The sequence below is a fragment of the Geothrix terrae genome, assembly GCF_022808775.1.
GTDB lineage: Bacteria > Acidobacteriota > Holophagae > Holophagales > Holophagaceae > Geothrix > Geothrix terrae.
On the sequence record NZ_JAKZLA010000007.1, the window covers coordinates 150,402 to 203,817 of the forward strand.

Annotated in this window: 62 protein-coding genes and 1 pseudogene (2 of these 63 only partly in view); 19 read left to right on the forward strand and 44 right to left on the reverse strand. The window is 68.2% G+C overall.

Going from position 1 to position 53,416, the window contains the following annotated elements; genetic code table 11:
• Positions 1-1,047: the 5' portion of an acetate--CoA ligase gene (gene acs / locus MLE42_RS13540; RefSeq protein ID WP_243288417.1), read on the reverse strand. It extends 900 nt beyond the left edge of the window; only the first 1,047 of its 1,947 coding nucleotides appear in the window; its start codon is at positions 1,045-1,047; the stop codon falls past the left edge of the window.
• A gap of 285 nt (positions 1,048-1,332) precedes the next feature.
• The gene (locus MLE42_RS13545; protein ID WP_243288418.1) at positions 1,333-2,994 is read right to left on the reverse strand and encodes an MFS transporter; all 1,662 of its coding nucleotides are present in this window, start codon (positions 2,992-2,994) and stop codon (positions 1,333-1,335) included.
• A gap of 526 nt (positions 2,995-3,520) precedes the next feature.
• Here MLE42_RS13545 and MLE42_RS13550 point away from each other — a divergent pair.
• Both MLE42_RS13550 and MLE42_RS13555 read left to right on the forward strand, forming a co-directional pair.
• Positions 3,521-4,261, forward strand: coding sequence for a metallophosphoesterase family protein (locus MLE42_RS13550; protein WP_243288419.1), 741 nt, complete (start codon positions 3,521-3,523; stop codon positions 4,259-4,261).
• 2 nt (positions 4,262-4,263) lie between these two features.
• Positions 4,264-5,721 (forward strand): serine/threonine protein kinase, encoded by a 1,458-nt coding sequence (locus MLE42_RS13555; RefSeq protein ID WP_243288420.1) that lies wholly within the window; start codon positions 4,264-4,266, stop codon positions 5,719-5,721.
• 57 nt (positions 5,722-5,778) lie between these two features.
• Here MLE42_RS13555 and rplQ read toward each other — a convergent pair whose 3' ends face one another.
• The 34 genes and pseudogenes from rplQ to MLE42_RS13725 all read right to left on the reverse strand — a co-directional run bounded on the left by rplQ (position 5,779) and on the right by MLE42_RS13725 (position 24,164).
• Positions 5,779-6,171: a 50S ribosomal protein L17 gene (rplQ, locus tag MLE42_RS13560; RefSeq protein WP_243288421.1), complete on the reverse strand. Its 393-nt coding sequence runs from the start codon at positions 6,169-6,171 to the stop codon at positions 5,779-5,781.
• A gap of 9 nt (positions 6,172-6,180) precedes the next feature.
• The gene (locus MLE42_RS13565; protein ID WP_243288422.1) at positions 6,181-7,152 is read right to left on the reverse strand and encodes a DNA-directed RNA polymerase subunit alpha; all 972 of its coding nucleotides are present in this window, start codon (positions 7,150-7,152) and stop codon (positions 6,181-6,183) included.
• 9 nt (positions 7,153-7,161) lie between these two features.
• Positions 7,162-7,794, reverse strand: a complete 633-nt coding sequence (rpsD, locus tag MLE42_RS13570) for a 30S ribosomal protein S4 (RefSeq protein ID WP_243288423.1) — start codon at positions 7,792-7,794, stop codon at positions 7,162-7,164.
• A 15-nt stretch (positions 7,795-7,809) separates the two neighbouring features.
• Complete coding sequence (gene rpsK, locus MLE42_RS13575; protein WP_026852731.1) at positions 7,810-8,217, reverse strand: 30S ribosomal protein S11; 408 nt, start codon at positions 8,215-8,217, stop codon at positions 7,810-7,812.
• A gap of 12 nt (positions 8,218-8,229) precedes the next feature.
• Positions 8,230-8,598, reverse strand: a complete 369-nt coding sequence (gene rpsM, locus MLE42_RS13580) for a 30S ribosomal protein S13 (protein WP_026852732.1) — start codon at positions 8,596-8,598, stop codon at positions 8,230-8,232.
• 9 nt (positions 8,599-8,607) lie between these two features.
• Positions 8,608-8,724: a 50S ribosomal protein L36 gene (gene rpmJ, locus MLE42_RS13585; RefSeq protein ID WP_243288424.1), complete on the reverse strand. Its 117-nt coding sequence runs from the start codon at positions 8,722-8,724 to the stop codon at positions 8,608-8,610.
• Between the two features lie 18 nt (positions 8,725-8,742).
• The gene (gene infA, locus MLE42_RS13590) at positions 8,743-8,961 is read right to left on the reverse strand and encodes a translation initiation factor IF-1 (protein ID WP_026852734.1); all 219 of its coding nucleotides are present in this window, start codon (positions 8,959-8,961) and stop codon (positions 8,743-8,745) included.
• Positions 8,958-9,617, reverse strand: a complete 660-nt coding sequence (locus tag MLE42_RS13595) for an adenylate kinase (protein WP_243288425.1) — start codon at positions 9,615-9,617, stop codon at positions 8,958-8,960. Before MLE42_RS13595 ends, infA begins: the two co-directional genes overlap by 4 nt.
• A complete protein-coding gene (secY, locus tag MLE42_RS13600) occupies positions 9,614-10,969 on the reverse strand; it encodes a preprotein translocase subunit SecY (protein ID WP_243288426.1) in 1,356 nt (451 codons plus the stop codon). The genes MLE42_RS13595 and secY overlap by 4 nt, the downstream gene beginning before the upstream one ends.
• 6 nt (positions 10,970-10,975) lie before the next feature.
• A complete protein-coding gene (rplO, locus tag MLE42_RS13605; RefSeq protein ID WP_243288427.1) occupies positions 10,976-11,437 on the reverse strand; it encodes a 50S ribosomal protein L15 in 462 nt (153 codons plus the stop codon).
• A 3-nt stretch (positions 11,438-11,440) separates the two neighbouring features.
• Positions 11,441-11,638, reverse strand: coding sequence for a 50S ribosomal protein L30 (rpmD, locus tag MLE42_RS13610; RefSeq protein WP_243288428.1), 198 nt, complete (start codon positions 11,636-11,638; stop codon positions 11,441-11,443).
• 1 nt (position 11,639) lies between these two features.
• Positions 11,640-12,167, reverse strand: coding sequence for a 30S ribosomal protein S5 (gene rpsE, locus MLE42_RS13615; protein WP_243288429.1), 528 nt, complete (start codon positions 12,165-12,167; stop codon positions 11,640-11,642).
• A gap of 9 nt (positions 12,168-12,176) precedes the next feature.
• Positions 12,177-12,539 carry a 50S ribosomal protein L18 gene (gene rplR / locus MLE42_RS13620; RefSeq protein WP_243288430.1) on the reverse strand — a complete coding sequence of 121 codons (363 nt, stop codon included), beginning with the start codon at positions 12,537-12,539 and terminating at the stop codon, positions 12,177-12,179.
• Positions 12,540-12,548: 9 nt separating this feature from the next.
• Positions 12,549-13,085 carry a 50S ribosomal protein L6 gene (rplF, locus tag MLE42_RS13625; RefSeq protein WP_243288431.1) on the reverse strand — a complete coding sequence of 179 codons (537 nt, stop codon included), beginning with the start codon at positions 13,083-13,085 and terminating at the stop codon, positions 12,549-12,551.
• Between the two features lie 48 nt (positions 13,086-13,133).
• The gene (gene rpsH / locus MLE42_RS13630; protein WP_243288432.1) at positions 13,134-13,529 is read right to left on the reverse strand and encodes a 30S ribosomal protein S8; all 396 of its coding nucleotides are present in this window, start codon (positions 13,527-13,529) and stop codon (positions 13,134-13,136) included.
• A 12-nt stretch (positions 13,530-13,541) separates the two neighbouring features.
• Positions 13,542-13,727: a type Z 30S ribosomal protein S14 gene (locus tag MLE42_RS13635; RefSeq protein WP_026852743.1), complete on the reverse strand. Its 186-nt coding sequence runs from the start codon at positions 13,725-13,727 to the stop codon at positions 13,542-13,544.
• Positions 13,728-13,745: 18 nt separating this feature from the next.
• Positions 13,746-14,309 (reverse strand): 50S ribosomal protein L5, encoded by a 564-nt coding sequence (rplE, locus tag MLE42_RS13640; RefSeq protein ID WP_243288433.1) that lies wholly within the window; start codon positions 14,307-14,309, stop codon positions 13,746-13,748.
• A 380-nt stretch (positions 14,310-14,689) separates the two neighbouring features.
• Positions 14,690-14,932, reverse strand: a pseudogene (gene rplX, locus MLE42_RS13645) (50S ribosomal protein L24); the annotation flags it as partial.
• A 20-nt stretch (positions 14,933-14,952) separates the two neighbouring features.
• Positions 14,953-15,321 (reverse strand): 50S ribosomal protein L14, encoded by a 369-nt coding sequence (gene rplN, locus MLE42_RS13650; RefSeq protein WP_026852746.1) that lies wholly within the window; start codon positions 15,319-15,321, stop codon positions 14,953-14,955.
• Positions 15,322-15,330: 9 nt separating this feature from the next.
• Positions 15,331-15,588: a 30S ribosomal protein S17 gene (rpsQ, locus tag MLE42_RS13655; protein ID WP_026852747.1), complete on the reverse strand. Its 258-nt coding sequence runs from the start codon at positions 15,586-15,588 to the stop codon at positions 15,331-15,333.
• 8 nt (positions 15,589-15,596) lie between these two features.
• Positions 15,597-15,797 carry a 50S ribosomal protein L29 gene (gene rpmC / locus MLE42_RS13660; RefSeq protein ID WP_026852748.1) on the reverse strand — a complete coding sequence of 67 codons (201 nt, stop codon included), beginning with the start codon at positions 15,795-15,797 and terminating at the stop codon, positions 15,597-15,599.
• A gap of 5 nt (positions 15,798-15,802) precedes the next feature.
• Entirely contained in the window at positions 15,803-16,222 is a 420-nt protein-coding gene (rplP, locus tag MLE42_RS13665) for a 50S ribosomal protein L16 (RefSeq protein ID WP_243288435.1), read from the reverse strand.
• 9 nt (positions 16,223-16,231) lie between these two features.
• Complete coding sequence (rpsC, locus tag MLE42_RS13670) at positions 16,232-16,879, reverse strand: 30S ribosomal protein S3 (protein WP_243288436.1); 648 nt, start codon at positions 16,877-16,879, stop codon at positions 16,232-16,234.
• 2 nt (positions 16,880-16,881) lie between these two features.
• Entirely contained in the window at positions 16,882-17,235 is a 354-nt protein-coding gene (rplV, locus tag MLE42_RS13675) for a 50S ribosomal protein L22 (protein WP_043483641.1), read from the reverse strand.
• A gap of 2 nt (positions 17,236-17,237) precedes the next feature.
• Positions 17,238-17,522 (reverse strand): 30S ribosomal protein S19, encoded by a 285-nt coding sequence (gene rpsS / locus MLE42_RS13680; RefSeq protein WP_026852752.1) that lies wholly within the window; start codon positions 17,520-17,522, stop codon positions 17,238-17,240.
• Between the two features lie 11 nt (positions 17,523-17,533).
• The gene (gene rplB, locus MLE42_RS13685) at positions 17,534-18,355 is read right to left on the reverse strand and encodes a 50S ribosomal protein L2 (RefSeq protein WP_243288437.1); all 822 of its coding nucleotides are present in this window, start codon (positions 18,353-18,355) and stop codon (positions 17,534-17,536) included.
• Positions 18,356-18,428: 73 nt separating this feature from the next.
• Positions 18,429-18,704: a 50S ribosomal protein L23 gene (locus MLE42_RS13690; RefSeq protein ID WP_026852754.1), complete on the reverse strand. Its 276-nt coding sequence runs from the start codon at positions 18,702-18,704 to the stop codon at positions 18,429-18,431.
• A complete protein-coding gene (rplD, locus tag MLE42_RS13695; protein ID WP_243288438.1) occupies positions 18,701-19,336 on the reverse strand; it encodes a 50S ribosomal protein L4 in 636 nt (211 codons plus the stop codon). The genes MLE42_RS13690 and rplD overlap by 4 nt, the downstream gene beginning before the upstream one ends.
• A gap of 1 nt (position 19,337) precedes the next feature.
• Positions 19,338-19,964, reverse strand: coding sequence for a 50S ribosomal protein L3 (gene rplC, locus MLE42_RS13700; RefSeq protein WP_243288439.1), 627 nt, complete (start codon positions 19,962-19,964; stop codon positions 19,338-19,340).
• A gap of 14 nt (positions 19,965-19,978) precedes the next feature.
• Positions 19,979-20,305 carry a 30S ribosomal protein S10 gene (gene rpsJ, locus MLE42_RS13705; protein ID WP_043483643.1) on the reverse strand — a complete coding sequence of 109 codons (327 nt, stop codon included), beginning with the start codon at positions 20,303-20,305 and terminating at the stop codon, positions 19,979-19,981.
• A gap of 343 nt (positions 20,306-20,648) precedes the next feature.
• A complete protein-coding gene (gene fusA, locus MLE42_RS13710) occupies positions 20,649-22,757 on the reverse strand; it encodes an elongation factor G (protein WP_243288440.1) in 2,109 nt (702 codons plus the stop codon).
• Positions 22,758-22,863: 106 nt separating this feature from the next.
• Complete coding sequence (rpsG, locus tag MLE42_RS13715; protein WP_243288441.1) at positions 22,864-23,334, reverse strand: 30S ribosomal protein S7; 471 nt, start codon at positions 23,332-23,334, stop codon at positions 22,864-22,866.
• 12 nt (positions 23,335-23,346) lie between these two features.
• A complete protein-coding gene (rpsL, locus tag MLE42_RS13720; RefSeq protein WP_026852760.1) occupies positions 23,347-23,745 on the reverse strand; it encodes a 30S ribosomal protein S12 in 399 nt (132 codons plus the stop codon).
• Between the two features lie 155 nt (positions 23,746-23,900).
• Entirely contained in the window at positions 23,901-24,164 is a 264-nt protein-coding gene (locus MLE42_RS13725; protein ID WP_243288442.1) for an FmdB family zinc ribbon protein, read from the reverse strand.
• A gap of 56 nt (positions 24,165-24,220) precedes the next feature.
• On the opposite strand from MLE42_RS13725, the gene rfaE2 reads away from it, so the two are divergent.
• Entirely contained in the window at positions 24,221-24,718 is a 498-nt protein-coding gene (rfaE2, locus tag MLE42_RS13730; protein ID WP_243288443.1) for a D-glycero-beta-D-manno-heptose 1-phosphate adenylyltransferase, read from the forward strand.
• Positions 24,719-24,801: 83 nt separating this feature from the next.
• Positions 24,802-25,377 (forward strand): outer membrane beta-barrel protein, encoded by a 576-nt coding sequence (locus MLE42_RS13735; RefSeq protein WP_243288444.1) that lies wholly within the window; start codon positions 24,802-24,804, stop codon positions 25,375-25,377.
• A 65-nt stretch (positions 25,378-25,442) separates the two neighbouring features.
• On the opposite strand, the gene MLE42_RS13740 is transcribed toward MLE42_RS13735, so the two are convergent.
• Positions 25,443-27,602 carry a glutamine synthetase III family protein gene (locus MLE42_RS13740; protein ID WP_243288445.1) on the reverse strand — a complete coding sequence of 720 codons (2,160 nt, stop codon included), beginning with the start codon at positions 27,600-27,602 and terminating at the stop codon, positions 25,443-25,445.
• A gap of 136 nt (positions 27,603-27,738) precedes the next feature.
• On the opposite strand from MLE42_RS13740, the gene MLE42_RS13745 reads away from it, so the two are divergent.
• The 6 genes from MLE42_RS13745 (at position 27,739) to MLE42_RS13770 (ending at position 33,892) form a co-directional block, all read left to right on the forward strand.
• Entirely contained in the window at positions 27,739-27,915 is a 177-nt protein-coding gene (locus MLE42_RS13745) for a hypothetical protein (RefSeq protein ID WP_243288446.1), read from the forward strand.
• Positions 27,916-27,924: 9 nt separating this feature from the next.
• The gene (gene nadA, locus MLE42_RS13750) at positions 27,925-28,893 is read left to right on the forward strand and encodes a quinolinate synthase NadA (RefSeq protein WP_243288447.1); all 969 of its coding nucleotides are present in this window, start codon (positions 27,925-27,927) and stop codon (positions 28,891-28,893) included.
• Between the two features lie 334 nt (positions 28,894-29,227).
• The gene (locus MLE42_RS13755; protein WP_243288448.1) at positions 29,228-30,799 is read left to right on the forward strand and encodes a sensor histidine kinase; all 1,572 of its coding nucleotides are present in this window, start codon (positions 29,228-29,230) and stop codon (positions 30,797-30,799) included.
• Positions 30,800-30,927: 128 nt separating this feature from the next.
• A complete protein-coding gene (locus MLE42_RS13760; RefSeq protein WP_243288449.1) occupies positions 30,928-31,728 on the forward strand; it encodes a c-type cytochrome in 801 nt (266 codons plus the stop codon).
• Between the two features lie 96 nt (positions 31,729-31,824).
• The gene (locus MLE42_RS16310) at positions 31,825-32,538 is read left to right on the forward strand and encodes a response regulator transcription factor (RefSeq protein WP_243288450.1); all 714 of its coding nucleotides are present in this window, start codon (positions 31,825-31,827) and stop codon (positions 32,536-32,538) included.
• A gap of 25 nt (positions 32,539-32,563) precedes the next feature.
• Positions 32,564-33,892, forward strand: a complete 1,329-nt coding sequence (locus tag MLE42_RS13770) for a class II 3-deoxy-7-phosphoheptulonate synthase (RefSeq protein WP_243288451.1) — start codon at positions 32,564-32,566, stop codon at positions 33,890-33,892.
• Here MLE42_RS13770 and MLE42_RS13775 read toward each other — a convergent pair.
• The 3 genes from MLE42_RS13775 to MLE42_RS13785 all read right to left on the reverse strand — a co-directional run bounded on the left by MLE42_RS13775 (position 33,889) and on the right by MLE42_RS13785 (position 35,590).
• Complete coding sequence (locus tag MLE42_RS13775) at positions 33,889-34,341, reverse strand: SRPBCC family protein (RefSeq protein WP_243288452.1); 453 nt, start codon at positions 34,339-34,341, stop codon at positions 33,889-33,891. The genes MLE42_RS13770 and MLE42_RS13775 overlap by 4 nt on opposite strands.
• A gap of 99 nt (positions 34,342-34,440) precedes the next feature.
• On the reverse strand, positions 34,441-35,190 hold the full coding sequence (locus MLE42_RS13780) for a hypothetical protein (RefSeq protein WP_243288453.1): 750 nt from the start codon (positions 35,188-35,190) through the stop codon (positions 34,441-34,443).
• 4 nt (positions 35,191-35,194) lie between these two features.
• Positions 35,195-35,590 carry an acyl-CoA thioesterase gene (locus MLE42_RS13785; protein WP_243288454.1) on the reverse strand — a complete coding sequence of 132 codons (396 nt, stop codon included), beginning with the start codon at positions 35,588-35,590 and terminating at the stop codon, positions 35,195-35,197.
• A 51-nt stretch (positions 35,591-35,641) separates the two neighbouring features.
• On the opposite strand from MLE42_RS13785, the gene MLE42_RS13790 reads away from it, so the two are divergent.
• Positions 35,642-36,010 (forward strand): thiol-disulfide oxidoreductase DCC family protein, encoded by a 369-nt coding sequence (locus MLE42_RS13790; protein ID WP_243288455.1) that lies wholly within the window; start codon positions 35,642-35,644, stop codon positions 36,008-36,010.
• A 10-nt stretch (positions 36,011-36,020) separates the two neighbouring features.
• Entirely contained in the window at positions 36,021-37,367 is a 1,347-nt protein-coding gene (locus MLE42_RS13795) for a type II CAAX endopeptidase family protein (protein WP_243288456.1), read from the forward strand.
• A 42-nt stretch (positions 37,368-37,409) separates the two neighbouring features.
• On the opposite strand, the gene MLE42_RS13800 is transcribed toward MLE42_RS13795, so the two are convergent.
• A complete protein-coding gene (locus tag MLE42_RS13800; protein ID WP_243288457.1) occupies positions 37,410-38,636 on the reverse strand; it encodes a serine/threonine-protein kinase in 1,227 nt (408 codons plus the stop codon).
• 75 nt (positions 38,637-38,711) lie between these two features.
• Between MLE42_RS13800 and efp the strand changes: the two genes are divergently transcribed.
• The 4 genes from efp to MLE42_RS13820 all read left to right on the forward strand — a co-directional run bounded on the left by efp (position 38,712) and on the right by MLE42_RS13820 (position 42,389).
• On the forward strand, positions 38,712-39,287 hold the full coding sequence (gene efp / locus MLE42_RS13805) for an elongation factor P (RefSeq protein ID WP_243288458.1): 576 nt from the start codon (positions 38,712-38,714) through the stop codon (positions 39,285-39,287).
• 136 nt (positions 39,288-39,423) lie between these two features.
• Positions 39,424-40,560 (forward strand): ribosome small subunit-dependent GTPase A, encoded by a 1,137-nt coding sequence (rsgA, locus tag MLE42_RS13810; RefSeq protein ID WP_243288459.1) that lies wholly within the window; start codon positions 39,424-39,426, stop codon positions 40,558-40,560.
• A gap of 10 nt (positions 40,561-40,570) precedes the next feature.
• Positions 40,571-41,575: a lysophospholipid acyltransferase family protein gene (locus tag MLE42_RS13815; RefSeq protein WP_243288460.1), complete on the forward strand. Its 1,005-nt coding sequence runs from the start codon at positions 40,571-40,573 to the stop codon at positions 41,573-41,575.
• A 55-nt stretch (positions 41,576-41,630) separates the two neighbouring features.
• Positions 41,631-42,389: a hypothetical protein gene (locus MLE42_RS13820; RefSeq protein ID WP_243288461.1), complete on the forward strand. Its 759-nt coding sequence runs from the start codon at positions 41,631-41,633 to the stop codon at positions 42,387-42,389.
• Between the two features lie 24 nt (positions 42,390-42,413).
• Here the strand turns inward: MLE42_RS13820 and MLE42_RS13825 are convergent, their stop codons facing one another.
• Both MLE42_RS13825 and MLE42_RS13830 read right to left on the reverse strand, forming a co-directional pair.
• On the reverse strand, positions 42,414-43,190 hold the full coding sequence (locus MLE42_RS13825) for a YiiX/YebB-like N1pC/P60 family cysteine hydrolase (RefSeq protein ID WP_243288462.1): 777 nt from the start codon (positions 43,188-43,190) through the stop codon (positions 42,414-42,416).
• A gap of 20 nt (positions 43,191-43,210) precedes the next feature.
• Entirely contained in the window at positions 43,211-44,659 is a 1,449-nt protein-coding gene (locus MLE42_RS13830; protein WP_243288463.1) for an NADH-quinone oxidoreductase subunit G, read from the reverse strand.
• Positions 44,660-44,941: 282 nt separating this feature from the next.
• Between MLE42_RS13830 and purH the strand changes: the two genes are divergently transcribed.
• From purH to MLE42_RS13845, 3 genes are all read left to right on the forward strand, one after another.
• A complete protein-coding gene (gene purH / locus MLE42_RS13835; RefSeq protein ID WP_243288464.1) occupies positions 44,942-46,486 on the forward strand; it encodes a bifunctional phosphoribosylaminoimidazolecarboxamide formyltransferase/IMP cyclohydrolase in 1,545 nt (514 codons plus the stop codon).
• Between the two features lie 111 nt (positions 46,487-46,597).
• A complete protein-coding gene (gene alaS / locus MLE42_RS13840; protein WP_243288465.1) occupies positions 46,598-49,219 on the forward strand; it encodes an alanine--tRNA ligase in 2,622 nt (873 codons plus the stop codon).
• A 74-nt stretch (positions 49,220-49,293) separates the two neighbouring features.
• Positions 49,294-51,603, forward strand: a complete 2,310-nt coding sequence (locus MLE42_RS13845; protein ID WP_243288466.1) for an ATP-binding protein — start codon at positions 49,294-49,296, stop codon at positions 51,601-51,603.
• On the opposite strand, the gene MLE42_RS13850 is transcribed toward MLE42_RS13845, so the two are convergent.
• On the reverse strand, positions 51,604-53,416 hold the 3' portion of the coding sequence (locus tag MLE42_RS13850; RefSeq protein ID WP_243288467.1) for a WD40/YVTN/BNR-like repeat-containing protein. Its footprint extends 872 nt past the window's final position; only the last 1,813 of its 2,685 coding nucleotides appear in the window; the start codon falls outside the window, past its right edge — the gene reads right to left on this strand; the stop codon is at positions 51,604-51,606. It abuts the gene before it with no gap.

A 53,416-nucleotide genomic window follows, 5' to 3' on the forward strand; every position in this document is an offset into this window, starting at 1 on the left:
GATGTTCACGCCCAGGTCGTCCACCACCTGCCAGTAGCGGCCCGCATCCGGGTAGAGCGGCGTGGACTCGAAGATCACCGTGGTGGCGCCGTTGGCCAGGGGGCCGTAGACGATGTAGCTGTGCCCCGTGACCCAGCCGATGTCGGCGGCGCACAGGTAGATGTCGTCGGGGTGGTAGTCGAAGACCAGCTTGTGGGTGAAGGCCGCGTAGGTGAGGTAGCCGCCGGTGGTGTGCAGCAGGCCCTTGGGCTTCCCGGTGCTGCCCGACGTGTAGAGGATGAAGAGGGGATCCTCGGCGCCCATCCACTCGTTGGTGCAGGTGGAGCGCTGCCGCGCGGCCTCTTCGTCCAGCCACAGGTCCCGGCCGGGCTGCATGGGCACGTCGCTGTCCGTGCGCCGGGCCACCAGGACCGTCTCCACCAGGGACATGCCCTCGATGGCGCGATCCACGGTCTTCTTGAGGGGCACTTTCTTGCCGCCGCGCAGGCCCTCGTTGGCAGTCACCACGACCTTGCAGCGGGCATCCACGATGCGATCCCGCAGGGACTCGGCCGAGAAGCCGCCGAAGACCACGGAGTGCACCGCGCCGATGCGGGCGCAGGCGAGCATGGTGTAGACCAGCTCGGGAATCATCGTCATGTAGACGCAGACCCGGTCGCCCTTCTTCACGCCATGGGAGAGGAGGACGTTCGCCACGCGGGCCACGTGGTGCTTGAGGTCGCGGTAGGTGATGTGGGTATAGACGCCGGGCTCGTCCTGGGCCCAGATGATGGCGTCCTTGTCGCCCAGGTGGGGCAGGTGGCGATCCACGCAGTTGAAGCAGGCGTTGAGGCGCCCGCCCAGGAACCAGGAGAAGTCCACCTCGTTGTAGTCCGCGTCGAAGACGGACTGCCAGGGATGGAACCAGGTGAGGGACTTGGCCTGTTCCCCCCAGAACCACTCCGGGTTGTCCAGGGACAGTCGGTACAGGCGGTGGTACTCCTCCATGGTCTTGATGTGGGCCCGCTCCCGGATGTGGGGCTTCACGGGGTAGAGGTCTTCGGACATGGGTCGGCTCCGTGCCAGAGGGTGAGATGAAGGCGGGAAATGGCGGAGGAGCGTGTGGATGCCGGTGGAGGCCTGGATCTCCACGCAGGTCCGTCAGGCTGTGAAAGACGTTGGAAGGGGGGAGGAGGCGATCATTCTCCGGCCCGCTCTGCCCCTTGTCCAGCACTCGTTACCTCGGGTAGAGCCTCCAGTCCGGTGCCCAGAACCCAAGCGGTGGGGTCGGGCGAAGTCCCCTCCGCCCGACCCCTTCTGCCTTCCCGGCGGCCCGGCCGCCGGGAAGTCCGATCAATGCTGGTAGGTGGTGATGTCGCGGTCCTTGGTCTCCTTCAGGAAGAGGGCCCCGATCACCACGGTCATGAGGGCCACGATGACGGGATACCAGAGCCCGAAGTAGATGTTGCCCTTCAGGGCCACGATGGCCGTCGCGATGAGGGGCAGCATGCCGCCGAACCAGCCGTTGCCGATGTGATAGGGCAGCGACATGGAGGTGTAGCGGATGTTCGTGGGGAAGAGCTCCACCAGGAAGGCGGCGATGGGCCCGTAGACCATGGTCACGTAGATGAGGAAGACGAACAGGATCAGGAGGGTCATGGGGTAGTTGACCTTGGACTTGTCGGCTTCCTTGGGATAGCCGAGGTCGTTCAGGGCCTTCTTGAGGGCGCCTTCCGAGGCCGCGTTCCAGCCTTCCACTCGGGTGGTGGTGACCTGGCCCGTGGCGGTGTTCCTGCCCTGGATCGTGGCGACCACCATCTTGCCGGCCTCGGGCGCCACCTTGGTGAAGTTGAGGCCCTGCTTGCCGAAGAAGTCGTTCACGCGGTCCAGCTCCGTGAACTTGCTCCAGGGGCCGACGAAGAGGTTGAAGGTTTCGTCCTTGGGATTGCCGGCCACCGTGATCACGGTGCTGTTCTGGAAGGTCTCCAGGGCGGGGTTCACGTAGTGGGTCAGCTGCTTGAACAGGGGGAAGAAGGTGACGGCGGCGATGAGGCAGCCCGCCAGGATGATCTTCAGGCGGCCGATCTTGTCCGACAGCCAGCCGAAGAAGATGAAGAAGGGCGTGCCCAGCAGCAGGGAGGCGCCGATGAGCATGTAGGTGGTCTGGTAATCCAGCTTCAGCGTGATCTGCATGAAGAAGAGCGCGTAGAACTGGCCGGTGTACCACACCACGCCCTGGCCCGCGGTGGCGCCGAGGAGGGCGAGCAGCGCGTACTTGTTGTTGGGGTACTTCAGGAAGCTGTCGCTGAGGGGAGCCTTGGAGGTCTTCCCCTCGGCCTTCATCTTGGTGAAGATGGGCGACTCGTGCAGCTTCAGGCGGATCCAGACGGACACGCCGAGCAGGAAGATGGACACCAGGAACGGGATGCGCCAGCCCCAATTGGCGAAGGCCTCCTTGGTCATGGTGCCGCGGCAGGCCATGATGATGCCGAGGCAGAGGAAGAAGCCCACGGTGGCCGTGGTCTGGATCCAGCTCGTGTTGTAGCCGCGCCGGTCATGGGCGGAGTGCTCCGCCACGTAGGTCGCGGCGCCGCCGTACTCACCGCCGAGGGCCAGGCCCTGCAGGAGGCGCAGCGTCACCATGATGATGGGCGCCAGCCAACCCACCGTCTCGAAGGTGGGCAGGAGGCCCACGCCGAAGGTGGAGAGGCCCATGACCATGATGGTCACGAGGAAGGTGTACTTGCGCCCGATGAGGTCGCCGATGCGCCCGAACACCAGGGCGCCGAAGGGGCGGACCAGGAAGCCCGCGGCGTACGCGGCGAACGCGGACAGCAGGGCGGCCGTGTCGTTCCCCTTGGGGAAGAACAGGTGGGCGAAGAACGGCGCCAGCGTGGCGTAGAGGTAGAAGTCGTACCACTCGAACACCGTCCCCACGGACGAGGCGACGATCACCATGCGTTCTTCTTTGGTGAGCGGGGTCTTGGTGGCGATTTGCTCGGTTACGATTGCCATGTCGTGTTGCCTCCTTGAATGTTCCTTCGGTTGAAGCTGGGCGTTCAGTGGTCCTTCTCGTGGTCGAGCCGGATGGCAGCTCAGGTGCGGAACCTTTCGAAATCCCCCTTCGTGAGGCCGGCTGAGCCGGGATGGTGGTCTGAGTACGCCCGGATGGCTCCAGGCTGAATGCGACGGATCGTTATGGGGTTCGCGGTGGACATGCCCCGCGGAACAGGTTTGGATTGGGTTGGCTGATCACTAGCTAACGCACTCCTTTCCTCCCGGTCAAGCAAGTCCATGTCCGGAGACCCATTTTTTTTGGGGCGGGAAAATTTGCCGCAAGTCTCGCTCTAAAGCGACCTTGTGATCGCCTTCGGGCCGGATGCCGGCCGCGGGAAGGCGCCATTCGCGACCCTGCCGACAGGGGTTGTCAGATTCCGCGCCTCCGCGCGGGGACATGGGTTCTCGGGGCGAGAGAACCGGACTCCGGCGCGCTCGAGCCCCTATCATGGTCTCTGACCCTCCACCCCTTCCGGATGCCCCCATGCGCATCGCCCTCCTGGCGGATATCCATGCCAACCGGCTCGCGCTGGAGGCCTGCCTGGAGCATGCCCAGGCACGGGGCGCGGAGCGGCTCGTCTTCCTCGGCGACTATGTGGGCTACGGCGCCCAGCCGAACGACGTGGTGGAGCGCATCCAGGCCGAGGTGAGCCGGGGCGCCATCGCGGTGGCGGGCAACCATGATCAGGCCGTGGCAGAGGATCGGGAGTCGATGACTTCCGACGCCGAGACCGCCATGGCCTGGACCCGCGGCCAGCTCGGCCCGGAGGCCCGCGAGTTCCTGGCCAGCCTGCCCATGCGCTTCGAGGACGGTCCGCGCCTCTACGTGCACGCCAGCCCCCAGACCTACCCGCCGTGGCTCTACATCCGCGAGGGCCGCGACGCCCGCCGGGCGCTGGAAGCGAGCCGGGCCCAGATGGTCTTCTGCGGCCACACGCATGTTCCCGCCCTGCACGGCATCACCGCCACGGGGCAATTGGTCTCCTTCAAGCCCGTCCCCGCCGTGCCCATCCCCCTGCTGATCCACCGCCGCTGGCTGACCGTGATCGGCTCGGTGGGCCAACCCCGCGACGGCCATCCGGGGGCGGCCTACGCCATGCTGGACACGGCCTCCTCCGAGCTCACCCATTTCAGGGTGGCCTACGACATCCAAGCCGCCGCGACCTCCATCCTGCAAGCCGGCCTCCCGCGCGCCCTCGCGGCCCGCCTCCGGAAAGGGCTCTGACCATGCCGCAGACGGCCATCGCACCTGGGACCAACCTTGATGGCTTCCTCGTCGGGGAGCGGATCCACCGGGGTGGCATGGCCTCGCTCTGGGCCGCGTCCCATCCCGGATTCGACTTCCCCTTGCTGGTCAAGGCGCCCGTGCTTTCGGAGGGCACGGATCCCGCCGCCATCGTCGGCTTCGAGATGGAGCAGATGATCCTTCCCCGGCTGTCGGGCCCGCATGTGCCCCGGTTCATCGCCACGGGCTCCACCGGCTTCCAGCCCTACCTGGTCATGGAGCGGATCCCCGGTCCCAGCCTGCTACCCCTGCTGCCCCTGCTGCCCCTGCCCGCCATGGATGTGGCCGCCCTGGGCGCCCGCATCGCCACGGCCCTGGACGACTTGCATCGCCAGCGGGTGGTCCACCTGGACGTGAAGCCCTCCAACCTCCTCACACGGCCCACCGGGGAGATGGTGCTCATCGACTATGGACTCTCCCACCACGAGGAGCTGCCCGACCTGATGGGCGAGGAGTTCCGCCTTCCCTACGGCACGGCACCCTACATGGCCCCGGAGCAGGTGCTCGGCCTGCGCCGGGACCCCCGCAGCGATCAGTTCGCCTTGGGGGTGCTCCTGTACTTCTTCGTCACGGGCGTGCGGCCCTTCGGCGACCCCCAGCGCCTGTCCGGCCTGAAGCGTCGGATCTGGCGCGATCCGGTGCCGCCCCGCCGGCTCCGCCCGGACTGCCCGCCCTGGCTCCAGGAGATCATCCTGCGCTGCCTGGAGGTGCACCCGGCCTGGCGGTATCCCACCGCGGCCCACCTGGCCCTGGCCCTTCGCCATCCGGACCAGGTGAAGCTCACGGCCCGCTCGGAGAAGCTCCGGCAGGATCCTTTCACCACCGTGCTCCGGCGCCGCTTCGCCGACCGCGAGCTGGTCCTCCCCGGCGGGAAGACCCCCAGCCGGAACGACGGCGATGCGCCGATCCTCGCCGTGGCCATCGATCTCTCCCCCGAGGCCGCCCCCATCGCCGGAATCCTGCGCAGCATGGTGGCCCACATGCTCCCCGCCCTCCCCGGCGCGCGGGTGGCCTGCCTGAACGTGTTCAAGCTGGGGCGCATCACCCTGGACGAGCAGGTGGACGCCGAAGGCCGGAACCGCCACCTGCAGCGGCTCGTGGAGCTGCGCCACTGGGCCGAGCCCCTGGGCCTCGAGGAGGGACGAATCAGCTTCCACGTCCTGCAGTCGCCGGACCCCGCGGGAGCCATCCTCCAGTACGTGAACGCCAACCACGTGGATCACGTGGTCATCGGCGCCCGCGCCAGCTCCCTGCGGCGAACGCTCCTGGGCAGCGTGTCCAGCCAGGTGGCCGCGCAGGCGCCTTGCACCGTGACGGTGGTGCGGGCCCGGCGCTTACGGAAATTCGACTTCAAGGACGAACCCGAGGACAAGGGCGAGGGCACCTGGACCGTGGGCTGAGACCGTACATGGGAACGCCCCGGCGGGCCGGGGCGTTCCCATGGCTGCGGCGGAATGCTACTCGGCGTCCTCGGCCTTCGGCTCGGGGAGGGTGTAGTCCACGAACTCGATGAGGGCCATGTCGGCCGCGTCGCCGAGGCGATGGGCCATCTTGAGGATGCGGGTGTAGCCGCCGGGACGACTCTCGAAGCGCTTGCGGAAGTCGGCGCCGAAGAGCTTCTGCACGGCGTCCTTGCTTCCGAGGCGGGCCATCGCCAGGCGGCGGTTGGCGACCGAATCGGTCTTCGCGAGGGTGATGAAGGGTTCCACGAAGCTGCGGAGCTCCTTGGCCTTCACCAGGGTGGTCTCGATGCGCTCGCTCTGGATCAGGGCGGTCGCGAGGTTCTTCATGAGGGCCTTGCGCTGGTTGGTGGTGCGGCCCAGGCGCTTGCCGGAAACGTTGTGACGCATGGGGGCTCCTTACACTTCCTGCTCGAGCCGCATGCCGAGGGAGAGGCCGATGCGAGCGAGCTCGTCCTTGATCTCCTGGAGCGACTTCTTGCCGAAGTTCTTGGTTTTCATCAGTTCAGCCTCGGTCCGCTGGACCAGCTCGCCGATGGTGGTGATGTTGGCGTTGCGGAGGCAGTTGTTGGCGCGGACGGAGAGCTCGAGCTCCTCGACGGACTTGCCCAGCCAGGTGTTGGCGGCCTCGGCGCCCAGGGTGGCGGCGCCCATCTCCATCTCGGTGAAGTCCTCGTCCTGGCGGGCGAACACGAGGAAGTGGTCGCGCAGGATGAGGGCCGCGTCGGAGACGGCTTCCTTGGGGTTGACGGCGCCGTTGGTCCAGACCTGGAGCGTGAGCTTCTCGTAGTCGGTGCTCTGGCCCACGCGGGCGGGTTCGACGATGTAGTTCACGCGGATGATGGGGCTGTGGTTGGCATCCATGGGGATGAAGCCCAGGCCCAGGCTCTCGTCGTGGTTGTGGTCTGCGGTCACGAACCCGCGGCCCAGACGCACCACCATCTCGATCTCCAGCTCGCCCTCTTCGCCCAGGGTGGCGATGTGGATGTTGGGATCCACGACCTCCACGTTCTGGTTGCAGCGGATGGCGGCCGAGGTCACCGTGCCCTCACCCTTGGCGGAGATGGTCACCGTCTGGGGCTCGGGGCTGTGCAGCTTGAACGGCACTTCCTTGAGGTTCAGGAGGACATGGGTGATGTCCTCCCAGACGCCCGGAAGGGTGGTGAACTCGTGCATGACGCCCTTGATGCGGACGTTGGTGACAGCCGCGCCCTGGATGCTGCTGAGCAGCACCCGGCGGAGGCTGTGCCCCACGGTCGTGGCGAAGCCACGCTCGAAGGGGTAGGCCACGAATTCTCCGTAGGAGTCCGTGAGGGACCCGGGGGTCACCTCCGCGAATCGCGGCCTCTGGAAATCGCTGAGGTTCAGCATCCTGCCCCCTTACTTGGAATACAGTTCAACGATCAGCTGCTCGTTGATGTCCAGGGTGATGTCCTCGCGGGCCGGCGCGGCGAGCACCTGGCCCTTGAAGGCGGCGGCGTCCAGGGAAAGCCACTTGGGAATGCCACGCCCGGTGGAGGTTTCGACGGAGGTCTTGACGCCGTCGTTCTCGCGGGCGCGCTTGCCCAGCTCCACCGCCTGGCCAGGCTTCACCTGGTAGGAGGGGATGTCCACCCGCTTGCCGTTGACCAGCACGTGGCCGTGCATGACCATCTGGCGCGCGGCGGTGCGGCTGGGCGCGAAGCCCAGGCGGTAGACCACGTTGTCCAGGCGGCTCTCGAGGAACCCGAGCAGGTTGTGGCCGGTGACGCCCTTCTTGGCGTCGGCCTTCTCGAAGTAGTGGCGGAACTGCTTCTCGAGCACACCGTAGATGCGCTTCACCTTCTGCTTCTCGCGGAGCTGCAGGGCGTAGCCGGTGGGCTTCTTGATCTTCCCCGCGCCGTGCTGGCCGGGAATCTTGCCCTTGCGGGTCTCGAAGGAGCACTTCTCCTTGAAGCAGCGCTCGCCCTTGAGATAAAGCTTCATGCCCTCGCGGCGGCAGAGGCGGCAAACGGCGTCTGTGTAACGTGCCATGTCTCTCCTCCTCTCTTAAACCCGGCGCCGCTTGGGCGGCCGGCAGCCGTTGTGGGGGATGGGGGTGACGTCGCGGATGCTGGTCACCTGGATGCCGGCGGCGTTGAGGGCGCGGATGGCGCTCTCACGGCCCGCACCGGGGCCCTTGACGCGGACGTCCACCGAGCGGACGCCCTGCTCCTTGGCGGCCTCGGCGCAGACGCCGGCGGCCACCTGGGCTGCGAAGGGCGTGCCCTTGCGGGTGCCGCGGAAGTTCTGGTTGCCGCTGGAAGCCCAGCAGAGCATGTTCCCCATCGGATCGGAGATGGAGATGATGGTGTTGTTGAAGGACGCCTGGACGTGAGCCACGCCGTGGGGGACGTTCTTCTTTTCCTTCTTCTTGACCACCTTCTTGCCGGCGGTCCGGGTCTGGGTCTTTGCCATGGTTTCCTCGCCTTACTTCTTCTTGCCGGCCACGGTGCGCCGCTTGCCCTTGCGGGTGCGGGCGTTGGTATGCGTGCGCTGGCCACGGACGGGGAGGCCCTTCCGGTGGCGCAGGCCGCGGTAGCAGCCGATGTCCATGAGCCGCTTGATGTCGAGGGCGATGTTCTTGCGGAGGTCGCCCTCCACGGTCTCCTCGGCGGTGATGACGCGGCGGATGCGGCCGACCTCGTCCTCGGTCAGGTCGCGCACCTTCGTGCCGAAGTCGACCTTCGCGCGGGTCAGGATGCTGTGCGCCTTGGCGCGGCCGATGCCGTAGATGTAGGTGAGCGCGATCTCGATGCGCTTGCCGATGGGCAGATCAATGCCTGCGATGCGTGCCATCGTGTCTCCTTAACCCTGACGCTGCTTGTGCTTGGGGTTCTTCTTGCAGATGATCCGGTTGATGCCTTCGCGCCGGACCACTTTGCAGTGCTCGCACAGCTTCTTGATGGAGGGCCGAACTTTCATGGTGTCCTCTCGTGTCGTTTACTTGAATCGGTAGATGATGCGGCCGCGGGTCAGGTCGTAAGGGGTGACCTCGACGAGGACCCGGTCACCGGGGAGGATGCGGATGAAGTTCTTGCGCATCTTCCCGCTGATGTGCGCCAGCACCTGGTGCTTGTTTTCCAGTTCGACCCGGAATACCGCGTTGGGCAAGGCCTCGACCACTGTGGCTTCGAGCTCAATGGCTTCTTCTTTGCTCAAGCGCGTTCTCCGAAGACGTGACGCAGCGATTCAAACACCAGCTCCGGCGCGCGATTGCCATCCACGCTCCGGAAGGTCGGCCGATGCTTGTAGAAGCCGAGGAGCGGCTGGAAGGTCGAGTGGAACTCGGCCATCCGGCTCCGGAAGGCTTCAGCGGTGTCGTCGGAGCGGTGCTTCAGGGGACTTCCGCACAGATCGCAGACACCGGCCTGCTTGGGGGGCTTGGACTCCAGGTGGTAGATGGCGCCGCAGGCGTTGTTGCTGCAGACGCGCCGGCCCACCACACGGGCTTCCAGCACATCCTGGGGGACATCGACCAGCACCACGTGACCCGTCTTCATGCCCTTGGAGGAGAGGAAGTCTTCCAGGGCCTGAGCTTGCTGAAGGGTGCGTGGGTAGCCGTCGAACAGCACGTCAGAGGTCTCGTCCAGCAGCCGCGCGAAGACAAGGCCATTGACGGTGTCGTCGTCCACCAGTTTTCCCTCGGCCATGATGGCTTTCGCCCTCAGGCCGATCTCCGTCCCTTTCGAGACGGCATCTCTCAGAATGTCACCGGTTGAGAGGTGAGTCAAAGAGAATGTTTCCACCAGGCGCTTGGCCTGGGTGCCCTTCCCGGAGCCCGGGGCCCCGAGGAGGATGTTCGCGATCAGACTCATGCCTCACCCCTGCGGGTGGAACGGCCGCGGATGCGGCCCTTCTCGAGGAATCCGTCGTAGCGGCGCATGACCAGCAGACTTTCCAGCTGGGCCGCGCTGTCCATGGCCACGCCCACCACGATCAGCAGGCTGGTGCCGCCGAAGTAGAAGTTGAGGCCCTGGATGTTGTTGGTGATGAGCAGGGGCACGATGGAGACCAGGGCCAGGTAGATGGCGCCCACGAAGGTCAGCTTGGACAGGATGCTGTCCATGAAGACGCTGGTCTCCTTGCCGGGCCGGATGCCCGGGATGTAGCCCCCGGACCGCTTCATGTTCTCGGCGGTCTCATCGGGATTGAAGACGATGCTGGTGTAGAAGAAGGAGAAGAAGACCGTCACCCCCACGAAGACCGGCGTGTAGATCCAGAAGTGGGTCTGGGGGCTGAGGTAGGCCGCTGCCTTGGCCAGCCACTCCCAGCGGGTGAACTGGGCGATGGTGGCCGGGAAGAAGATGACGGAGCTGGCGAAGATGACGGGCATCACGCCGGCGGTGTTCACCTTCAGCGGCATGTAGGAGCTGCGCTGGCTGGACATGCCGGCCGAGTCGGCCCGGCGGGCGTAGTGGATGGGGATGCGCCGGTAGGCGTTCTCCACCAGCACCACGGCCAGCAGCACCACGGTCATGGCGCCGATGAGGAGGATGAAGATGCCCGGGGGCGGGACGTTCGGGGCGTTCTTCAGGGACTGGGTGATCATCACGGTCAGGGTGGTGAGGCCCTGGGGCAGACCGGCCACGATGCCGGCGAAGATCAGCAGACTGATGCCGTTGCCGATGCCCCGCTCGGTGATCTGCTCGCCGATCCACATGACGAAGATCGTGCCCACGGATAGGGTGAAGGCCGCCAGGAAGCGGAAGGCCGTCGGCGAGATGGCGTTGGTCACCACCTCGAGGCCGGGCGCGTTCTGGCTCTGGGCCAGGGAGGCGATGCCCATGCCCTGGATGAAGGCCAGGAGCACGGTGAGGTAGCGGGTCCACTGGGTGATCTTCTGCCGGCCGGCCTCGCCTTCCTTCTTCTGGAGGTTCTCCAGGTAGGGCACCACGGCCCCCATCAGCTGCAGCACGATGCTGGCCGTGATGTAGGGGGCGATGCCGAGGGCGAAGACCGAGAACTTCTTGAACGCACCACCGGAGAACAGGTCGACGACGTCGAAGAGCCCGCCGCCGCCGCGCTTGAGCGCGGCGGCCAGGTTCTCGGCGTTCACCCCCGGCACGCTGACGTGCACCCCCAGGCGGTAGATGGCCAGGAGGATGAGGGTGAAGAGGAGCCGCTTGCGCAGCTCCGGGATTGCGAAGAGGTTCTTGAGGCGGTTCATCGGCCGTTACTCGGCAGACTTCGCGCAGGGCTCCTGGATCGTGCCACCCTTGGCCAGGATGGCTTCACGGGCGCCCTTGGTGATGCGGTCGGCCACGACGTTCACCTTGGTGGTGAGTTCGCCGCTGGCCAGCACCACGATCTTCTCGACGCGGGAGTTGACGAGCTTCTTGTCCCTGAGGGCATCCAGGCAGACCGTCTCGCCATCCTTGAAGTGGATGGAGATGAGGCCGAGGGTGATCTCCTTGGTCTCGGGAGCGAAGATGTTGGTGAAACCGCGCTTGGGCAGGCGGCGGACGAGGGGCATCTGGCCGCCCTCGAAACCGCGCTTGCTGCGGTAGCCGGACCGGGACTTCTGGCCCTTCTCGCCGCGGCCGGAGGTCTTGCCGAGGCCGGAGCCCTTGCCGCGGCCCAGGCGCTTGCGGGTCTTGGTGGCGCCCTCAGCGGGCTTGAGTTCGTTGAGCTTCATGACCTACCCCTTCACCTGAACGCTGATGAGATGGGGCACAAGCTTGACCATCCCATGGACGTTGGGGGTGTATTCGCATTCGCGGGTATCGCCGGGACGCTTCAGACCGAGGGTCTGCATGAAGGCCCGGTGCTTGGGAGTGGTGCAGATGATGGAGCGCTTGAGGGTCAGCACCACCTGCTTGCCGATGAACTGCGACATGTTAAACCTCCGCCTGGTCCAGGCCCCGGTTGGTCAGGACCGTGTAGGGATCCATGAGGTCCTTCAGCCCTTCGAACGTGGCGCGAACCACGTTGTGGGGGTTGGAGGAGCCCAGGCTCTTCGTCAGCACGTTGTGGACGCCGGCGGCCTCCATGATGGCGCGCACCGCGGCGCCGGCGATGATGCCGGTGCCCTCGGGGGCCGGCTTCAGCAGCACGCTGCCGGAGCCGAAGATGCCCGTCACCGGGTGCGGCAGGCTGCCGTTCGAGGTGAGGGGGACCTTGATCATGTTGCGCTTGGCGCTCTCGATGCCCTTCTTGATGGCGGAGGGCACTTCCAGGGCCTTGCCGAGGCCGAAGCCGACCTTGCCGTTGCCGTCGCCCACGACCACCAGCGCGGAGAAGGAGAAGTTCTTGCCTCCCTTCACCACCTTGGTGACGCGGCCCACGTAGATGACCTGGTCCTTGAATTCCCCGGCTTCGGGATTGTTGCGGGTTTCCTTGTTGTCCTTGAGCTCTGCAGTCGCCATGGTGATCCCCTAGAACTGGAGCCCGGCTTCGCGGGCGCTGTCAGCCAGCGCCTTGACGCGGCCGTGATAGACGTAACCGTTCCGGTCGAACACCACTGCGGTGATGCCCTTCTCCTTCAGCCGGGCGGCGATGCTGGCGCCGACGGCCTTGGCGGCCTCGATGTTGGCGCCGTTCTTCAGCTTCTCGCGCAGGTCCTTCTCGAGGCTGCTGGCGGAGGCCAGGGTGATGCCCTTGCTGTCGTCCACCGCCTGCACGTAGATGCGCTTCAGGCTCTTGTAGATGGTGAGGCGGGGCCGCTCGGGCGTGCCGCTCACGCGGCCGCGGATGCGGGCCTTGGTCTTGTCACGCCGAATGTTGATATCGTTCGCCATGGGTTCCCCTTACTTCCCGGTCTTGCCGGCCTTGCGGCGGATGACTTCGCCGGTGTACATGACGCCCTTGCCCTTGTAGGGCTCGGGCTTGCGGAACTTCCGGATGTCGGCGGCGACCTGGCCCACCAGCTGCCGGTCGATGCCGGTCACGACGATGTGGGTGGCCTTCTCGACGGCCATCTGGATGCCCGCGGGAGCCTCGTACTTGATGGGATGGCTGTAGCCGAGCTCGAGGTTGAGCTTGGCCCCGTCCATGGCGGCCTTGTAGCCGACGCCGACGATGTCCAGCTCCTTCTTCCAGCCCTCGGTCACGCCGGTGACGGCGTTGCCGAGCAGGGCGCGGGTCAGGCCGTGGTAGGCACGGGTCTGGGGCTCATCGTTGACGCGGGTGAGGTTCACGGAGTCGGCCTGGACTTCGAGGGTGATCCCGGCGGGGATCGGGCAGGTGAGCTTGCCCTTGGCGCCCTCGACGACGGCCTCGGACCCGGTGACTGTGACCTTCACGCCCTTGGGCAGCGTCACGGGCTTCTTTCCGATTCGAGACATGGTGGATTCCTTAGATGAGGGCGGGCATGCCGCCCATTTCAGGATGGGTTACCAGACGTGGGCGAGGACTTCGCCGCCGACGTTCTGCTTCTTGGCGTCCTTGCCCGTCAGGAGACCCTTCGGGGTGGACAGGATGGCGATGCCGAGGCCGCCGTGGACCTCGGGGATCTCCTGGGCGCCGGAGTAGATGCGGAGACCGGGCCGGGACACGCGGCGCAGGCCGTGGATCACGTTCTCCTTGTCCTTCACGTACTTGAGGTTGAGGATGAGGTACGCGCGGCCCTCGTGCTCCACCTGCTTGAAGGAATGGATGTAGCCCTCCTGCTTCAGGATGCCGCAGAGGCCGGCCTTGATCTTGGAGGCGGGCACCACCACGGCATCGTGACCGGCCATGATGCCGTTGCGGATGCGGGTGAGGTAATCAGCGATGGGATCGGTATGCATGGTCCCCTCTCCTTACCAGCTGGACTTCTGGACGCCCGGCAGCTCGCCGTTGAGGGCGAACTTGCGGAAGCACAGACGGCAGAGTTCAAACTTGCGCATGAAGCCCCGGGGCCGGCCGCAGCACTTGCAGCGGTTGCGGTGCTGGGTCGAGAACTTCGGCTTGCGCGAATCCTTGACGATTTTGGAAATCTTGGCCATCGGTATGATCTCCTTAGCCTATTTGCGGAAGGGCATACCGAGGTGGGCCAGCAGGGCCCGCGCTTCGGCGTCGTTCTTGGCGGTGGTCACGAAGGTGATGTTCATGCCCTTCATCTTGTCCACCTTGGAGTAGTCGATCTCCTGGAAGATCAGCTGATCCTTGAGGCCCAGCGTGTAGTTGCCGCGGCCGTCGAAGGACTTGGTGGGCACGCCGCGGAAGTCGCGGACGCGGGGAAGGGACAGGGTCACCAGGCGGTCGAAGAACTCCCACATGCGGGGACCGCGCAGGGTCACCATGCAGGCGATGGGCATGCCGGCGCGCAGCTTGAACTGGGCGACACTCTTCTTGGCCTTGCGCACGACGGCCTTCTGGCCGGCGATGGCGGTCAGCTCGTCAACAGCCACGTCCAGGACCTTGATGTTCTGGATGGCGTCACCGACGCCCATGTTGATGACGATCTTCTGCAGGCGGGGCACCTGCATGGCGGAGGTGAAAGCGAACTCCTCCTTGAGCTTCGACACCACCTCCTGGTGGTAGCGAGCCTTGACGCGGGGCTCCGCGTGGTCCTGCTTGGCAGTCATGGATGCCTCCATTTCCGTGGGGCGGCTATGCCCCAGGGGTTCGGGAGGGCGGGGGGGCTTGGGACGGCGGTCCGGCCCGTTTCCCCCCAACCTCAGTTGTCATGGCGCGGGATGCGCCGTGGATTCCCACCCCGCGCACGGGGCAGAACGAAGATCTTCCCACGAACGAGGGGCCCCTGGGAAGGGAAAGTCTTGGATTTCAAGCCCGATTCCGACGATTGGCAGTGCCCGTTCGACCGTTTCGGGAAAGCCCGAGGAGGCTCCGCCTCCGAGGGCGCGGGGTCCGGGGTGTGCGCGCGGCGGCGAAGCGGAGCGCGGACCTTAGATCCCTGCAACGCATGCGTTGCGGGGAAACCCCCGGAGAAAGATCAGGCCCTTTTGCGCGTGCCCTTGCCCGTCTTGGCATCGAGGAGCATGACGTTGGAGGCGTGGATGGAGGCCTCCTTCTCGATGATGCCGCCGCCCTCGCCGGTCTGGGGATTGGGCTTGGTGGCCTTCTTGATCATGTTGACGCCGGCGACGACCACCCGGTTGGTGGCGGGGCTGACCTTGGAGATGGTTCCGGTCTTGCCCTTCTCCTTGCCGGCGATGACGACGACCTGATCGCCCTTTTTGAGCTTCATCTTGGTGGTGGTGGCTTCCATTACAGCACCTCAGGGGCGAGGGAGACGATCTTCATGTACTTCCGCTCGCGGAGCTCGCGGGCCACGGGGCCGAAGACGCGGGTGCCCACGGGCTCGCCATCCTTCTTGATGATGACGGCGGCGTTCTCGTCGAAGCGGATGTAGGAGCCGTCCTTGCGGCGGTAGGCCTTGCGCTGGCGGACGATCACGGCCTGGACGACGGCCTTCTTCTTGACCGTGCCGCCCGGGATCGCTTCCTTGACGGAGGCGGTGATCACGTCGCCGAGCTGGGCGATCTTGCCCACACCGCCGCCCAGGGGCAGGATGCAGCAGATCTTCTTGGCGCCGGAGTTGTCGGCGACGGTGAGCATGGTTCCCATCTGGATCATGTGAGCTCCTTACTCGCCGGCCTTCTGGACGATCTCGAGGACCGTCCAGCGCTTGCGCTTGGAAAGGGGGCGGGTCTCCACGATCTTGACCACGTCGCCGATGCCGCAGGCGTTGGTCTCGTCGTGGGCCATGAACTTGGCGGTCTGCTTGACCGTGCGGTGGTAGAGCGGGTGCTGGAACTTGCGCTCCACCTTCACCACCACGGTCTTGTCGGCCTTGTTGGAGACCACGACGCCGTTACGAATCATCTTGTTTTCGAGGCTCATGGGATCTCCTAGGCCAGCTTCGTCGCCAGGGCGGTTTTGACACGGGCGAGCTCACGGCGAGTCTTGCGGATCTCGGCGGTGTTCTCGACCTGGCCCACGGCGTGCTGGAAGCGGAGGGTGAAGCGCTTGGCGGCCAGTTCGGCCTCCAGCTGCGCCAGCTCCTCGACGCTCTTGCCGGTCAAATCGGAAAAGGGATTCTTCTTGGTCATGGCGCTCACTCCTCCGGCGGCGTGCGGGTGACGACTTCGGACGCCACGGACAGCTTCATCTGGGCCAAGCGCAGGGCTTCACGCGCGATCTCCTCGGTCACCCCCTCCATCTCGAAGAGGATGCGGCCGGGGCGGATCACCGCCACCCAGCCGTCCGGAGCTCCCTTGCCGGAGCCCATGCGGGTCTCCGCGGGCTTGGAGGTGGTGGGACGATCCGGGAAGATGCGGATCCAGATCTTGCCGCCGCGCTTGATGTGGCGGGTCATGGCGATACGGGCGGCTTCGATCTGGCGGTTGGTCAGCCAGCAGTGCTCCGTCGCCTTGAGGCCGAAATCGCCGAAGGCGAGATCGTTGCCGCGGGTGGCGACGCCGCGGGTGCGGCCCTTCTGGGTTTTGCGGTTCTTGACCTTCTTGGGCATCAGCATGGGGTCACCTCAGCGCTTCACGGTCTCGGCAACCTGGTCGCCCAGGTTCACCCAAACCTTGATGCCGATGATCCCGTAGGTCGTGCGGGCCTCGGCGAAACCGTAATCCACGCCCGCGCGAATGGTCTGCAGGGGCATCTGACCGGAGAGGTAGTCCTCGGTCCGGGCGATCTCGGCGCCGTTCAGGCGGCCGGAGACCTTGATCTTGAAACCCTTGGCGCCGAAGCGGATCGCGGCCTCCTCCGCCTTGCGCATGGCGCGGCGGAAGGCGATGCGGCGCTCGAGCTGCTGGGCCACGCCCTCGGCCACGAGCTGGGCATCCACCTCAGGCTTCTTGATCTCCTGGATGTCGACGGACACGGGGCGGTTCAGGCGCTTCTGGAGGTCTTCGCGCAGCTTGTCGATCTCGGCGCCCTTGCGGCCGATTACGATGCCGGGGCGGGCGGTGAAGATGCGCACGGTGACCTTGTCCGCGGCGCGCTCGATGTCGATCTTCGAGATCATCGCGTTCAGGCTGTGCAGCTGCTTCTTGAGCTCGCGGCGCAGCTTGATGTCCTCATGCAGGAGCGTGGAGTACTCGCGCTTGGAGAACCACTTGCTGTGCCAGTTCTTCTGGTGGACGAGGCGGAACCCGTAGGGGTGGACCTTCTGACCCATGACTACTCCTCCCCGGCCGCAGAAAGCTGGATGGTGATGTGGCAGGTGCGCTTCTGGACCCGGTAGGCGCGGCCCATGGGCGCAGGGCGGACGCGCTTCATGCGGAAGCCCTCATCCACGAAGGCCGTCTTGACCATCAGCTCGTCCGGGTTGACGGACGGGTTCTTGTCGATGGCGTTGGCCACGGCGGAATCCAGGAGCTTGCGGATGGGGGCGGCGGCGTACTTCTTGGCCTGCGCGAGCACCCACTGGGCCTCGCCGACGTGCTTGCCGCGGATCATGTCCACCACGAGGCGGGCCTTCTGGGCCGAACCGCGCAGGTGGCGAACGGTGGCGCTGGAAACGATCTCAGCCATCGCTACTTCCCCTTCGCCTTGGTGTCGGCCTTGCCAGCGTGACCCTTGAAGGTGCGGGTCAGGGCGAACTCGCCCAGCTTGTGGCCGATCATGTTCTCGGTGACATAGACAGGAATGAACTTGTTGCCGTTGTGCACGGCGAGGGTCAGTCCGATCATCTGCGGGACCACGGTGGAGCGGCGGGACCAGGTCTTGATCACGCGCTTGTCGTTGGCCGCCTGGGCGACTTCCACCTTCTTCTGGAGGTGGGCGTCAATGAACGGGCCTTTTTTCAGGGAACGTGCCATTGTCGGGCCTCCTAGTTGATCCGCTTGACGATGAACTTGTCCGTGCGACGGTTGCCACGGGTCTTGTAGCCGCGGGTCGGCTGGCCCCAGGGCGTCACGGGGTGACGGCCACCGGAGGTGCGACCCTCGCCGCCACCGTGCGGGTGGTCGACGGGGTTCATGACCACGCCGCGCACGGTCGGACGGATGCCCTTCCAGCGGGTGCGACCGGCCTTGCCGATCTGGATGTTCTCGTGCTGCAGGTTGCCGACAGTGCCGATGGTCGCGTAGCAGTCCAGGTGGATCTTGCGGATCTCGCCGGAGGGCATGCGGAGCTGGGCGTAGTCGTCCTCCTTCGCCACGAGCTGGGCGAAGGTGCCGGCGGCGCGGGCGATCTGGCCGCCCTTGCCGGGCTTCATCTCGATGTTGTGCACCGTGTTGCCCACGGGGATGTTCCGCAGGGGCAGCGCGTTGCCCACCAGGATGTCGGCGGTCTTGCCGGCCACCACGGTGCGGCCCACCTCCAGGCCGTCGGGGGCCAGGATGTAGCGCTTCTCGCCGTCCGCGTAGACCAGCAGGGCGATGCGGGCGGTGCGGTTGGGATCGTATTCGATGGTCGCGACCTTGGCCGGGACTTCGAGCTTGTTGCGCTTGAAGTCGATGATGCGGTACTGGCGCTTGTGGCCGCCGCCGATGTGGCGGGTGGTGACCCGGCCGGTGTTGGACCGGCCGCCAGTGCGGTTCTTCTTGGCAATCAGGGAACGCTCAGGCGTATCCGTCGTGATTTCCTCGAAGCCGAACTTGGACATGCCGCGCTGACCGGGGGTCGTGGGCTTGAGCTGCTTGATGCTCATGGGTGTCCTCTTGCCTCAGGGTTGAAAGGGGCGGGCGATAGTGGGCAAAGCTTGTCCGTCCGCCATGGATCGCCTACTCGGACGCGGGTGCGCCCTCGGCGAGTTCGACATAGGCCTTCTTGCGGGGGCTGGAGGTCCCCACGAAACGGCCGAGGCGCTTGGTCCGGCTGGGGATCCGCACAGTGCGGACGCTCTTCACCTTGGACTGGAGCAGGAGCTCCACGGCCTCCTGAATCTGGTGCTTGGTGGCCCAGGTGGCCACCTCGAACACCTGGATGTTCTTCTCCCGCAGGATCTGGCCCTTCTCCGTGAGGAGGGGCTTGCGGATCACGTCGAAGATCTTGGTCATGGCTTCACCACCTCCTGGAGGGCCAGGACGGCTTCCTTGGAGAAGATCACCTGGTCGTACTTGAGGAGCTCATAGACGTTCACGCCCAGGCTCTCGACGGTCTGCAGCTTCGGGTTGTTGCCGGCGGCGCGGGAGAGCTTCTCGCTGGCTTCGGTGCCCACCAGGAGGGCGGAACCGGTGACACCGAGCTTGCCCAGGGTCTGGATCAGGGCCTTGGTCTTGTGGGACTCGACCTCCCAGCTCTCCACCACCAGCATCTGGCCGCTCGCGAGCTTGGCGGACAGGGCGTTCCGCAGGGCGGCGCGCCGGGCCTTCTTGGGGAAGGCGTAATCATAGGAACGGGGGTGGGGGCCATGGACCGTGGCGCCGCCCTTCCACAGCGGGCTGCGGATGGAGCCCACGCGGGCGCGGCCGGTGCCCTTCTGCTTCCAGAGCTTCTTGCCGGAGCCGCTGACTTCCCACTTGTCCTTGGTCTTGGCGGTGCCGGAGCGGCGCTTGGCCAGGAAGTGGCGCACCGCTTCCCAGATCAGGTGCTCGTTCAGGTCCTCGAGCTTGAACACCTCGGGCAGGAGGTCGACGGTGCCGACCTGCTTGTTGTCGAGGTTGACGACGGGGTGCTGGAACGCTGCCATCCTAGGCCTCCTGCTTGATGACGATGTACCCACCCTTGGGGCCGGGGACGGCGCCCTTGATGAGCAGCAGGTTGTTCTCGGCGTCCACCTTGGCGATCTCCAGGTTGCGCACGGTCACCTGGGCGTCGCCCATGTGGCCGGCCATGCGCATGCCGGGGAACACGCGGCTGGGATAGCTCGATCCGCCGATGGAACCGGGGGCGCGGTGGAACATGGAGCCGTGGGTCGCGCGGCCGCCGGCGAAGTGGTGCCGCTTGATGACGCCGGCGAAGCCCTTGCCCTTGCTGATGCCGGTGACGTTCACCTTGGTCTTCGCCTCGAAGGCGCTGGCCAGGACGCTGTCGCCTGGCTTGGACGTGTCAGCCGCGTCCACCTTGATCTCGCGCAGCACGCGGACCGGAGCGACGCCCTGCTTCTCGCAGTGGCCCTTCTCGGCCTTGGAGGCGCGCTTGCCGCCGTTGGGGTCCACGTAGCCGATCTGCACGGCCTCGTAGCCATCCTTGGCGGAGGTCTTGCGCATCACGACCACGCAGGGGCCGGCCTGGATGACGGTCACGGGGACGATCTGGCCCTGCTCATTGAAGATCTGGGTCATCCCCAGCTTCTTGCCGATGATTCCTTTGGACATGTTTTCTCCCCCCTCTACCGGTTGCCCTGACGGCTGAAGACCTTGATCTCCACGTCGACGCCAGCGGGCAGGTCCAGGCGCATGAGAGTGTCCACGGTGTTCTGGGTCGGGTTCAGGATGTCGAGCAGCCGCTTGTGCGTGCGGATCTCGAACTGGTCCCGGCTCTTCTTGTCCACGTGGGGGGAACGGTTCACGGTGTACTTGTTCGTCCGGGTGGGGAGGGGAATCGGTCCCGCCACCTGGGCGCCCGTGCGCTTGGCGGTGTCCACGATCTCGCGGGTGCTCTGATCGAGCAGACGGTGGTCGAAGGCACGCAAACGGATGCGGATGTTGTCTTTCATGCTCACTCCATTGGGACGGGGACCGTCCATAGACGTGGGGCGCTGACCGCCCATGTAAATCCGTCCCAACGACAGGGACAGGGCTGATCAGCATAACAAAAGCCGCTGCAAATTCAACGGCTTTTTGAGAGAACGCACGACCTCCCGGAGGAGGAAGCGGGTGGATCAGGAGGCCCGGCAACCCGAAGGTTCGAAGGACGGCCTCACCCCCGGAGGGGCTTAAACTGCAGGTAAAACAAGAAATGATTGTTAATGCTGGCGACGAGGACCGGCTTCGCCGGGCCGAGCAGCGGGGGTGCGGGGGTGTGCGCGCAGCAAAGCGGAGCGCGGGACCCCCGCGATATTACTTGGCACCCTTGACCTTGGCGATGATCTCTTCCGCCACGTTCCGGGGAGCCTCTTCGTAGTGCGAGAACTGCATGGTGTAGGTGCCGCGGCCCTGGGTCATGGAGCGCAGAGTCGTGGAGTAGGCGAACATCTCGGCCAGGGGCACCTTGGAGGTGATGACCTTGGAGCCGGAACGCTCCTCCATGTTCTCGATGCGGCCACGACGGCTGTTCAGGTTGCCGATGACGTCGCCCATGTAGTCCTCGGGGGTCTCGACTTCCACGGCCATGATGGGCTCGAGGATCACGGGGCTGGCCTTTTCGCAGCCGGCCTTGAAGCCCATGGAACCGGCGATCTTGAAGGCCATTTCGTTGGAGTCCACTTCGTGGAAGCTGCCGTCGTAGATGGTCACCTTGATGTCCACCACGGGGTAGCCCGCGAGGACGCCGGAGTGCATGGCCTCCTGGATGCCTTCGTCGGTGGGCTTGATGTATTCCTTGGGAACCACGCCGCCCTTGATCTCGTTGATGAACTCGTAGCCCTTGCCGACCTCATTGGGCTCGACGATGAGCTTGACGTGGCCGTACTGGCCGCGGCCGCCGGACTGGCGCACGAACTTGCCCTCGGACTCCACCCGCTTGCGGATGGTCTCGCGGTAGGCCACCTGGGGCTTGCCCACGTTGGCCTCGACCTTGAACTCGCGCATCATGCGGTCGACGATGATCTCGAGGTGCAGCTCGCCCATGCCGGCGATGATGGTCTGGTTGGTCTCGGGATCGGTCTTCACCTTGAAGGTGGGATCCTCCTGGGCCAGGCGGGCCAGGGCGATGCCCATCTTCTCCTGGTCGGCCTTGGTCTTGGGCTCGATGGCGACCTGGATCACGGGATCCGGGAAGTCCATGGACTCGAGCACCACCGGGTTGTTCTCGTCGCAGATGGTCTGGCCGGTCAGCACATCCTTCAGGCCCACGGCGGCGCCGATGTCGCCCGTGCGGACCTCCTCGATGTCCTCACGCTTGTTGGCATGCATCTGGAGGAGGCGGCCGATGCGCTCGCGGCGGCCCTTGTTGGCGTTGTAGACGCCGGAGCCGGCCGGCAGGATGCCGGAATAGACGCGCAGGAAGGCCAGGGAGCCCACGAAGGGATCCGCCATGATCTTGAAGATGAGGGCGCTGAAGGGTTCGCTGTCGTCGGCCTTGCGCTCCACCTCGTTGCCATCGCTGTCCATGCCCTTGATGGCGGGAATGTCCAGGGGCGAGGGCATGTAGCTCACCACGGCGTCGAGCATGGGCTGGACGCCCTTGTTCTTGAAGGCGGAGCCGCAGGTCATGGGCGTGAAGGCCAGCGACACGCATCCCTTGCGGATACCCTCGCGCAGCTCGGCCTCGGTCAGCTCCTCGCCGCCCAGATACTTCTCCATGAGGTGCTCGTCGGTCTCGGCGACCATCTCGACCATCTTTTCGCGCCACTCCTTGGCGGTCTCCACCAGGTCGGCGGGGATCTCGCCGTAGAGGGTCTTGAAGCCCTTGTCGGCATCGTCGAAGGTGACAGCCTTCATGAGGATCAGATCCACCACGCCCTTGAAGTTCTCCTCGGCGCCGATGGGGATCTGGATGGGGCAGGGACGCGCCTTCAGGCGGTCCTGCATCATCTTGACGACACGGAAGAAGTCCGCGCCGGTGCGGTCCATCTTGTTCACGAAGGCCAGGCGGGGCACACCGTACTTGTCGGCCTGGCGCCACACGGTCTCGGACTGGGGCTGCACGCCGCCCACGGCGCAGAACACGGCCACGGCGCCGTCGAGCACGCGGAGGCTGCGCTCCACCTCGGCCGTGAAGTCCACGTGGCCGGGGGTGTCGATGATGTTGATGCGGTGCTCCACGCCCTTCAGCTGGCCGGTCTGGGGCGTCCAGGCGGCCGTGATGGCGGCGGAGGTGATGGTGATGCCCCGCTCCTGCTCCTGCACCATCCAGTCGGTGGTCGCGGCACCCTCATGCACCTCGCCGATCTTGTGGATCTTGCCGGTGTAGTAGAGGATGCGCTCCGTCGTGGTGGTCTTGCCGGCATCGATGTGCGCCATGATGCCGATGTTCCGGTAGCGCTCGAGGGGGGTCTGGCGGGCCACAGCGGCCTCCTGAAAGGATCAATGCAGATGCGGAGTCGGGAAATGCTTCAAAGACCTTCGCGGAAGGAGCCGCCGGGTCGGCGGCTCCTTCCGGTCGGACGGGCTGCTACCAGCGGAAGTGCGCGAAGGCCTTGTTGGCCTCGGCCATCTTGTGGACGTCGTCCTTCTTCTTGATGGCGGCGCCGCGGAAATTCATGGCGTCGAGGATCTCGCCTGCCAGCTTGTCGCGCATGGTGCGCTCGCCGCGGGAGGCGGAGTAGATCTTCAGCCAGCGCATGGCCAGGGACTGGCGGCGGTTCTGGGGAACCTCCACGGGCACCTGGTAGGTGGCGCCGCCCACGCGGCGGGACTTCACTTCCACCGAGGGCTTGATGTTGTTGAGGGCCTTCTGGAAGGCCTCCAGGGCCTCCTCGCCGGACTTCTTGGCGACGATCTCCAGCGCCCCGTAGAGGATGCGCTCGGCGGTGGCCTTCTTGCCGCGCTCCATGAGGATGTTCACGAACTTGGAGACGACGAGGCTGTTGTAGACGGGATCCGGGAGAATCTCACGCTTGGCGGGTGCGGAACGACGGGCCATGTTTCACCTCCCCTACTTCTTCTTGGCCGGCGCGGCGCCAGCCTTGGGGCGCTTGGCGCCGTACTTGGAACGGGACTGGTTGCGGCCCGCGACGCCGGTGGCGTCCAGGGTGCCGCGGACGACGTGGTAGCGCACGCCCGGCAGGTCCTTCACGCGGCCGCCGCGGATGAGCACGATGCTGTGCTCCTGCAGGTTGTGGCCCACGCCCGGGATATAGGTCGTGCACTCGATGCCGTTGGTGAGACGCACGCGGGCCACCTTACGAAGCGCGGAGTTCGGCTTCTTGGGGGTGGTGGTGAACACGCGGGTGCACACGCCACGCTTCTGCGGGCAGGCGTCGAGCGCGGGGCTCTTCGTCTTGTTCTGGAACGTCTTCCGCCCGAGGCGGATCAGCTGATTGATGGTAGGCACACCATCCTCCAAGGAAGGCACCGGTGGATCCGGGCCTGGGCCCGAGAGGTTCGCCGCGATGGAGGCTCCGGAGAACGTCGGACGGATGAAATCCTGCGCCGGCCCACGGGGCCGGAACCATCTAGGCTATCGGAAATGCCCTGAAAGTCAACGCATCAACCGGCGAACGGGCATCCGCACGCCCCGCCCGCGCAGCCGCCCGAAGAAGCGGGCGAGGAGGGGGCCGGGGACGCGGGTTCGGAGGCCGATCCCTTGAACCAGCCGCCGCCCACCAGGGAGAAGGCCGAGACCGAGATCTGGCGCTTCATGCCCTCGGGGGCCCCGCACGCCGGACAAGCATGCGCCTGGGGCGCAGACAGGCTCTCGAGCTTCTCTTCGGGCTTCCCGCAAGCTTCACATCGGTATTCGTAGAGGGGCATGGCATCCTTCTCCAGACAGGCACTTCCGCAGGTCTCCACTATATTCCCTTCTAAGCATGTTGTCATCCTCCCGTTTCTTCCCCTCTGCCCAGGCCTTCCTGGAAGCCGTGCCGCGTCCCGGACGGCTCTGCTTCACCAATGGCTGCTTCGACCTGATCCACCCCGGCCACGTGCAGTACCTCGCCGAGGCCCGCGCCCTGGGCGACTTCCTCGTGGTGGGCCTCAACAGCGACGCCTCCGTGGCGCGGCTCAAGGGCCCGGGCCGCCCCCTCCAGGACGAGGCCGCCCGCGCCGCCATCCTGCTGGGACTGCGCAGCGTGGACGCCGTGGTCCTCTTCCACGAGGACACGCCGCTGGAACTCATCCGCGCCCTCCAGCCCGATGTGCTGGTGAAGGGCGGCGACTACACGCCTGACACCGTGGTGGGACGCGAGATCGTGGAGGGACACGGGGGGAAGCTGGTCCTCCTGCCCTTCCTCCCGGGCCACAGCACCTCGCGCATCGAGCAGCGGATCCGCAGCGGGCGCGGCGTCACGCTCGAGCCCCGCGCATAGATCCTTCGGATGATCCAATTGTGACGGTACCTCGCTAGGCTGGGACCGGCCTCACACCGGGGCCCGCCATTGTCGGAGGTCTCATGCGTCACCGCGTTGCCCTTGCCCTCGCCCTTCTGGGCCTGCCCCTTGCCGCCCAGGACATCACCGGCGGCCTGCAGACGGGGCTCTCTCTGCCGGTCGGGGACCTGAAGGACAAGACCGATTTCGGCACCAACCAGTTCTTCGGCGCCCACATCGGCGGTCACCTGGACTTCAACATCACCTCCCACCATCAGGTCCGCGCCCAGCTGACCTACCACAGCCTTCCGGGCTCAGGCTGGGGCGGCCCGGCTGATGTCAACAACGACTTCAAGATCCTGCAGATTGGCGCCGACTGGGTCTACAACTTCCAGAGCCCGAACCAGGGCTGGTACACCATCGCCGGCGCTTCCCTGAACAGCGTCAAGGACGATTACAGCGGAAACGGCTTCAGCGGCAGCGCCAGCCAGAGCGGCAAGCTCGGCCTGCGCGGCGGCGGCGGCTACACCTTCAACAAGATGTTCTCCCTCGAAGGTTCCCTGAACCAGGTCTTCGTGGACAAGAACGGCAACGACGGCTTCGGCTTCGACACCGCCACCTGGCTCCAGGTCAGCGCTGTGTTCCGGTTCGGGCGGTAGCCTCCGTTCCACCCATGAAAAACGGGCCGCGATCGCGGCCCGTTTTTCATGGGAACTGGGAAAAGCTAGAGCAGTGGCGACAGCAGCTGCCAGTACTTGGGCAGGGGCCAGAGGTCGGCGTCGCAGGCCTCCTCCAGGTGATCCAGCACCTCGCGCAGGGCGTGCTTGGCTTCATTCACCTTCTGGCCGAAGGCCTCGGTCCTGGCGTGCAGGTCCTCGATGGCGTCCGCCTCGGCCAGGGCGACCTTCATGGAGGAAAGGCGCGACTGGGCCTCGCCAGCGAGGGTGGCCTGGGCCTGGAGCGAGGCCTTCAGGGTCTCGGGCACCGCGATGCCGGCGGCCGCCAGCCTGCCGAGGCTCTTGGCCCGGGCCCCCAGGTCCGCCGTGATGGAGGGCAGGATCTGGGTCTCCGCCATCTCGCGCAGCACCTGCGTTTCGATGGCGATGGCCTTCTGATACTGCTCGTGGCGGATGTGGATGCGGGATTCCAGCTCCCCCTCGGACAAGATGCCCTGCTTGGAGAATACGGCCTTGGCCGCGGCGTTCTCCCAGATGTGCAGGGCCGCCACCGTATCCTTGGCGTGGGGAAGACCGCGACGCTCGGCCTCGACCTTCCAGTCCTCCGAGTAGCCATTGCCTTCGAAGCGGATGGACTTGGTCTCGATGATGGCCTCGCGCACCACGGACAGGACGGCCGCGCGGTGTTCCTTGCCGGCCTTGATCTCGGCGTCCAGCTTGGCGTTCAGCCCTTCCAACGCCTCGGCCACGGCGGCGTTGATCACCGTCAGCGGCAGGGCGATGGGCTGGCTGGAGCCCACGGCCCGGAACTCGAACTTGTTGCCCGTGAAGGCGAAAGGGCTGGTGCGATTGCGGTCCGTGGCGTCCTTCTCGATGCGGGGCAGGTTGCCGATGCCGAGATCCAGGATGCGCTGGGAGGAGGCGTCCGCGGCCGCGCCCTTCTCGATGGCGTCGAGGATGTGGCTGAGCTGGGCGCCAAGGAACACGGACATGATGGCCGGCGGCGCCTCGTTGGCGCCCAGGCGGTGGTCGTTGCCGGCGCTGGCGATGGCGGCGCGGAGCAGGCCGCCGTGGGTGTGGATGGCCTTCAGGGTGGCGCTGAGGAAGTAGAGGAACTGCAGATTCTCTTCGGGCGTCTGCCCGGGCTCCAGCAGGTTCTGGCCCTCGTCCGTGGCCAGGCTCCAGTTCACGTGCTTGCCGCTGCCGTTGACGCCGGCGAAGGGCTTTTCATGAAGGAGGATGGCCAGGCCGTGGCGCTCGCCCACGGACTTGAGGATCTCCATGAGCAGCTGGTTGTGGTCGCTCGCGATGTTGGCGGCCTCGTAGATGGGCGCGATCTCGAACTGGTTGGGCGCCACCTCGTTGTGGCGGGTCTTGGCGGGGATGCCCAACTTGAAGCACTCCAGCTCGACCTCCTGCATGAAGCCGAGGACCCGCTCCTTGATGCTGCCGAAGTAGTGGTCCTCCAGCTCCTGGCCCTTGGGCGGCTTGGCGCCCTGGAGCGTGCGGTTGGCGAACATGAGGTCCGGCCGCTGCTGGGCCAGCTCCAGGTCCACGGCGAAGTACTCCTGCTCGGGGCCGCACTGGGCCACCACCGCGTCCGCGGCCACGCCGAAGTGGGCCAGGCCCTCGCTGGCGCGCCGGGAGACCACCTCCATGGACCGCAGCAGGGGCACCTTGTGGTCCAGGGCCTCGCCGTGGTACCCCACGAAGGCCGTGGGGATGCAGAGGGTCTTGCCGATGGGGCCTTCGATGAGGAAGGCCGGGCTGGCCGGATCCCAGGCCGTGTAGCCGCGGGCCTCGAAGGTCGCGCGCAGGCCGCCCGAAGGGAAGGAGCTGGCGTCGGGCTCGCCCTGGATGAGCTGGCTGCCGCTGAAGCGTTCGATGACCTGGCCCGGCTCGTCCCAGGCGATGAAGGCGTCGTGCTTCTCGGCGGTGGCGCCGGTCATGGGCAGGAACCAGTGGGTGAAGTGGGTGCAACCCTGCTCCAGCGCCCAGTCCTTCATGGCCTGGGCCACGCTCTTGGCCACCTCCGGCGACAGGGCCTCGCCGCGCTTCAGCGCCTGGCGGTAGGCCTTGTAGACATCCTTCTGCAGGCGGTCGCGCATGGTCCGCTCGCTGAAGGTGTTGCAGCCGAAGTACTGGCTGATCTTGGTCTGGTCCAGCCGTGAGATGCTGGAAGTGTCTGGCGCCGGCGCCTTGGCCATGTGTCCCCCCTTCGGACGGTGGTGAAAGATGACTGTAAATACAAAAGGACCGATGTCCGCCCCTCGGGGGCAGCCATCGGATTCCCATGTCCACCTGGATCCTGCGATCCATCTCCAGGGTAGCGGAATCCCCCTTGTGGCAACAGATTTTCCCGTCTGCGGACGGGCTCTTTTTCTCCTGGGGGACCTCCAGAAGCGGCAGGAAGGGCTTCCCCGTCCCGCCGCCCTGGCCTGGGAACGGGCGGCCTTCGCCGCCGTCTTCGACGACCCGGGTCCGGGACAGCGGATCCGCCGGTTCCTTGAGAAGGCCTAGAATATGAGCATGGACCTGACCGCCCCCTACGTCCCCAACCTCGAGAGCATCCCCGCGGGCCTCGATCTGCCCGCCGAGATCCGGCGGCTGAAGGCCGAGCGGCGGGCCGTCCTTCTGGCCCACTACTACCAGGAACCGGAGATCCAGGATCTGGCGGACTTTGTGGGCGACAGCCTCCAGCTCAGCCAGCAGGCCGCCAGGGCCGACGCGGACGTCATCGCCTTCTGCGGCGTCCACTTCATGGCCGAGACCGCCAAGATCCTCAACCCCGGCAAGACCGTGGTCATCCCCGACATGGATGCCGGCTGCAGCCTGGCGGACCGGTGCCCGGCGGACTACTTCGCCGAGTGGCTGAAGCAGTACCCCGATCACGACGTGGTGAGCTACATCAACTGCTCCGCGGGCGTGAAGGCGCTCAGCACGGTCATCTGCACCAGCAGCAACGCCGTGCGCGTGGTCGAGAGCCTCCCCAAGGACCGCAAGATCGTCTTCGCGCCGGACCGGCACCTGGGCAAGTGGGTGATGCAGCAGACGGGCCGCGACATGGTGCTGTTCCCGGGTTTCTGCATCGTCCACGAGCAGTTCACGGCCAAGCGCCTGGCGGCCCTCAAGGCCCAGCACCCGGAGGCCAAGCTCATCGCCCATCCCGAGTGCGACGCCACCGTGAGCCAGCTGGCGGATTTCGTGGGCTCCACGGCCGCCCTGCTGAACTACGTGGCCAAGGACAGCGCCAAAGCCTTCATCGTCGCCACCGAGGCCGGCATCCTCCACCAGATGCGCCGGCGGCGGCCCGACGCCGAGCTGATTCCCGCCCCGGCGGACAGCGGCTGCAACTGCAGCCTCTGCCCTTACATGAAGCTCAACAGCCTGGAGAAGCTCTACCTCTGCCTGCGGGACCTCCAGCCGGAGATCCGCCTGGACGAGGCGGTGCGCCTGAAGGCCCTGAAGCCCCTGGAGCGGATGCTGGCCCTGGGTTAGAGTGCCTTACAAAACCCCCACGAGGCCGCGCGAGGGTCGCCGGGCGAGCGAGGCGAGGAACGCGAGGAGACGCGTAGCGGGTACTACGCGCGACGAGCGTGACGCGGCATCGCGGCGCCCGCCGGCCCTCGCCCGGAGGGAGAAAGCCAGGTGGGCGCCCCGCGGCGTCAGGGCCCTTGAACGATGTCCCGCATCGCCCTGCGGGCCCTTCCTTGCGGTGCATCCCACCTGGCTTTCTCGCGACCCCGTCGGGGTTTTGTAAGGCACTCTTAGGCGCCCGGAAGAGGCCAACGGCCGCTAAGCTGGCTGTCACCCCCTTCCCGCCGAGCCCCCAATGCCACGCCATCGCACCTCCCGCTTCCGCGTCCTCCATCCCGGCTTCGGAACCTCCCGGTGGCAGCGCCTCCAGCAGCAGAGCGGCATCGTCCTCCTGGTCCTGGCGGGCCTGCTGACGGCGGGGGTGCTCTATTTCGCCCCCCGGTACTACCTGATGGATCAGATCGGCAACGCCCAGCAGGCCTACATGGAGGCCCACTGGGTGGACTTCGAGGCGGTGGAGCGGCACTGGAAGAGCCTGCCGATCCTCCACAGCATCCAGCGGGGCGATGAGGAGGACGTCCGCCGCTTTCTCGGCGACCAGCCCCTGGTGGTGGCCCTGCTGGACCGCTTCGAGGGGCGCCACCTCTGGGTCCGCGAGGGCGACCACCTGGTCCCCCCCCGGGACCCCGCCCAGACCCAGCAGTACCTGGGATGGATGACCCACGCCGAGATGGCCCAGCGCTTCGAGTGGAACCCGCCGCGGGAGCAGGATCCAGACTTCGGGAAGGTGGCCACGGTGGTCCTGCTCTCGGACCGCTGGCTGGTGATCAAGCGCTGGCGGCCCGGGGCCCCGGAGGTGGAACGCGAGCTGGGCATCGCCCTGGCCCCGCGCCGGGCCCTGCGCATGGGGCTGCTCCGGGAGTCGGACGCCACGCGGAAGGATCTGAAGCCCCAGCCCTGGGGGGCCCAACCCAACCTCCAGGCCGATCCCCAGCGGCTCATCGCCCTGCCCCTCGGCTCCATCACCAAGACCAACGCCTTCGGAGAGGGCTGGTCCCTCGGCGGCGTGGCCTTCGACGACGACCAGGCGGCCTTCCGCCGGACGCTCAAGTCCCAGCGGCGCATGGTCTCCGGCGTGGCCCTCTCCGTGGGGCTGGCCATGCTGCTGGGCCTGTGGCTGCGGCACCGGACCCGGCGCAAGGCCGAGCTGGACGCCGACCGCATGGCCTCCATGACCCACAGCCTCAAGACACCCCTGGCCATCCTCAAGTTCCGCTGCGATTCCCTGCGCCTGGGCCGCCTCAGCCCCGAGCGGGCCGACGAGGAGCTGCTCAAGATCGGCGAGGAGGTGGACCACCTCACCACCATCATCGAGACGGGCCTGCGGGTCATCCGGGGCGGCGGCGCCTCCGGCCCCCACGGCCTGGCCACGCCCGCCTGGATCCGCGATGTGGTGGAGGATCTGCGCCCGGGATTCGAGGTCGAGAATCGGCCCCTGGAGATCCAGCTGGCGGAGGCATCGGGACGGGCCCCGCTCCCGTCCCTGCGCTCGGCCCTGCTCACCCTGGTGGAGAACGCCCTGACCCACGGGCGGGGCCGGGTCACCCTGGAATCCTGGCGGACCCGGCGCCGCCTCTGCCTCCGGGTCACCGACGAGGGGGACGGGCTGGAACCCCACCAGCTCAAGGCCCTGGGCAAGCCCTTCCAGCGCCTGCGCTCCAAGGGGAAGGAGGGGTTCCTGCGGGAAGGCCAGGGGCTCGGCCTGAGCCTCCTGGTGCAGGTGGCGGAGCAGGAGGGCTGGGGCCTCTCCTTCACCTCTGCCCCGGGGGAGGGCCTCTCGGCCCTTCTGGAGGTTCCGGTCGCCTGACCCGAAGGCCTCCATCCCCGCTCGGTTTCCACCCATCTGGCACCTTCAGAGATGACCAGGATCACGGGGCACGGCTCCTCCCGGGACCTACCATCAGGGCGGGCGATGCCCGCCCGATGGGGGAAGTCATGGCGCGTTCATGGATGGGCCTCGTGGTTCTCAGCCTGGGCGTGGTGGCCGCCGAGCCACCGAAGCCCGTCCAGGTGCCCCTGAAGGCGCCCCAGGAGGCGACCATCCCCCCGGGGCCCGTCGGCGAGGCGATCCGCCTGGGCCAGAAGATCTTCACGAACACCCCCAGGTACGCTCCGGCGTACTCCGGGAATGCCCTCAGCTGCAGCAGCTGCCACCTGGACGCCGGTAAGGCGCCCCATGCCGCGCCCATGGTGGGCCTCTGGGCCGTCTTCCCCACCTACCTGCCGCGGGCCGGACGCGTGGGAACCATGGAGGACCGCATCAACGGCTGCTTCCTGCGTTCCATGAACGGCAAGCCCCTGCCGACCAGCAGCGAGGAGATGCGCGGCCTGCTCGCCTATGTCTGGTGGCTGTCCAAGGACGTCCCCGTGGGCGCCGAGGTGGCGGGCCGGGGGAATCCGCCCCTGCAGGCTCCGGCGCCCGCGGATCCGGAACGCGGCAAGGCAGTCTATGCCCGGGCCTGCGCCGTCTGCCACGGGGAGGACGGCCAGGGCTCCGCGGACATTCCGCCGCTCTGGGGTCCCCGGTCCTTCAACCTCGGGGCCGGCATGGCCCGCACCAGCAAGGCCGCGGCCTTCGTGAAGGCCAACATGAGCGGGCTCGGCGGAACCGATCCCCTCACCGCCCAAGAGGCCTACGATGTGTCCGCCTACTTCACCCATCAGCCCCGGCCGGACTTCCCCGGGAAGGTGAACGATTGGCCCCGCGGCGGGAAGCCTGCGGACAGCCGGTATTGAAGGAAGGCCCGCACTAGGAAATTGCAGCCGATCTAGCTTGCCTTTCCAAGGCAATGCTCGCATCTTGGATGAAGCACGATCCTTGAGCGAGATGCCGTGATCCACATCCTCGTGGTGGAGGATGAGCCCTCCCTCTGCCAACTCCTCGTCAACAACCTGAGCTTCGAAGGCTACTCCGTGGAGGCCGTGGAGGACGGTGTGCCCGCCCTGGCGGCCCACACGGCCCGGGCCGCGGATCTCATCGTGCTGGACCTGATGCTGCCCCAGCTGGACGGGTTCGAGGTTCTCCGCACCCTCCGGGACCGGCGGGACCACGTGCCTGTGCTCCTCCTCACGGCCCGGGGCGAAGAGGCGGATCGGGTGAAGGGCCTGAGCCTGGGGGCCGACGACTACCTGGTGAAGCCCTTCTCTGTGCTGGAGCTCGTCGCCCGGGTGAAGGCGATCCTGCGCCGGACCCGCCCCGTGGACCGGCCGACCCTGCTGCGGTCCGGCCCCTTCCGCTTCAACCTCCCGCGCCTGGAGGCCCGGCGGGAAGGGAGGCCCCTGGAGCTGACCCCCCGCGAGTTCCGCCTGCTGGAGATCCTCATCACCCACGCGGGCCGGACCCACAGCCGCAAGGAGCTGCTGCAGCTGGCCTGGGAGCCGGACGCCCGCCCCAGCGCCCGCACGGTGGACGTCCACATCGCCAACCTGCGCCGCAAGCTCGGCGAGGAGCTCGGTTCGCCCTGGATCACCACGGTCGGCGGCGAAGGCTACCGCTGGATCACCCCCGTGGAACCGGAGCCCGGCGGGACCGTGTCGAACGGGTAGACTGGACCTTCGTCCCCGAGGTCCGATGGCGCCCTGGAACCCCCACAGCTGGCAGCGCTTTCCCGCCGCGCAGCAGCCGGCCTATGAGGATCCCTCCGAGCTGGAGGGCGTCCTGGCGCGGCTCCGCCGCATGCCCCCCCTGGTGGTGCCCCAGGAGGTGGACCGCCTCCGGGGCCTGCTGGCCGAGGCCGCTGCGGGCCGGCGCTTCCTCCTCCAGGGCGGCGACTGCGCGGAGCAGTTCAAGGACTGCACGGCGGAATCCATCGCAGGCAAGCTGCGGGTGCTGCTCCAGATGTCCGTGGCCCTCACCCACGGCGGGCGGAAGCCCGTGGTGCGGGTGGGCCGCATCGCCGGCCAGTTCGCCAAGCCCCGCAGCAAACCCACCGAGCTGGTGCGCGGCCGGGAGCTGCCCAGCTACCGCGGCGACCTCGTGAACGGGCTCGAGGCGGACGAGGCCGCGCGCCGGCCCGACCCCGGCCGCATGCTGGAGGCCTACTTCCACGCCTCCGCCACCCTGAACCACCTGCGGGCCCTGGCGGCTGGCGGCTACGCGGACCTGCACCACCCCGAACGCTGGGAGCTGCCCGGCGAGGCGGGCCGGGTGCCCGAGTACCGGCGCACCCTGGACCAGGTGCGCGAATCCCTGGACTTCCTGGAAGCCCTGGGCGGCGTGCAGCGGGACGCCCTGGAGCGCATCGACTTCTACACCAGCCACGAGGCCCTGCTCCTGCCCTATGAGGAGGTCCTCACCCGCTGGGTGGGCGAGACCTCCGCCTACTACAACCTGGGGGCCCATACCCTCTGGGTGGGCGAGCGGACCCGCCAGCTGGACGGCGCCCACATCGAGTACCTCCGCGGCCTCCGCAACCCCATCGGCGTGAAGGTGGGCCCCAGCGCCACGCCCGAACACCTGGAGGCCCTGCTGGACCGCCTCGACCCCGACCGGGAGCCCGGGCGCATCACTCTCATCTCCCGCTTCGGCGCGGCGAAGATCCAGGCGGCCCTCCCGCCGCTCCTGAAGGCCGTCCAGGCCACGGACCATCCGGTCCTCTGGAGCTGCGACCCCATGCACGGCAACGGGGCCGAGAGCGCCCAGGGCCTCAAGACCCGCGACTTCGGGGCCATCCTCTCGGAGCTGCGCCAGGCCTTCGAGATCCACCGGGACCACGGCTCGCACCTGGGCGGGGTCCACATCGAACTCACGGGCGAGGCCGTCACCGAGTGCACCGGCGGCAGCGAGGGCCTCTCCGAGGCGGACCTGGCCAAGGCCTACGAGACCGGCTGCGACCCGCGGCTGAACGGCACCCAGAGCCTGGAGATGGCCTTCCTCATCGCGGAGATGATGCGGGGCTAGGCCCCGTCCGGAATCTCCGGTTCGACCAGCTGCGCCAGCAGCGTGAGCGACTCCTGCCAGCCCAGGTGGCAGGCCTCGGGCGGGATGACGGCCGGGATGCCCGACTGCACGATGTCCACCTCGGTGCCGACGGACACGGCTTTCAGGGAGATCGTCGTCTCCATGGCTCCGGGCAGGTTCGGATCGTCGAAGGTGTCCGTGTGCCGGATGCGCGTCCCGGGCACCAGCTCCAAATACTCGCCGCCGAAGCTGTGGCTGCTGCCCGTGCCGAAGTTCGTGAAGGACATCCGGTAGGTGCCGCCGACCTTCGCCTCCAGGTGGTGGACCTTCCCCGTGAACCCGTGGGGCGGAAGCCACTTGGCCATGGCATCCGGGTCGAGGAAGGCCCGGTAGACCTTGTCGGGGGTGGCGCGCAGCACGCGGTGGAGGCGGATGGTGTTCGTGGGCATGGTCGCTCCTCTGGCGCTGGGCCGCAGGATAGCGCCGATGGAACTGTCGCGACACCCATTCCGGACCGGTCCAACCCGGACCAGTTCCTGAGCCATGGGTCAGTGCACGGTGGGGTGGATCCCCTCCGACCCGGCCCGCAGGATCAGGGTTTCGAAGGCCGTGCCCACCAGGACCTCGGCTCCCGGCAGCAGCTCCTGCAGGGGCTTGAGCTTCGGCACCGGCAGCAGCAGGGCCTCGCCCGGGCGGAGGGTCGGCAGCTCCAGGCCCTCCCAGGCCCCGAGGGGCGTGCTGCGGCGGGCGGCGCCGGCCCGCAGCTCCAGGCTCCCCTCCGGCCAGGCATCCACCATCCAGGCTCCCAGCAGGACGCTTCCACCGTCCTCCAGGGCCAGGCAGAACCCTGCCGCGCCCCCGCCCGCCAGGCCCAGGACCGCCAGGCCAGGGCGGGGCAGTTCCGCCAGCTCCGCCCCGGGTCCCCTCACCCGGAAGCGGTCGAGGGCGGTCCCATCGGCCCGGTGCAGCGCCGCGGGCCGGGGCAGGCAGGGCAGCAGGTCCGCGGACTCCGGGGATGGGGCCAGGGATTCCGGCAGGGTGCCGCGGCGCTCCCATTTCTCGGCGTAGGCCAGGGTCTGCTTGGCCCGGGCCAGGGCCCGGGCCCCGCCTTCCAGCAGGCGCCGGAGGCTTCCCGGGACCAGGGCCTCGGCCAGCCGCTCCGGGTCGCCCTCCCCCAGCTTGCGGAGGCGCATGGCCTCGATGCGGTTCAGGTCCGCCAGGCGGCCCGACGCCAGCCGGCCCACGAGCGTCCGGCGTTCCAGGGGCCCCTCGGCCCAGGCGGCGGTGCCCAGGAGCATGGGGTCAGCTCTGGGCCTCGAGCCATTCCCGGGTCGAAGCCGAGAGCGGCTTGGGCCGGTTGGTGGCGAAGTCCAGCATCACCTGCACGCTCTTCCCCTCGGCGAACACCGGGCCGCCCAGCCCCTTGGTGAGGCGGTAGGCCAGGTCGAAGGAGCTGTTGCCCACCCGGGCGCAGTGGAGCTCCACCCGGACGTCGTCGCCCAGGAGGATCGGCATGCGGTAGTCCACCTCGATGCGCGCGATGAGGAAGCCTTCGTCCGTGAAGGCCCGGCCGCCCAGGAAGCTGCGCCACCACTGGAAGCGCCCCTGCTCCATGAAGCTCACCACCACGGCGTTGTTCACATGGCCCATGGCGTCCAGGTCGCTGAACCGCACCTCGATGGGATGGGAGAAGGGCATGGAGCCTCCGGAATCTCAACCTTACCGCCAACCGTGGCATGATGCGTCCCGATGCCCGCGCCCCTGCTCCTCGCCTACGATCCGGCCTGCACCCTCTGCTGCCGCATGGCCCTCTGGCTGGCCCGGCGCGATCGCCGGGGGCTCCTGCACATCGCCTCCCTGCGCGATCCGGACCTGCTGGCCCTGGGACCCGAGTTGGCCGGGCACCCCCTGGAGACGGAAATCCACGGCCTCGACCTGGGCACGCGCCAGGTCTGGGCGGGGGCGGACCTCCTCCGGCCCATCGCCCGGCGGCTGCCGGGCTGGCGCTGGGCCGCGCCGCTGCTGGCGATCCCGGGCCTGCCCCAGCTGCTGAACCGGGTCTACCTGTGGGCGGCGGTCCGCCGCTTCCGCCGCACGGGCCGGCCGCCCTTCGCGTAGCCTGGGAGCCATGGAACCCCTCACCCCGCGCCCCTGGCACCCGGACCGCCGCTGGGCCGATCCCCTCATCGCCTTCCTGACCCTCCTCGCCCTGATGGCCGCGGGCCTGACCCTCCGCGTCCGCCAAGAGGGGAACCACCGCCCCTCGGGCCGGACCACCCTCCAGGGCCAGATCCTCGAAGCCGGCCTGGCCGGATCCCACCTGCTGAGGGGCACCCCCATCCCATCCCAGGAATGGGCCAAGGCGCGACGCGGGGTGACGGACCCGTGGGACCGGTCCCTGCTCGCGGTGCTCATGGCGGAGGCGGGCGACCCGGCTGGGGCGCGGGAGCTCGTCCAGACCAGCCTCCCGGCCGGTGCTGCGGGAGCGCGCTTCCAGCGCACCTTCGAGGCGGCCTATGAAGGCGCGCCGGTCCCGGACGCCGCCACGCGCGCCGAGGTCCAGCGGCGGCTGGGGAACGGCTACACGGCCCGCCTGCTGGAGGCCCGGCTGCGGGATCGGGAGGGGGGGCCAGGCGCCGGCGAGCCGCTGCGCGCCCAGGCCCGCGGCCTGCTGCTCACCCGCCTCGCCGCCCTGGGGGGCCTCGGGCTGCTGGTGATGGCCCTCGCCGCCGGAGGCCTCGCGGTGGGCATCTACCTCTGGGCCACGCGCCGGCAGCCGCCGACCCGGCCCCTGCCCGCCTGGGGTCTGTCGGGCCGGGCGGCGGCCCTGGTCTTCCTGGGCTGGTTCATGGCCTTCTTCGCGGCGGGCAACCTGGCCGGGCTCATCCTCATGCCCTGGCCTTCCCTGCGCTGGGCCGTCGTGCCCCTGGGCACCCTCCTCCATGCCGGGGTGGGCCTGCGGTTGCTGGGGTGGGCGGAAGGTCTCTCCTTCGCCGGGCTGTGGCGGCGGGTGGGGCCGCCGCCGACCCGCCGGGACTTGGCCTGGGCCGTGGCCTTCCTCGCCCTGGCCGTGTTCCTGGTGCTGGTGGTGGCCATGGCCACGAGCCAGGTGCTGAGGCCGGAGCAGAACCCCCAGCGGGACCTGCAGGAATTGTTGCGGGGGCTGGCAGGCTGGGGCCCCACCCTGGTCATGTTCATGGTGGTGGCGGGCGTGGCCCCCTTCTTCGAGGAATTCCTCTTCCGCGGGTTCCTGTTCCCCGTGCTGGCGCGGGGAGGCCGCGTCACCTTCGCCCTGGTCGCCTCGGCCCTGCTCTTCGGAGCCATCCACCTGCAGCCCGCGGGCCTGCCCATCCTCAGTACGCTGGGCCTGGTGCTCGCCCTGGCCGTGCGGCGCACCGGCAGCCTCCGGCCCGCCATCCTCGTCCATGCCTGCTGGAACGGGTCGCTCTTCCTGCTGATGCGGGCCTTCTCCTGAGCCCGTCCTAAGCTGTTCCTGACGCCGTCCGGGGCCAGCCTCTCAGAACTGGAGCCTCGACAGGGCGGGCGCCAGCCACCAGAAGAGCTGGAGGACGATGAAGGCCAGGACGATCCACTTCAGGACCTGGCCCCAGTTGGTACCCGGGCCCCCGGAACCGGCCTGGCGGCCGGCGCGCTTCTGGGTGGAGAGGTAGGATTCCACCGGATCCTCGGCCAAGGCGATCTTGAGGGGCGCCGTGCCCCGGGCGCGGGACTCGTGGGATCCGGATTCCGCCGCCGGCGCCGGCGCCGGCTCGATCTGCCGGAACCGCGCCGTGGAAAGGCTGCCGGTGCCGTCCTCGTCCTGCCCGAGGAACGTGAACAGGCGGGCCCGCATGCTGACGGGGCCCGGCAAGGCGTCGATCAGCTCTTCCATGAACTCGGGCAGCGTGGTGTAGCGGTCGTCGGGATCCACCGCCAGGGCCCGCCGGAACACGGCGGCCATGCGGGGGGACACATCCGCCGGGATGGCCACGGGCTCCTGGAGGATGTGGAGGATGATCTCGGCGAGGCCGCTCCCCGGGTGCGGCAGCTTGCCGGTGAGGAGTTCGAAGGCCGTGGCGGCAAAGCTGTAGCGATCCGAGGCCGGCGTGCCCTCGCTGCCCCGGAGCACTTCCGGGGGCGCATAGGCGGGGGAGCCCAGGAAGTCGCCGGAGGAGGTCAACCGGAGGGCCAGCGTCTGGGCCAGCGCGGCGCCATCTCCCTCCGTGAGGGGCATGTCCAGGGACTGGTCGGAACCCGGGCCCAGGTGGCCCAGGGTGCGCGCGATGCCGAAGTCCATGAGCTTGGCCCGGCCCTCCTCGCTCAGCAGGATGTTGTCCGGCTTCACGTCGCGGTGCACGATGGCGCGGCGATGGGCGGCCCGCAGGGCGCGGGCGGTCTGGATCAGGACGCGGGCGCTGGTTTCCGTGTCCAGGTCCTTGTCCTTGATGTGGCGGCCGAGGCTCTTCCCTTCCACGTACTCCATGGCGAGGAAGGGCCCCAGGTCCTCCTCCACGCCGACGTCGAAGACCGTCACCAGGTTCGGATGGTTCAACTGGGCGCTGATCTCCGCCTCGCGCCGGAAACGCAGGGTGGCCTGGTGCCGCGCGGCGCCCGTGACCCGCACCACCTTGATGGCCACGCGCCGCTTGAGCAGCGGATCCTCCGCCAGATAGACAGTCCCCATGCCGCCCTGTCCGAGGGGCCGCAGGACCTGGTACCTGCCGATGGTTCTTGGATCAGCCATGGAACTGAAATTCTAACCACGAGACCCCTCTCCGAAGCCGGGCTAGAATGGAGGATTCGACATTCTGGAGTGCCCATGGCCGCCCTGCTCGAAGCCATCGAAATCAAGCGCAAGATGTTCTTCGAACACGAAGACACGCCCTACCACTGCCTGGATGTGGAAATTTCGACCCCCACGGCCCGGGGTGGCCAAACGCTGGTGCGCATCAAGATGCGCAACCTCCTCACCCGCGCCGTCTTCGACAAGACCTTCAAGGCCGGGGACAAGTTCAAGGAGCCGGATCTGGTCCTCGCGCCCGCGAGCTACCTCTACAGCGACGGCGAAGGGTCCCACTTCATGGACCAGGAGACCTACGAAACCCACACCCTGGGTGCTTCCCTCATGGGCGACGCCCTCGACTACCTCACCGAGGGTCTCATCGTCCAGATCCAGAAGTTCAACGGCAACCCCATCGGCCTGCAGATGCCCGGCCAAGTGGAACTGTCCGTCACCTACACGGAGCCCGGCGCCCGCGGCGACACGGCCAGCGGCAACGTCACCAAGCCCGCCAAGCTGGAGACCGGCATCGAGATCAAGGTGCCCCTCTTCATCAAGGAGGGCGAGAAGGTGAAGGTCAGCACCGAGACCGGCGAGTTCGCTGGACGGGCCTGATGATGGGCGAAGGGGACCGCCTGCTCCACGCGGTCGCGCTGCGTCCCCCTCGCGCACCCCGCGCGCCGATCGGGCAGAGCCCGACCAGCGCGCCTGCTCCTCTCCCGGTCCAGCTGGGTAGTGGGAGGGCTGCCGCATGACCCGCAAGTTCCGCCTCGGCCAGAGCCGGGAGGCCCAGGACCTGGACCACCGGGAGGCCTATTCCCGCGAGCGGGCGGCGGACAGCAAGCGGCGCCAGCGCCACGCCGAGCGGCTGGAGACGGGCATCGAGGCCCACGACTCCGAAGCCCTGCTGCGGCTGCCGGATCCCGCCCCCTGGATGCACCTGCCCGAGGCCACCCTCATCCAGCGGCACAGCCAGTGGGTGGATCTGGAGCTGGCGGATCGCACGGTGATGCGGGCCACCCTGAGCGGCAAGCTCAAGGGCGTGCGCCTCGTGTGCGGCGACCGGGTGCGCTACTCGGCCGTTCCCGTCGAGATGGATGAACCCAGGGCCCCCGCCTCCCCGTCCGTCCGCGGCGACGGAGGCTCCCCCGAGGCCCAGGTGGTGGCGGTGATGCCCCGCAAGAGCCTGCTCAAGCGCGGCGGCATCGACGACCGCGAGCCCTGGCAGCTCATCTGCGCCAATGCGGACGAGCTCTGGATCTGCGCCGCCGTGGTGGATCCTCCCCTGCGCCCCGGCCTCCTGGAGCGGGCCCAGGTGCTGGCCCTGGATGCGGGCCTCGCCTTCCGCGTCATCGTCACCAAGCGGGACCGGGCCTCGAAGAAGGACACCCTGCCCGAGCTGGATCCGCTGCGGGGCCAGCAGGTCCCCATCCACGAGACCTCCGCCCTCAAGGGCGAAGGCCTGGAGCCCCTGCGGGACCTCCTGCAGGGCAAGGTGGTGGTGTTGCTGGGCCACAGCGGCGTGGGCAAGAGCACCCTCGTGAATGCCCTGCATCCGCAGGCGGCCCTGAAGATCGGCGGCCTCACCAAGTTCGGCACCGGCAAGCAGACCACCACGGCCGCCCGCTGGCTGGCCCTGGAGGGGGGGACCCTGGTGGACACGCCCGGCATCCGCACCCTCAGCGTGCGCGGCTTCGACCGGGCCCTGCTCGCGGAGGTGTTCCCCGAGTTCCCCGCCGAGGTGCTGGAGGATCCGTGCGCCTTCGACGCCGACGACGACGCGACGCTGGACCGCCTCGACCTCGAGTACCCCGAGCGCCTCCAGAGCCTCCAGCGCCTGTGGCTGGAGATGGAGGACCGCAATCCCAACCAGAACGTGTGGCGCTAGGAGGCCGGGGATGCAGGACCGGATGCAGTCCGACTCCAGGCTCCTGGGCCTCGTCTACGGGGCGGTCTTCGGCTCGCTGTTTCCCCTGTTCCACTTCGCGGCCCGTTCCTTTGCCCGGCGCGAGCGGGGCCACGAGATCGCCGACCAGATCGCCCACGCCTTCGTGACGCTGCGCCCCAAGTACCTGGAGGCCATTCTCGGCAACACGGCCCAGATGCTGGGGCTGCGCCCCACGCACCCGGAGGTGGACCGGATCGCCCGGGACATGGTGCGCCAGCACGCCCGCGCCTGGGTGGACTTCTTCTACTACGGCCAGCGCGCCCCGGAGGAGGCCCTGGCGCAGTTCGCCTCCCTGGAGGGCCTGGAGCACCTGGATGCGGCGATGGCCGAAGGTCGGGGCGTCATCCTCCTCACGGCCCACGCGGGGAACTACGAGCTGGGCGGGCTGCTGCTGCGGGCCCGGAGCTTGAAGATCCACACGGTCTACAAGCCCGACCGCTTCGAGGCGGTGGAGCGGCTGCGGGAGCAGATGCGCGCCCAGGGCGGCGTGGTGGGCATCCCCGTGGATGGCGTCGGTTTCTCCACCCTGCCCCTGGTCAAGCTGCTGCGGGAAGGCGCCCTGGTGGGCATGCAGGGGGACCGGGACTTCAGCCTGAACGGACTGCCCATCCCCTTCTTCGGCCGGGAGGCGCCCTTCCCCCGTGGCCCCTGGGAACTGGCGGCCATGACCGGTGCACCTATCGTCACCAGCTTCTTCTATACGGACGAGGCCCGGCGCTTCCATGCCCGGTTCGGCGAGCCCATCCAGGTCCTGGGCCGCAGGGGGGAGCGGCAGGCCGCCATCGAGGCGGGGATGCGAACCTATGTCTCCACCCTGGAACAGTTGATCCGCCAGCACCCCAGCCAGTGGTACTGCTTCTATCCCTTCTGGGATGATCCGATCCGGGCCTCCGGCCCCATGGACCCGGGGCAAACCACCTCTGCGGAGCCTTTGTCGACGGTCATAGGTGTTTGACCGTAAGCTTCAGGGTCCCGTGGCCTCTTCCCGGTTCCTACAAGGAGTCCCATCCATGCGCAGCGCCCTTCCCGTCTTGCTCATCGCCGCGGCCATCGTCGGCTGCAACTCCAACAAGTCCCAGGCTCCCGTGGTCGCCGCCCCCATCCAGGGCCAGATCGCCGCACCTGGCGCCGCGCCGGCTGGCGCGCCTTCCACGGGCCTGTCCGTCACCGGGAAGCTCCTGGAACGCATCGCCGCCTCGCCCTATTCCTACCTGCGCATCCAGACCGCCCAGGGCGAAGTCTGGGCCGCCGTGCCCGAGACCAAGGTCGAGAAGGGCGCCGACGTCACGGTGACCGGCGCCATGATCATGCGGGACTTCGAATCCAAGACCCTGAAGCGGACCTTCGCCGAGATCTATTTCGGCACCCTGGCCGGCAGTGGACCAGCCGCGGCTCCCGCTGGCGATCCCCATGCTTCCGCAGGCCAGCCGGTGGTCGTGGAAGTGGGCAAGGTCGAGAAGGCTTCAGGGGCGGACGCCCGCACCGTGGCCGAAGTCTGGGCCCAGAAGGGCGCCCTCAAGGGAAAGACCGTCACCGTGCGCGGCAAGGTCGTGAAGTACAACGCCGGCATCATGGGCAAGAACTGGCTGCACCTGCAGGACGGCAGCGGTGACGCGAAGGCCGGCAGCAACGACATCACCGTCACCAGCAATGACCCGGCCGCCAAGGGCGACACGGTCACCGTCACCGGCGTGGTGCGCACGGACAAGGACTTCGGTTCCGGCTATTCCTACGCGGTCCTCATCGAGGATGCCAAGGTGAAGAAGTAGGCCCCGGCCCTCCGTTTCCAGTCTTCAACCTTCGACAAGCGGGCGCCCCCAGGCGCCCGCTTTTTCAGGTGGGGCCAGGTTGACCTTCAGCACTTCGAAGTTGGCGCTCAGGTCGAAATCCCGGGGCATGATGTAGCTCGGGTGCCGCGAGATCACCTGGCGCGAATGGGAGGCGGACGCATCGCCGACCAGGGGCTGCACGGGGAAGCCCACCCGGTAGAAGGCCTTGGCGATGAGGGCCGAGCAGATCACCTCGCGGCTGCTGGAGCTGCCCAGGTACAGGGGGCGCCGCCGCCAGCGGGCCGGCAGCAGGTGGACGGGGGTGAGGTAGCGCCCCAGGTCGAAGATGTTCCTCCGGTCGTAGCGCAGCCCGAGGTGCCGGAGCATCTCGGCCACCACCCGCTCCAAATCGTCGGTGGAGAGGCCCTGGGGGCGGCAGACCCTCAGGTTGTGGTCCGCGTACCAGGCCACGGGAAACACGCGCACGCCTTCGGCCATGTCGCTCTCCAGGACCAGGTGGGAAGCCTCGGCCCCGAAGCGATCCAGCGCCGACTCGGCATGGGGGCCACCCCAGCGCAGCAGGGCATCGCCGATGTACATGGCGGCGTGGCTCCACGAACTCTGGCTGAGGCTCATGATCATGCGGCTGATGCGGGACTTGCCCTCCACCAGCACCACGTCGCCGGGGCGGAGCCCGGCCCGGAGCCGCTCCACGTCGTTGGGCACCCGCCGCTGGTAGCTGGGCAGCTCGGCCGTGAGGTAGCGGACGAGGCCCTTGGTCAGCGCGTCATGGAGGAACATGGGTTCCCCCCTTTCCTCCGCTAGACGGTGGCGGGAACGGCGGCCAGCTCCTTCACCCAGGCGGGCAGGGTGCGGACGCCCTTGGGCGCCTGCAAGGCTTTCTGGTAGCGGCGGAGCTCGCCCTCGTGGTTGACGATGAAGTCGCTCTCTTCGGCATAGCTGGTGATGGGCAGCCAGGCGGTGGCGGCGCGTCCCAGGTCCGAGGCCTCCACCTCGAAGGCCAGGCTGAACGCGGCGGCCTTGAGGATCTGGCCCAGCAGCTCGGCTTCCTTGGCGCTGGTGAAGGCGGCGTCGTGCAGGAGCGCCACGGCCTTGACCTCGCCCTTCTGGACCTTGCCCAGCAGCTCATCCAGGGCGCCGAAGCGGTAGCCCCGCTCCGTGAAGCCACGGCGATTCAGGATGCCATCCTCGCTGGTCTGGTACTTGGGCAGCACCACGGGGATGGTCTTGTCGCCGCTGCCGTAGCGCAGGCTTTCGGAGGCCGCCAGGTCGCCCAGGCGCTGGGCGGTGTCGCAGCCGAAGGTGCCCTGGCCGATGACCGCCACGGGGCCCGCGGCCTGGAAGGCCTCGCGGATGGCATCGAACGAGGCCGGGGTGCCCTTCAGCAGGGGCGCGGGAGTACCGCCCTGCCGGTTGTAGTGCACGTAGGCGTAGCGCTCCGCGTCGCTGATGAAGTGCGTGGTCTCTTTGCCCTCCAGGGGCCGGGGCCGGAAGCGGTGGATCTCGTTGCCCTCGTGGTCGATCCAGATGGGGTTGCCCAGCGCCGAGTGGCGGCTGATGGAGGGCGTGTTCTTGAGGTACCAGACGCGCTTGCGGAAGCGGAAGTCACGGCTGGTGAGGGCGCCCACGGGGCAGAGGTCCACCACGTTGCCCGCGTAGGGATTCTGGTCCAGGCTCTTGCCCGTGTAGGTGGTGACTTCGAGGCGGGAGCCGCGCTGGGCCACCGTCAGCTCGTAGCCGCCGCTGATCTCCTTGGTGAAGCGGACGCATCGGGTGCAGTGGATGCAGCGGTTCTTGTCGATGACGATCTTGGCGCCCAGATCCTCGTAGCGGTAGCGCCGCTTCACCTCGGCCATGCGGGAGTCGCCGCTGCCGTAGTGGTACGAGTAGTCCTGGAGCTTGCACTCGCCCGCCTGGTCGCAGATGGGGCAGTCCAGCGGGTGGTTCATGAGGAGGAATTCCATCACGCCGGCCCGGGCATCGGCCACGGCGGGCGTGTTGGTGAAGACCTCCATCACCACGGCCTCGGGGTTGTCCTTGGGCGCGGGCGGCACGGTGGTGGTGCAGCTGGTGGCGAGCTTGGGCTGGCCCTTGATCTCCACGAGGCACATGCGGCAGGTGGCCACGGGCGTGAGCGCCGGGTGGTAGCAGTAGTGGGGGATGTCGATGCCCACGGTGCGGCAGGCATCCAGCACCAGGGTGCCGGGGTTCACGCTCAGTTCAACGTCGTTGATCTTGATCGTCGGCATGGGCCCACTCCAGGCTTTCCAGAATGGGGCTTGGGGCGCTGGAGGTAAAGGTGGACGCCCCAACCCCTTCCAGCGGCCAAGACCCTTCCGGGGGCCCGGAAGTCCAGGGAATCCGCCAGATCCGGCCGATGGCGGCCCCCTGTGGCGGGAGTCACATTCGGGACGGGCGCCCGCTGCCGGCACTCTGGAAACCGGTGGGGCCGGACCTCGGGGACACCGGGGACATCCAGCCCTTCCGGATGGGGCCACGGCATGAAAAAATCAAGGGTTCAGGGGGCGGACATGCCTACGGCATTGATCTCGGTGTACGACAAGACGGGGCTGCTGCCCTTAGCCAAGGGACTGCTGGCCCAGGGCTGGCGCATCCTGGCCACCGGAGGGACCCTCCGCGCCCTGCAGGAAGCCAAGCTCGAGGCCCAGGAGGTGGCCGCCTACACCGGCGCCCCGGAGTGCTTCGACGGCCGGGTGAAGACCCTGCACCCCCGGATCCACGGGGGCCTGCTCTACCGCCGCGACCTGCCGGAGCACGTGGCCGACGCCAAGGCCCAGGGCATCGATCCCATCGATCTGGTGGTGATCAACCTCTACCCCTTCGAAGCCACCATTGCCCGGGAAGGAACCACTCCCGCCGAAGCCATCGAGCAGATCGACATCGGCGGCCCCAGCATGATCCGCAGCGCATCCAAGAACCACGCCTCGGTCACCGTGCTCACCAGCCCCGACCAGTACGAGCCTTTCCTCGCGAAGCTCAAGGCCGGCACCTGGGGGCTGGAGGATCGCCGCCGCTGCGCCCTGGAGGCCTTCCGCCGGACCGCCGCCTACGATGCCGCCATCGCCGGCTGGATGGAGCGGGAGCTGGCCCACGGCAAGGCCGCCGAGCTCCCCCACCACCTCTGTCTGAACCTGGTGCAGAAGCAGGGCCTGCGCTACGGAGAGAATCCGCACCAGCCCGCGGCCTTCTATGTGGAGCCCGGGCGCAAGGTGGAGGGCATGGCCGCCTGCCACCAGCACCAGGGCAAGGAGCTCAGCTTCAACAACCTGCTGGACGCCGACGCCTGCGCCAAGCTGGTCTGGCAGTTCCCGGCCCCGGCCTGCGTCATCGTCAAGCACAACAACCCCTGCGGCGTGGGCCAGGGGCCCCATGCGCTGGAAGCCTTCATGCGGGCCCAGGCCGGCGATCCCGTCAGCGCCTTCGGCGGCATCGTGGCCTTCAACCGGCCCGTGGGCGTCGAGGTGGCGCGCGTTATGGCCCAGACCTTCTGGGAGGTGATCCTCGCGCCGGCTTTCACCGGCGAGGCCCTGGAGGTCTTCGCGGCCAAGAAGCAGCTCCGCATCCTGCAGACCCCGGACCACTGGCCCCAGGCCGCCGAGGGCCTGGATACCCGCTCCATCGGGGGCGGCTACCTGGTCCAGCACGCGGACGACGGCTTCGTGCCCTTCGAGGATTGGGAGGTCAAGGCCAGCGGGCCCGGCGCCAAGCCCCGGGCCGAGGACCTGATGCTGGCCCAGCGCGTGGCCAAGGCCGTGAAGTCCAACGCCATCGTGCTGGTGAAGGACGGGGCCACCGTGGGCATCGGCGCAGGCCAGATGAGCCGCGTGGATTCCGTGGAGATCGCCTGCCGCAAGGCCGGGACGAGGTCCCGCGGGGCCGTGCTGGGCAGCGATGCCTTCTTCCCCTTCGCCGACGGCCTCGAGCTGGCGGCCAGCCACGGCGTCACCGCCTTCGTGGAGCCCGGCGGCAGCCTACGCGACAACGAGGTCATTGCCGCCGCCCAGAAACTCGGCGTGTGGCTCTTCTTCACGGGCATGCGGCACTTCAGGCATTAATGCTGTCCGGGGGACCGCGCTGCGCGCTACACCCCCGGAGCCCCCGCGCGCGGCACGGGCAAAGCCCGTTCCGCGCTTTTCTTTCCGATCGTCCGGTATCCTGGATCACTTATGAAAACTTCTGAACTCCGCCAGCGATTCCTGCAGTACTTCGAGCGCCAGGGGCACCGTCGGGTGGCCTCCAGCGCGGTCATCGGGCCGGCGGACGACCCCACGGTGATGTGGACGAACTCGGGCATGATCCAGTTCAAGGACGTGTTCCTGGGCAAGGAGAAGCGGGACTACAGCCGCGCCACCACCAGCCAGAAGTGCCTGCGGGCCGGCGGCAAGCACAACGACCTGGATCAGGTGGGCTTCACGGCCCGCCACCACACCTTCTTCGAGATGCTGGGCAACTTCAGTTTCGGGGACTACTTCAAGGCCGACGCCATCCGGTACGCCTGGGAGTTCGTCACGGGTCCCGTGGACCAGGGGAACCTGGGCCTGGATCCGGCCCACCTGTGGATCACGGTCTTCGAGGGTGCCGACGGCGTGCCCGCGGACACCGAGGCCGAGGAGCTCTGGAAGGCCGCGGGCGTGCCCCCCGATCGCATCATGCGCTTCGGCAAGAAGGACAACTTCTGGCAGATGGGCGACACCGGCCCCTGCGGCCCCTGCTCCGAGATGCACTACGACCGCGGCGCCCACATCCCCGGAGACGCCACGCCCAACGGCGAGGGCGACCGGGTCATGGAGATCTGGAACCTGGTCTTCATGCAGTACGAGCGCGATGCCAAAGGCGTGCTCGCCCCGCTGCCCCGGCCCAGCATCGACACGGGCATGGGCCTGGAGCGCACCGCCAGCATCCTCCAGGGCGTCGACACCAACTACGAGATCGACCTCTTCGAGCCCATCTTCGAGGCCATCTGGAAGGTGGCGAAGGTCAAGGCCGACGAGCGCCGCGAGCACGCGAACCGCACGGCCTCCCAGGTCATCGCCGACCACATCCGCGCCGCCACCTTCATGTGCTACGACGGCGTGGTGCCCAGCAACGAGGGACGCGGCTACGTCCTGCGCAAGATCGTGCGCCGGGCCCTGCGCTTCGGCCGCAAGCTGGGCATCGAGGGGCTCTTCTTCGCGGACCTGGCGCCGGCGGTGGCCCAGGCCATGGGCGACCAGTACCCCGAGCTGCTGGGCGAGCTGCCGCGCATCCAGAAGTCCCTGCGCCACGAGGAGCGGCAGTTCAGCCAGACGCTCTCCACCGGCCTGAAGATCCTGGAGGCCAGCGCCATCGCGGACGGCGCCCTCGCTGGCTCCGACATCTTCCGCCTCTACGACACCTATGGCTTCCCGGTGGACCTGGTGGAGGACTGGTGCCGGGAGCGGGGCATCCGCGCCGATCTCGACGGCTTCCAGCAGGAGCTGGCTGCCCAGCGTCACCGCGCCCGGGCCGCCATGAAGTCCCACGACCTGCGCCTGGCCGGCGACCTGGCCGCGCTGGCGGACCTGCCGCCTACCACCTTCACGGGCTACGACCACCTGGACGGCCAGGCCCACGTGGTGGCGCTCTTCGACGCCGCCAACCGGCGCGTGAAGCAGCTCACGGGCGCCGGCTCCGTGCTCCTGGACCACACTCCCTTCTACGCCCAGTCCGGCGGGCAGGTGGGTGATACGGGCCAGCTCCGCTTCGAGGGCGGGCTTGCGGAGGTGCTGGACTGCACGGCCCCCGCCCAGAAGCGCCACCTCCACAGGGTCGAGGTGACCGGCACCCTGCTGGAGAACATGGCCGTCACCGCCCATGTCCACCCCATCCGGCGCCGCCGCGTCCGGGCGCACCACACGGCCACGCACCTGCTGCATGCCGCCCTGCGGGAGGTGCTCGGCACCCACGTGAAGCAGGCCGGCAGCGTGGTGGACGAGCACCGCCTGCGCTTCGACTTCACCCACTTCGCGCCCCTGGACGCCGAGCAGATCGCCGAGATCGAGCGGCTGGCCACCCGCGAAGCCCTGAAGGCCCTGCCCACGTCCATCCAGGAGATGGACATCGACGCGGCGCTCACCTCCGGGGCCATGGCCCTCTTCGGCGAGAAGTACGGGGACGTGGTGCGCGTGGTCCAGGTGCCGGGCTTTTCCACCGAGCTTTGCGGCGGCACCCATGTGGGGAACACCGGCGAGATCGGCACGGTGAAGATCATTTCCGAAGGCGCCGTCAGCGCGGGTGTCCGGCGCATCGAGGCCGTGGCCGGCGAGCTGGCCCTGGAGTTGCTTCAGGCCGACGAAGCCATGATCCATGGGCTCTCCCGCCAGGCCAATGCGGCCCGCGAGGTCCTGCCGGAGCTCCTCACGGCCAAGGATCAGCGCATCACCCAGCTGGAGCGTGACCTCAAGGAGGCCAAGCTCAAGGCCGCCAGCGGCGGCGGTAGCGCCGAGCAGGTGGAGCAGGTGAAGGGCGCCACCCTGGTCACGGCCGCCGTGGAGGGACTCGAAGGCAACGCCCTGCGGGAGTTCATGGATCAGGTCCGCACCCGGCACCGGAGCGCCGTCATCGTCCTGGCCTCGAAGACCGCCGAGGACAAGGTGGCGGCCCTCGTCTCCGTGTCGCCGGATCTGGCCTACGACGCCGGTGCCCTCTTCAAGACCATGCTGCCGGCCCTGAACGGCCGGGGCGGCGGGAAGAAGGACCTGGCCCAGGGCGGCGGATCCAACCCTGCCGGCCTGCCCGAGGCCTTCGCCGCCCTGCGCTCGGCACTCTGATCCCGCAAAGGGTTATCTTCCACCCTCCGGGTCCGACAAGATGGAGGTCACACTCCCCCGGAGGCGTCCCACCCATGCTTCCCATCCGTCGCCTGCTGTTGCGGGATCACCTGATCCTCATGACGGGTCTGTTCACGCTGCTCCTGGGTCTGGCCTGGTGGGGCCAACAGCGGGCGCTGGAGCGGCAGGCGGGCGCACGGGCCAAGACCGCACTGCGCCACCTCGACGAGCTGCTCCGGATCGATCTCCAAGCCTCCCAGTCCCTCGGCCAGGTGGTCCATGACTGGTGGGCGGACGGGACCCTGGACCCGGCCCAGCCCGAGCAGGCCGCCCGGATGATCCTGCCGGTGCTGACGGCCCAGCACAGCATCACCAGCCTCAACCTGGCCACCACGGACGGGCGGTCCCTGCTCTTCCTGAGAATTGGCAACGTCTGGTCCCTCCGGGAACTGGAGAGCGCGGGGCCCGGGGCCCGGATCCGCTGGCGGCGCCTGGACTCCACCGGGCCCGGTGCGCCTCCGGGGCCCTGGACGCCGATGCCCTACGATCCCCGCACCCGGCCCTGGTACGCCGCCGGAGCGGCGGCCTCGGCCCCTGCCTGGACGGAGCCCTACACGTTCTACACCACTCAGGATCCCGGCATCACGTACACCCTGCCCTTCCGTGACGGAGCCGGCCTCCGGGGCGTGGTGGCCCTCGACTTCCTGCTGGACGACCTCACCCGCCGCGTCTGGTCCGCCCAGCCCACGCCCGGCAGCCAATCCCTCGTGGTGGATCCCCAGGGACGGGCCCTGATCCTTCCGCGGGATGCGGCCTACGAGTCCCCCGAAAACCGCCGCCAGGCCTTCCTCAAGGCCCCGGAAGCCCGCTTCCCGAATCCGGGGATCCGACTGGAGGACGATGCGAACGATGGGGCGCCCCGCCGCATCAGCCTGGGGGGCCGGACGGCCATGGGGCTGTCCCGCTCCTTCGAGGGCCTCCCGGGCCTCCACTGGTCGCTGTTGCTGGCCATCCCCGAGGATGACCTGCTGGGTCCGCTGGGATTCCGGGTGGCTGGCCTGCTCGGCCTGGTCATCATCGGCCTCGCCCTGGCGGCCTGGCGCATCCATCACATCGCCCGCCGGGTGGCCGAACCCATCACCGCCCTCGGAGCCATGGCCGAAACCCTGGGTCAGGGCGGGCCCGCCCCCACCGTCCGCTCGGACATCCAGGAGATCCGCAGCCTGGAGCGGGCGCTCGTCCGGGCGGACGAGAGCCTCGCGGATCGCGCCCGCCTGCAGAGCCAGCTGGAGCACAGCCAGCGCATGGAGACGGTGGGCACCCTGGCGGGCGGCATCGCCCACGACGTCAACAACCAGCTGGCCGCGATCCTGGGCCAGCTCCACCTGAGCCGGGAGCTGCTGCCCGAGGGGCATCCGGTGATCAACCGGATCCTCCGCGCCGAGGAGGCCACGAAGCGCTGCGCCCAGACCACCAAGGCCCTGCTGTCCTTCAGCCACCAGTCCCGGCCGGAGCTGAAGCCCCTCGACCTCAACGCGCTCATCCGCGATACGGCGGCCCTCATGGAGCGCCTGCTGGGGGGCATGATCCGGCTGCACCTGGCCCTCGACCCCGACCTTCCCCGGGTGGAGGGCGACTCGGTGCAGCTGGAACAGGTCCTCATGAACCTGGTGGTGAACGCGCGGGATGCCATGCCGACGGGGGGCGGCCTCAGCCTCCGGACCTTCCTGGGCGAGGAAGGCCAGGTCTGCATGGAGGTCCAGGACACGGGCACGGGCATCCCCGAGCACCTCCTGCCGCACATCTTCGAGCCCTTCGTCACCACGAAGGACGCCACCAAGGGCACTGGACTGGGCCTGGCCATGGTCTTCGGCATCGTGAGGGCCCACCAGGGGCAGATCTGGGCGGAGAACGCCCCGGGCGGCGGGGCCTGTTTCCGGATGTGCCTCCCGCCGATCCGCACGGGCGCGCCTCAGGAACCCCCGGTTCCGACTGATCCCGCCGGGGCCCCGGGAACCCTGGCGGGACGGCGGATCCTGGTGGCCGAGGATGAGGCCCTGCTGCGCGACATGCTGGCGGACGCCCTGACCCTCGCCCGGGCCCAGGTCACGGCCGCACCAGATGGCGGCGTGGCCTGGCAGGCCTGGCAGACGGGCCGCTTCGATCTGATCCTGAGCGACCATCGCATGCCCGACTGCACGGGCCTGGAGCTGCTGGAGCGGATCCGCGCCACGGGCTCGACGGTGCCCTTCATCCTGGTGAGCGGCCAAGGACTGGAAGGCATGGAGGCGAAGCTGGCCCAGGTGCCCCGGGTGCGGCTCCTCCCCAAGCCCTTCGAGCTGTCGCGGCTGCTGGGCCTGATGGCGGAGATGCTGGCGGGCTGATCAGCGGGTCTCCAGGTCCTCCGCCACCTCCACCTTGAGGCTCCCGGTGGCCTTGGCCGTCCCCCGGGTCACGGTGACGGTGTAGAGCCCCGGCTTGACGAATTTCGAGCCCTCGCCGCGGTACTCGGAGACCAGGTCCGGGGTCGGCTTCAGGTCCCAGGCGATGCGTTGGAGGCCGGCCCGTCCCGCCGCCTTGAGGTTGGCCACCGGCCGCCCGTCTGGAGCCTTGATGGCCAAGCTCAGGTCCTCCCCGGTGTCGCCCTTGACGTAGATCTGGAAGGTGGCGCCCAGGGGTGGGTTGGTCCCCCGGAAGGTCCCGGCCTTTCCCTCCTCGCTGGCGTTGCCGGGCAGGAGCTGGCGGGCCAGGACGGGCCGGGGCGCGAAGAGGTGGAGCTCTCCGTCCAGCACCTCCGGAGACAGGCCCTGCAGCACGGAGAGGTCATCCAGCACGTAGAGGCTGCGGCCGTGCGTGGCGATGACGAGGTCATCCTCCCGGGCCTGGATGGCCAGGTCGTCCACGGGCACCGGCGGCAGGCCGCCCAGGGGCAGCCAGCGCTGGCCCTGGTCCAGGCTCACGAACAGGCCGCCCTCGGTGCCGCAGTAGAGGACCCTCGGGTTGACCGGGTCCTCCTTCACCACGTGGGCCGGCTGGTCCTGGGCCAGGCCCGCGCCGAGCCCCTGCCAGGACTTCCCCCCGTCTGCCGTGCGGTAGACCAGCGGCGCGTAGGAGCCGGTGCGGTAGGCCTGGGCCACCAGGTAGGCCACGCCGGGTTCCCGGCCGGCCTCGAGGCGCTGGATCCACTGGCCCTTCACGGCCGCCGGCAGGTTCGGCGTCAAGTCGGTCCAGGAGGCGCCTTCGTCCTCGGTCCGCCAGACCTTGCCGTCGTCCGTGCCAGCCCAGAGCAGGCCGGCCCTGACGGGGGATTCGGCCAGGGTGTAGATCACGCCGAAGGTTTCGGCACCGCTGCCGCTGGTGCGGGTGCGCCGGGGGTCCTGGGTGGTGAGGTCGGAGCTGATGGGCCTCCAGCGCTCGCCCCGGTCCGTGAGCTTGAACACGCGGTTCCCCGCGAGGTAGAGCACGTCCTTGGCGTGGCGGCTGCGGAGGAAGGGGCTGGCCCAGTGGAAGCGGTAGGCCTCCTGCCCCTCGGCGGGCTCGGGCCGCAGGAACTTCATGGCCCCGCTGCGGAGGTTGACCCGGAAGATGGATCCCCCCTGGCTCTCCGCGAACAGGACGCCGGGATCGGCGGGGTCGAACAGCACGTGGAAGCCATCGCCGCCGCCCAGGTTCGTCCAGTCCTGGTTGAGGATGCCGTCCTTGCTGAAGGTCCGGCTGGGGCCCACCCAGTTCCGGTTGTCCTGGAGGCCCCCCGCCACCCGGTAGGGCGCGCTGTCGTCCACGGCGATGCGGTAGTACTCCCCCGCGGGGAAGCGGTTCAGTGCCTCCCAGGACGCGCCCGCGGAGTGGCTCTGGTACAGGCCGCCGTCGGTCCCCAGCAGGAGGTGCTTCGGGGCCTTCGGGTCGAAGGCCAGCGCGTGCAGGTCCGGGTGCACCTTCTCGGAGCAGTCCTCCCGCCAGGTGGCGCCCCCATCCTCGGAGACGTGCAGGCCGAAGCCCAGGACGTAGATACGGCGGTCGTCGTCCGGGGCGATGCGGATCTGGCTGAAGTAGAAGGGGCGGGGGTTCAGGGGACTGGTGCGGATCCAGGTGTCGCCGCCGTCCTCGGAGCGGAAGGTGCCGCCGGCCTTGCTCATGATGTCCATGATGGGGACGGTGCCACCCTCGTCGCTCTGCACCACGGCCATCACCACGCCA

Excerpts from the sequence above, each read along its gene's own strand:
- rpsD (WP_243288423.1), bottom strand. The coding sequence starts at position 7,794 with ATGGCACGTTACACAGACGCCGTTTGCCGCCTCTGCCGCCGCGAGGGC.
- MLE42_RS13755 (WP_243288448.1), top strand. The coding sequence starts at position 29,228 with ATGCCACGCCATCGCACCTCCCGCTTCCGCGTCCTCCATCCCGGCTTC.
- MLE42_RS13555 (WP_243288420.1), top strand. The coding sequence starts at position 4,264 with ATGCCGCAGACGGCCATCGCACCTGGGACCAACCTTGATGGCTTCCTC.
- rfaE2 (WP_243288443.1), top strand. The coding sequence starts at position 24,221 with ATGTTGTCATCCTCCCGTTTCTTCCCCTCTGCCCAGGCCTTCCTGGAA.
- rplV (WP_043483641.1), bottom strand. The coding sequence starts at position 17,235 with ATGGCTGAGATCGTTTCCAGCGCCACCGTTCGCCACCTGCGCGGTTCG.
- nadA (WP_243288447.1), top strand. The coding sequence starts at position 27,925 with ATGGACCTGACCGCCCCCTACGTCCCCAACCTCGAGAGCATCCCCGCG.
- efp (WP_243288458.1), top strand. The coding sequence starts at position 38,712 with ATGGCCGCCCTGCTCGAAGCCATCGAAATCAAGCGCAAGATGTTCTTC.
- rplO (WP_243288427.1), bottom strand. The coding sequence starts at position 11,437 with ATGAAGCTCAACGAACTCAAGCCCGCTGAGGGCGCCACCAAGACCCGC.
- rpsE (WP_243288429.1), bottom strand. The coding sequence starts at position 12,167 with ATGGCGACTGCAGAGCTCAAGGACAACAAGGAAACCCGCAACAATCCC.
- MLE42_RS13785 (WP_243288454.1), bottom strand. The coding sequence starts at position 35,590 with ATGCCCTTCTCCCATCCCATCGAGGTGCGGTTCAGCGACCTGGACGCC.
- rplB (WP_243288437.1), bottom strand. The coding sequence starts at position 18,355 with ATGAGCATCAAGCAGCTCAAGCCCACGACCCCCGGTCAGCGCGGCATG.
- MLE42_RS13830 (WP_243288463.1), bottom strand. The coding sequence starts at position 44,659 with ATGCCGACGATCAAGATCAACGACGTTGAACTGAGCGTGAACCCCGGC.
- MLE42_RS13735 (WP_243288444.1), top strand. The coding sequence starts at position 24,802 with ATGCGTCACCGCGTTGCCCTTGCCCTCGCCCTTCTGGGCCTGCCCCTT.
- MLE42_RS13815 (WP_243288460.1), top strand. The coding sequence starts at position 40,571 with ATGCAGGACCGGATGCAGTCCGACTCCAGGCTCCTGGGCCTCGTCTAC.
- rpmC (WP_026852748.1), bottom strand. The coding sequence starts at position 15,797 with ATGACCAAGAAGAATCCCTTTTCCGATTTGACCGGCAAGAGCGTCGAG.
- MLE42_RS13545 (WP_243288418.1), bottom strand. The coding sequence starts at position 2,994 with ATGGCAATCGTAACCGAGCAAATCGCCACCAAGACCCCGCTCACCAAA.
- rplD (WP_243288438.1), bottom strand. The coding sequence starts at position 19,336 with ATGGCAGCGTTCCAGCACCCCGTCGTCAACCTCGACAACAAGCAGGTC.
- MLE42_RS13780 (WP_243288453.1), bottom strand. The coding sequence starts at position 35,190 with ATGCTCCTGGGCACCGCCGCCTGGGCCGAGGGGCCCCTGGAACGCCGG.
- MLE42_RS13845 (WP_243288466.1), top strand. The coding sequence starts at position 49,294 with ATGCTTCCCATCCGTCGCCTGCTGTTGCGGGATCACCTGATCCTCATG.
- rplC (WP_243288439.1), bottom strand. The coding sequence starts at position 19,964 with ATGTCCAAAGGAATCATCGGCAAGAAGCTGGGGATGACCCAGATCTTC.
- alaS (WP_243288465.1), top strand. The coding sequence starts at position 46,598 with ATGAAAACTTCTGAACTCCGCCAGCGATTCCTGCAGTACTTCGAGCGC.
- rpsS (WP_026852752.1), bottom strand. The coding sequence starts at position 17,522 with ATGGCACGTTCCCTGAAAAAAGGCCCGTTCATTGACGCCCACCTCCAG.
- rpsC (WP_243288436.1), bottom strand. The coding sequence starts at position 16,879 with ATGGGTCAGAAGGTCCACCCCTACGGGTTCCGCCTCGTCCACCAGAAG.
- MLE42_RS13550 (WP_243288419.1), top strand. The coding sequence starts at position 3,521 with ATGCGCATCGCCCTCCTGGCGGATATCCATGCCAACCGGCTCGCGCTG.
- rpmJ (WP_243288424.1), bottom strand. The coding sequence starts at position 8,724 with ATGAAAGTTCGGCCCTCCATCAAGAAGCTGTGCGAGCACTGCAAAGTG.
- MLE42_RS13825 (WP_243288462.1), bottom strand. The coding sequence starts at position 43,190 with ATGTTCCTCCATGACGCGCTGACCAAGGGCCTCGTCCGCTACCTCACG.
- rplE (WP_243288433.1), bottom strand. The coding sequence starts at position 14,309 with ATGACTGCCAAGCAGGACCACGCGGAGCCCCGCGTCAAGGCTCGCTAC.
- rpsM (WP_026852732.1), bottom strand. The coding sequence starts at position 8,598 with ATGGCACGCATCGCAGGCATTGATCTGCCCATCGGCAAGCGCATCGAG.
- rpsH (WP_243288432.1), bottom strand. The coding sequence starts at position 13,529 with ATGCATACCGATCCCATCGCTGATTACCTCACCCGCATCCGCAACGGC.
- MLE42_RS13820 (WP_243288461.1), top strand. The coding sequence starts at position 41,631 with ATGCGCAGCGCCCTTCCCGTCTTGCTCATCGCCGCGGCCATCGTCGGC.
- rplN (WP_026852746.1), bottom strand. The coding sequence starts at position 15,321 with ATGATCCAGATGGGAACCATGCTCACCGTCGCCGACAACTCCGGCGCC.
- rplF (WP_243288431.1), bottom strand. The coding sequence starts at position 13,085 with ATGTCTCGAATCGGAAAGAAGCCCGTGACGCTGCCCAAGGGCGTGAAG.
- MLE42_RS13740 (WP_243288445.1), bottom strand. The coding sequence starts at position 27,602 with ATGGCCAAGGCGCCGGCGCCAGACACTTCCAGCATCTCACGGCTGGAC.
- MLE42_RS13635 (WP_026852743.1), bottom strand. The coding sequence starts at position 13,727 with ATGGCCAAGATTTCCAAAATCGTCAAGGATTCGCGCAAGCCGAAGTTC.
- rplR (WP_243288430.1), bottom strand. The coding sequence starts at position 12,539 with ATGGCGAACGATATCAACATTCGGCGTGACAAGACCAAGGCCCGCATC.
- rplQ (WP_243288421.1), bottom strand. The coding sequence starts at position 6,171 with ATGCGTCACAACGTTTCCGGCAAGCGCCTGGGCCGCACCACCAACCAG.
- purH (WP_243288464.1), top strand. The coding sequence starts at position 44,942 with ATGCCTACGGCATTGATCTCGGTGTACGACAAGACGGGGCTGCTGCCC.
- MLE42_RS13760 (WP_243288449.1), top strand. The coding sequence starts at position 30,928 with ATGGCGCGTTCATGGATGGGCCTCGTGGTTCTCAGCCTGGGCGTGGTG.
- secY (WP_243288426.1), bottom strand. The coding sequence starts at position 10,969 with ATGAACCGCCTCAAGAACCTCTTCGCAATCCCGGAGCTGCGCAAGCGG.
- rpsG (WP_243288441.1), bottom strand. The coding sequence starts at position 23,334 with ATGGCCCGTCGTTCCGCACCCGCCAAGCGTGAGATTCTCCCGGATCCC.
- MLE42_RS13690 (WP_026852754.1), bottom strand. The coding sequence starts at position 18,704 with ATGACCAAGATCTTCGACGTGATCCGCAAGCCCCTCCTCACGGAGAAG.
- rpmD (WP_243288428.1), bottom strand. The coding sequence starts at position 11,638 with ATGTCGCAGTTCATCGGCAAGCAGGTGGTGCTGACCCTCAAGCGCTCC.
- MLE42_RS13565 (WP_243288422.1), bottom strand. The coding sequence starts at position 7,152 with ATGCTGAACCTCAGCGATTTCCAGAGGCCGCGATTCGCGGAGGTGACC.
- MLE42_RS13800 (WP_243288457.1), bottom strand. The coding sequence starts at position 38,636 with ATGGCTGATCCAAGAACCATCGGCAGGTACCAGGTCCTGCGGCCCCTC.
- rpsJ (WP_043483643.1), bottom strand. The coding sequence starts at position 20,305 with ATGAAAGACAACATCCGCATCCGTTTGCGTGCCTTCGACCACCGTCTG.
- rpsK (WP_026852731.1), bottom strand. The coding sequence starts at position 8,217 with ATGGCAAAGACCCAGACCCGGACCGCCGGCAAGAAGGTGGTCAAGAAG.
- rsgA (WP_243288459.1), top strand. The coding sequence starts at position 39,424 with ATGACCCGCAAGTTCCGCCTCGGCCAGAGCCGGGAGGCCCAGGACCTG.
- MLE42_RS13595 (WP_243288425.1), bottom strand. The coding sequence starts at position 9,617 with ATGAGTCTGATCGCGAACATCCTCCTCGGGGCCCCGGGCTCCGGGAAG.
- MLE42_RS13725 (WP_243288442.1), bottom strand. The coding sequence starts at position 24,164 with ATGCCCCTCTACGAATACCGATGTGAAGCTTGCGGGAAGCCCGAAGAG.
- MLE42_RS13790 (WP_243288455.1), top strand. The coding sequence starts at position 35,642 with ATGCCCGCGCCCCTGCTCCTCGCCTACGATCCGGCCTGCACCCTCTGC.
- MLE42_RS13770 (WP_243288451.1), top strand. The coding sequence starts at position 32,564 with ATGGCGCCCTGGAACCCCCACAGCTGGCAGCGCTTTCCCGCCGCGCAG.
- rpsQ (WP_026852747.1), bottom strand. The coding sequence starts at position 15,588 with ATGAGCCTCGAAAACAAGATGATTCGTAACGGCGTCGTGGTCTCCAAC.
- rplP (WP_243288435.1), bottom strand. The coding sequence starts at position 16,222 with ATGCTGATGCCCAAGAAGGTCAAGAACCGCAAAACCCAGAAGGGCCGC.
- MLE42_RS13775 (WP_243288452.1), bottom strand. The coding sequence starts at position 34,341 with ATGCCCACGAACACCATCCGCCTCCACCGCGTGCTGCGCGCCACCCCC.
- MLE42_RS13795 (WP_243288456.1), top strand. The coding sequence starts at position 36,021 with ATGGAACCCCTCACCCCGCGCCCCTGGCACCCGGACCGCCGCTGGGCC.